The following is a 55,718-nucleotide window of genomic DNA, read 5'->3' on the forward strand; positions in this document are numbered from 1 at the left end:
GACATCCAGCAGGCTGCCGGTGATGCCGAACACGGCCATCACCGCCAACAGCGCCGGGTACACCGGCCAGGCCAGCAGGCAGGCAATCGCTGCGCAGCACAGCACACCCATGGTGCCGCTGACCGCACGCGGCCCCCAGCGGCCCACCACGCGCCCGGCCTGCGCCAGCGCCAGCAGGGCGCCCACGCCGCTGGCCAGCATGGCCAGGGCCAGCGCCTGCTCGCCCAGGCCGTACAGCGACTTCACCGTGGGCACATGCACGCCCCAGGTGGCGAACAGCACGCCCAACACAAAAAACTGAGCCCGGATGGCGTGGGAGGCGCGAAAAACAGCAGTCACAAGGGAATCACTTGGCCGTGGCGGCAATGCGGGTGAAGAAGTCGTACACGCCCTGGTCGCCCATCTTGCGGGCGTCGGCCAGTTCACCGCCTTCGGTGGCGTACAGCAGCTTGCCTTGGGGCGACAGCACGGCCACGGCCGGGATGCCCTTCTTCAGCGGCACGCGGTAGGCCTCGGCGATGTCGACGTTGCGGTCGAAGCGGCCCACGTCCACCTTGACCACCTTGAAGTGCTGCGCAATCAGCGGCGCGCTGGGGCCGGACTTGAACGTCGCGTCCAGCATGCGGCAGTCGCCGCACCAGTTGGCGCCGAACACCACCAGCACGGGCAGCTTGGCTTTCTCGGCCTCGGCCAGCGTGGTGCGGATGGCGGCCTTGGCGTCGGCGGCTTCGTCGTAAATGGCCGGCGGGCCGGCATGGGCCACGAGGCTGGCGCCCAGCAGCAGGGCAGGGGCCAGCGCGGGGGCCAGCGAGACGGTGAGGGCGCGGAGGAACTTCATGGTGGAAAGGCGGGTCAGGGCGCTATGAAAGCGCTTTCATGGATGATGCTTGACCGTGGACAACGTTGTCAAGCGCCGGAGGAAGCCGGCCATCGCTCAGCGCGCGGCCTGCTCGAAAAACTGCCAGATCACCGCGTTGGCGTCCAGCGCCTGCGACGGCCCGGCCTTGCCGCGCCCGCCACCGGGCGCACCGGGCCAGCTGTGGCCGCCGGTGTCGGTGGTGCACAGCTGCACCTGCACGCCGCCGGCACAGCCGCGGTAGGCCTCGCAGTGGGCGCCCGGGCGGTCCAGCACCGGCTGCGGGGGGGCGGCGCACTGGTTGCGCTGCACCCAGCGGGCGATGGTGTCGGGCACGGACACGAACTCCATCACCTTGCGGGTGTCGCGGAACGCGTTCGGCCCGGCACCGCCGCTGTAGAGCACGTGGTCGTCGTCGCGGGCGTGGATGTGCAGCACGGCAATGGGGCGGCTGGGCTGGCACTGGGCGGTGGCGTCGGTGCCGGCCACAGAGGCCACGGCGCGGAACAGGTCGGCCGCGTCGCAGGCCAGCCGGTGGCTCAGCATGCCGCCGTTGGACATGCCGGTGGCAAACACCCGGCCGGCGTCCACGCGCCAGCGGGCTTGCACCGCGGCCACCACGGCGCGGGCGAAGGCCACGTCGTCGCTGCCGCGGTCGCGCGCGCCGCCGCAGCAGCCGCCCGCGTTCCAGGTGGCGAACTTGCCGCCGGGAAAGCCGCTGTAGCCGTTCGGAAACGCCACGATGAAGCCGCCCACATCGGCCTGCCGCTGCAGCCCGTAGTGGGCGTCATCGGCCATGTGGGCCGCGTGGCCGCCGCCGCCGTGGAACGCCAGCACCAGCGGCGCGGGGCGTGCCGCGTCGTGGCCGGCGGGCAGGTGCACCAGCACCTCGCGGCCTTGCACCTTCAGCGTTTGCAGGCCACCGGGAGCGGCGTCGTCCGCCGGCGCGGCCGGCGCCTCGCGCTCGGCACGCCGCTGCTCGATGCGGGCCTTCAGGCGTTCGCGCAGCGTGTCTTGTGCGGTGGCAGGGCTGACCCCGGCCAGCGCGGCCAGCAGCACGGCCAGCGTGGGCAGCCAACGCGTGCCCATGGCTCAGCGCGCCCCGCCGAGTGCGCGGTACAGCGCCACCAGGCTTTGCGCCCGCAGGCTTTGCACCTGCACCAGGCTTTGTTGCGCGGCAAAGAGCGAGCGCTGGGCGTCCAGCCGGTCCAGCGCGCTGGACACGCCGGCGGCGTAGCGTTGCTCGGCCGCGTCCAGGCGGCGGCGCTCGGCCTCCACCTGCGCAGCCAGGGCGCTGCGCTGCTCGGCCAGCGCGGAGCGGCTGCTCAGGCCGTCAGCCACCTCGCGGAACGCGGTCTGGATGGCCTTTTCGTACTGCGCCAGGGCTACTTCGCGCGCCGCGCGCACCGCGGCCAGGTTGGCGCGGTTGCGTCCGGCGTCGAACAGCGGCTGCACCAGCGCCGGGGCAAAGCTCCAGGCCGAGTTCTTGAACAGGTCTGACAAATGCCCGCTGGCGGTGCCGGCGCTGGCGGTCAGCGTGATGCGGGGCCAGAACGCGGCGCGGGCGGCGTCGATGTTGGCGTCCGCCGCCGCCAGCGCGAACTCGGCCTGGCGGATGTCGGGCCGGCGGGTCAGCACCTCGGCGGGCAGGCCGGCGGGCAACTCGGCCAGGGGCTCGAACGCCGACACATCGCCGCGCGGCGCGGGCAGGTCTGCCGGCAGCGGGCCGCCCAGCAGCAGGGCCAGCGCGTTTTCGTCCAGCGCGCGTTGGCGTTGGGTCTGGGCCAACGCGGCGCGGGCCGCCTGCAAGGCGGACTCGGCCGAGCGCAGGTCCAGCTCGCCCGCCACGCCACCGTCAAAGCGTTGCTTCACCAGCGCCAGCGACTGCTCGCGCGTGGCCAGCGTGTCGCGGGTCAGGCGCAGCAGGGCCTCGTCGGCCTGCAGCGCAATTTCGGCCGTGGCCACGCTGGCCACCAACGCGGTGCGCACCGCCTGCTGGGCCGACTCGGCCGCCAGCACCTGGGCTGCTGCCGCGCTGCTCAGGCCACGCAGGCGGCCGAACAGGTCCAGCTCGTAGGCCGAGACCTGCACGCCGGCCTGGTACAGGCTGTTGATGCCACCGGCCGCCGTGGGCGTGCGCGAGCCGCTGAACACCGCGTTCACGGTGGGCCAGAGGTCGGCGTCGCGGGCGCTGGCCGTGGCGCGGGCCGACTCGATGTTCGCCACCGCCACCCGCAGGTCGCGGTTGCGTTCCAGCGCCAGCGGCATCAGCCGCTGCAGTCGCTCGCCCTGGAAGGCCTGGGCCCAGGGCAGTTCAGCCGCCACGGGGCCCGTGCCTTGCGGCGTGGTGAAGCCGGCGGGCAGGGCCGCATCGGCCGCCTCGCGGGCGGTCAGGCGGCGGGGCTCCGGCCCGGCGCAGGCGGCCAGCAGCAGGGCGGCGGCCAACAGGCTCAGCGTCGTCTTCATGCTTGGCCTCCGGTCGCGTCTTCCGCCTCGTGGGCGTCGCGTCGTCGCTGGCGTTCACTGCCCGGGAAGATGCGCCGCACCACCACGAAGAACACGGGCACCAGGAACACCGCCAGCACCGTGGCGGAAATCATGCCGCCCATCACGCCCGTGCCGATGGCTCGTTGGCTGGCCGAGCCCGCGCCACTGGCCAGCACCAGCGGCAGCACGCCGAGGATGAAGGCCAGCGAGGTCATCAAGATGGGCCGGAAGCGCAGGTGCGCGGCCTCGATCACCGCCTCCACCACGCTGCGGCCCTGGGCCTGCAGCTCTTTGGCGAACTCGATGATCAGCACCGCGTTCTTGGCCGCCAGGCCAATGATGGTGATCATGCCGACCTTGAAGTACACGTCGTTCTCCAGCCCGCGGAAGGTGGCGCCCAGCACCACGCCCAGCACGCCCAGCGGCACCACCAGCAGCACGGCGAACGGGATGCTCCAACTCTCGTACAGCGCGGCCAGGCACAGGAACACCGCCAGCAGCGAGAAGCCGAACAGGATGTAGGCCGTGGAGCCCGAGAGCTTTTCCTCGCGCGACTGGCCGGTCCATTCGAAGCCGAAGCCGTCGGGCAGCGTGGCCGCGATCTTCTCCATCTCGGCCATGGCCGTGCCGGTGGACACGCCCTTGGCCGGCTCACCCGCGATGCGCAGCGTGGGGTAGCCGTTGTAGCGCACGGTTTGCACCGCGCCGGTGATCCACTTGCTGCTGGCAAACGCGGCCAGCGGCACGGGCTGGCCGGCGTTGTTCTGCACGTTGAGCTTGAGCAGGTCTTCCGGCGTCATGCGGGCCTGTGCTTCGGCCTGCACCACCACGCGCTGCAGGCGGCCGGCGTTGGGGAAGTCGTTCACGTAGCTGGAGCCGAGCGAGGTGCCCAGCACCGCGTTGATGGACGCAATCGGCACGCCCAGCGCCAGGGCGCGTTCGCGGTCGATCTGCAGTTCCAGCTGGGCGGCGTCTTCCAGCCCGTCAGGCCGCACGGCCGCCAGCAGCGGGTTCTTGGCTGCGGCCGCCAGCAACTGGCCGCGGGCGGCCAGCAGCTCGGCGCGGGTGTGGGTGCCGCTGCGGTCTTGCAGGCGGAACGCGAAACCATTGGCGCGGCCCAGGTCGCGGATGGGGGGCGGGCTGACCGGGAAGATGATCGCGTCGCGGATCTTGCCCAGCGCGCCGAAGCTGCGCTGCACCAGCGCCTGCGCGGTGTGCTCGGCGCCCTTGCGCTCGTCCCAGGGCTTGAGTGTGACGAAGCCCAGCGCCGCGTTCTGGCCCGAGCCGGCGAAGCTGAAGCCCACCACGCTCACCATGCTCTCCACCTCGGGCTGCTTGAGCAGGTAGTCCTCGGCCTGCTGCATCACGGCCAGCGTGCGCTCCTGCGTGGCGCCCGGCGGCAGCTGCACGTTCACGAGGATGCTGCCCTGGTCCTCATTCGGCACGAAGGAGGTGGGCAGCTTCTGGAACATCAGCACGGCCACCGCAATCAGCGCGGCGTACAGCACCAGCCAGCGCGGCGCGCGGCGCAGCATGCGCGTCACGCCGTTCTCGTAGCGCTTGGCCATGGCCGCAAAGCCGCGGTTGAAGCGGCCGAAGAAGCCGGTCTTCTCGAGGTGGTGGCCGGCCTCCACCGGCTTGAGCAGCGTGGCGCACAGCGCTGGCGTGAGCGACAGCGCCAGGAAGGCCGAGAACGCGATGGCGCTCACCATCACCGCCGAGAACTGGCGGTAGATGTTGCCGATGGCGCCGCTGAAAAACGCCAGCGGCACGAACACCGAGATCAGCACCACCGTCACGCCGATGATGGCGCCGGAGATCTGGCCCATCGCCTTGCGCGTGGCCTTGAGGGGCGACAGCCCCTCTTCGCTCATGATGCGCTCGACGTTCTCCACCACCACGATGGCGTCGTCCACCACGATGCCGATCACCAGCACCATGCCGAACATGGTCAGCACGTTGATCGAGAAGCCCAGGGCCAGCAGCGTGGCGAAGCTGCCCAGCAGCGCAATCGGCACCACCAGCGTCGGAATCAGCGTGTAGCGGATGTTCTGCAGGAACAGGAACATCACCACAAACACCAACAGCACCGCCTCCACCAGCGTCTCCACCACCTGCGAGATGGAGATGTCGATGAACAGCGAGCTGTCGAAGGGAATCGCCGCCTTCACGCCGGCCGGGAAGTAGGGCTGCAGCTCCTTCAGGCGCTTCTTGACGGCGTCGGCCGTTTGCAGCGCGTTGGCCGAGGGGGCCAGCTGCACGCCAATGCCCACCGAGGGCTGGCCGTTGAGCCGGGTGGAGCGGCCGCCGTAGGTTTGCGCACCCAGCTCCACGCGGGCCACATCCTTGAGCCGCACGGTGGAGCCGTCAGCGTTCGCGCGCAGCACGATGTTGCCGAACTGCTCGGCGCTGGTGAGCTGTCCGCGCACCACCACGGTGGCGAACAGGCCTTGGCCGGGCAGGGCGGGTTGGTCGCCAATCGTGCCGGAGTCCACCTGCGCGTTCTGCGCGCGGATGGCGTCGTTCACGTCCTGCGGCGACAGGCGCAGCCCCTGCAGCTTGGCCGGGTCCAGCCAGATGCGCATGCCACGCTCGGTGCCGAACAGGCTGGCCTGGCCCACGCCCGGCACGCGCTGGATTTCCGGCAGCACGGTGCGCGAGGCGTAGTCGCCCAGCGCGACCGGGTCGAACGCCGGGTTGTCGCTGGACAGGATGCCGAACAGCAGGAAGTTGGGGTTGGCCTTGTCCACCCGCACGCCCTGCTGGATCACCGCCGTGGGCAGGCGCGGCTGCGCGCGAGCCAGGCGGTTTTGCACGTCCACCTGCGCCAGGTCGGGGTTGGTGGCGGGGTCGAAGTTCAGCGTCAGCGAGCCGGTGCCGTCGGCCTGGCTCACGGCCTCCATGTAGATGAGGCCGGGCGAGCCATTCATCTCGCGCTCGATGATGCTGATGACCGCGTCTTCCAGCGTCTGCGCCGAGGCGCCGGGGTAGGTGACCGACACCGAAATCGCCGGCGGCGCCACGGGCGGGTACTGCGCAATCGGCAGCTGCTTGACCGCCACCCCGCCGATCACGGCGATGAACAGCGCGAGCACCCACGCAAAGATGGGCCGGTTGATGAAAAACTGCGCCATGGTCGGGTCAGCCCTTGATCACGGCGGAGGCGGCCGAAGCTGCCGATGCTGCGGATGCAGCCGGCGCTGCGCCGGAAGCGCCAGACGCGCCCGAAGCGGCCCCCGGCGGCGTCCACGGCACCGGGCGGGCCTTGCCGCCGGCGCGGGTTTTTTGCAGCCCGTCCACGATCACCTTCTCACCCGGCTTCAGGCCCGACAGCACCAGCGCGCGGCCGGTGGCCGGCGGGCCCAGCTTCACCGGCCGGGCGCTCACACCGCCGTCGTCGGCCACCACCAGCACCGTGTCGCCCTGCGGCGTGCGGGCCACCGCCTGCTGCGGCAGCCAGATGCCGTCGGCCACCTCGGCCTGCGCCAGGCGCACGCGCACGTACAGGCCCGGCAGCAACTGCCTTTGCGGGTTGGGCAGCTCGGCGCGCAGCGTGATCTGCCCGGTGGCCGGGTCCACGCTCAGGTCCGAGAACAGCAGCTTGCCCGGCTGCGCAAACACGCTGCCGTCTTCCAGCACCACCTGCACTGCCGCGGCTTCCTTGCCGGCGGCGCGCTGGATCTGGCCCGCCGCCAGTGCCTTGCGCAGCCGCATCACTTCCGCCGCGGGTTGCGTGAAGTTCACGTAGAGCTTATCCACCTGCTGCACCACGGCCAGCGGCGTGGCTTCCCCTTGGCCGACGAGCGCGCCTTCGGTCACCAGCGCGCGGCCGATGCGGCCGGCAATCGGCGCCGTGACGGTGGCGTAGCCCAGGTTGATCTGCGCGGTTTGCACCGCGGCCTTGCCGGCCTGCACATCGGCCGCGGCCTGCTTGGCGGCGGCTTGCGCGGCCAGCGCTTCTTGCGGGCTGACGGCCTGCGTCTTGGCCAGCGGCGCGTAGCGGTCGGCCAGGGCTTGGGCCTGCATCAGGTTGGCCTCGGCGCGGGCCAGCTGGGCCTGCGCGCTGGCCAGGGCGGCGCGGTAGGGCGCGGCGTCAATCTCGAACAGCGGCTGGCCGGCCTTCACGTCGGCGCCTTCGGTGAACACACGCTTTTGCAGGATGCCGGCCGCACGCGCCCGCACCTGCGCCACGCGGAAGGCTTCCAGCCGACCGGGCAGTTCGGTGGTCAGGTCGGCCCGGCCTGCGGCGGCGGTGACCACGCCCACCTCGGGCGGCGGCGGTGTGGCGGCGGCCGGCTGGCTGTTGGAGGGGCTGCACCCTTGCAAACCGGCGCCCAGCCCGGCGATCAGGAGGACGGACGCGCCCACGCGGGCGCTGTGACCCCATGCCAACTTCTTCATTGCGTTCAAACCTGCGGTTCGCTCGCCACGCCCGGGGTGGGCGCAGCGCAAAACTTGGCACTGTAGCCATGGAACCGCTTTCACTCGGGTGAAGCAACGCAAAGCCCCGGGCGTGACTTTTCGGACTGCCGGGGCGGCCCGGCGGCGTGCCTCAGCCGCGGGCTTGCAGGGCCTCCAAGCGCGCCCGCTGCACCTCCCGGCCGATCTCGGGCCCCCGGGCGCCGCGCGCCAGGGCTGCGGCGCTGACGGCGCCCAGGTCTACCTGCTGCGCAGCGGCCAGGTCGGCGGCCAGTTGGGCCCGCTGCGGGTAGTCGCGGTCTTGCAGCCCGGCGCGGCCGCGGGCGTCGCATTCGCAGGCCCACAGCAGTTCGGCGAAGCGCTCCGGCCGGCGCCAGGCGTCACAGCGCTCCAGCAGGCGCAGCCGGGCTTCCGGCCCGAAGCCGCCGCTCTGGTGCACGTGGGTGTGCTCGCGCGCCACCAGCTCGGCCAGTTCCCGGCAATCGGTGGGCACCTTCCAGCGGGCGCTCACGGCGCGGGCCAGCTTTTCGCTGCGGCCCTCGTGGCCGATGTGGCGGGGCAGTTCTTCCTTGCGGGTCGTGCCCTTGCCCAGGTCGTGGCACAGGCAGGCGTAGCGCACCGTCAGCGGCGCGGCTTGTGCGGCGCATTGGTCCAGCACCAGCATCAGGTGCACGCCGGTGTCGATCTCCGGGTGGTGGGCTTCGGGCTGGGGCACGCCGAAGAGTGCGTCCACCTCAGGCAGCAGCTTGCGCAGCGCGCCGGCCTCGCGCAGCACCTCGAACATGCGCGAGGGCTGGCGTTCCATCAAGCCGCGCGAGAGTTCCTGCCACACCCGCTCGGCCACCAGCGCGTCCACCTCGCCGGCGGCCACCATGGTGCGCATCAGCGCCACGGTTTCGGGGGCCACCGTGAAGTTGGCAAACCGCGCGGCGAACCGCGCCAGGCGCAGGATGCGCACCGGGTCTTCCGCGAATGCGGGCGACACGTGGCGCAGCACCTTGTGCTGCAGGTCGCGTTGGCCGCCGTAGGGGTCCACCACCTGGCCGTCGGCGCCCTCGGCCATGGCGTTGATGGTGAGGTCGCGCCGGGCCAGGTCTTGCTCCAGCGTCACGTCGGGTGCGGCGTGGAAGGCGAAGCCGTGGTAACCGGCCGCCGTCTTACGCTCGGTGCGCGCCAGGGCCACTTCTTCGTGCGTTGTCGGGTGCAGAAAGACCGGAAAGTCTTTGCCCACCGGTTGGTAGCCGGCGACGAGCAGGTCGGCCGGCGACGCGCCGACGACCACCCAGTCGCGGTCTTGCACGGGCAGGCCCAGCAGGCGGTCGCGCACCGCGCCGCCCACGAGATAGGTCTGGAATGAAGCCATGCGCCGGATTCTGCGGCCACACTTCAGCCATGCAGACCCTGAACGAACACCGCTGCTTTGGCGGCACCCAAGGCTTCTACCAGCACGACTCGGCCGAGATCGGCCGGCCCATGCGCTTCGGCCTCTTCTTGCCGCCGGTGCCGCGCGCCTTGCTGGTGTGCCTGGCCGGGCTGACCTGCACCGAAGAAACCTTTGCCATCAAGGCCGGCGCGCAGCGGCTGGCGGCGGAGTTGGGGCTGGCCCTGCTGACGCCCGACACCAGCCCGCGCGGCGCCGGCGTGCCCGGCGAGAGCGACAGCTGGGACTTCGGCGTGGGCGCCGGCTTTTATCTGGACGCCACGCAGGCCCCGTGGGCGGCGCACTGGCGCATGGAAAGCTACCTGATGAAGGAGCTGCTGCCGCAGATGCAGCGCGACACCGGGCTGGGCCGCGTGGGCATCACCGGCCATTCGATGGGCGGGCATGGCGCACTCACCTTGGCGCTGCGACACCCGGGCCGGTTTGGCTCGTTGTCGGCCTTCGCCCCGATCGCTGCACCCCGGCAGTGCCCGTGGGGCCACAAGGCCTTCAGTGGCTACCTGGGCGACGACCCGGCGGCCTGGGCCGCGCACGACGCCAGCGCCCTGATGGCGGCGCAAGCCCATGCACCGTATCCACGCGGCGTGTTGATCGACCAGGGCCTGGCCGACAAGTTTCTGGCCGAGCAGTTGCACCCCGACGTCTTCGAGGCGGCCTGCGCTGCGGTCGGGCAGCCGCTGACGCTGCGCCGGCATGCCGGCTACGACCACGGCTACTTCTTCATCGCCAGCGTGGTGGACGACCACCTGCGCCACCACGCCGCGCAGCTGCTGGGCTGAGCGGGTTCAGCCGTGTGAGGGCATCAGCCGTGCGTGGGCATCAGGCGGCTGAGCAGCCGCACCAGCGGCGGTGAGCGCAGCTCTTGCGTGAGCTGGTCCAGCGGCGGGCGCGCCAGGCGCGGACGCAGGGCGGCCATGTCGGGCGTCGCGTCATGCGCGGGGTCGAACAGCGCTGCGCCCACCTCGTTGCGCGCCATGCGCTCGCCCAGCAGCGCGCACAGGGCGCCCAGCGTGAGGGCGGCTTCACGGTCGGCCGGCAGCACGCGGTCGGGGTCGAAGCGCAGGGCCGACAGCGTGCGGGCCTCGTCCACCAGATCGGCCGGCAGCTCCCAGGCGCGCATCAAGAGGTGGCCCAGCTCGTGGGACGCCAGGCCCAGTTCCTGCTGCTCGTGCACGGCGCGCTCGAAGGCGTCCATGTGGGGCAGCACGCTGGCGTCGGGCAGCAGGGCCGCACCGGCCTGCCGGCCCAGGAAGGACAGCACCAGCAGCGTGGCCAGCTGGCCCGGCTCGGCAATGCGCAGGCGTGGGGCGAGTTGCTGCAGCAGCTCGCCGGCCATGCTGCTGGCCTGCCAGAGGCGGTCGAATTCGGCGCGCTGGGCGGCGTCGCGCGGCTGAAAGCACTCGGCCAGCAGGTGCTGCAGGCACATCTGGCGCACGCTGGCCAGGCCCAGGAAGGTGGTGGCCTGCCCCACGCTGGTGACCGGCTGCTGCAGGCCGTACATCGGCGAGTTGGCCGTGGCGATGACGCGCGCGGCCACCGCCGGTTCGCCCATCACCAGCGCCGCCAGTTCGGCCGAGGTGGCCGACTGCACGAAGGCGGGCGACATCAGGTGGTGCACGGCCGGCGGCGGGCGGGGCAGGGCGCGCAGTGCGGCCATCAGCGGCTCGGTCAGCAGCGGGTCCAGCAGTTCGGCGGCATGCAGGGGCAGCCGGGTGGGCGGGGGCAGCGGGGTGTCGGGGGGCAGGTCTTGTCCGGGCGTGGTCTGGCCGGGCAGTGGCGCGATCTGCGTGGCCATCAGGTCCGCCCAGGCGGTGCCAGGGGCTGGGTCGGTGTGCGGGGCTGTGACCGGGGCCGTGACCGGGGGGTGGGCGGGCGCCGCCCCATGGGCGGGGCTGGCCGACGGAGCCGACGGGGCCAACGGTGCCGAGGGCGCGCGCCGGGGGGGAGGGGCGGCTGGGGTCGACGGGGGCGCGCTGCGCCACCACCACCACAGCACGGCGGCCACCAGCGCGAGCAGACCGACCAGGGTGAGGGACATGCCAATCCTTTTGCTGCTGCAAGTCACAGCATACGCAAGGTCAGCACCCCGGCGGGGTCGGGTGTGGCCCGTCAGGGACAATCCCCCGATGGCAGTCCTCTCCCTCACCAACGCCCATCTCGCTTTCGGCCACGTGCCCTTGCTGGATGGCGCCAATTTCGCGCTGGAAACCGGCGAACGCGTCGGCCTGATCGGCCGCAACGGCACCGGCAAGTCCTCGCTGCTGAAGATCCTCGCCGGCATCGAGAAGCTCGACGACGGCCTGCTGCAGCAGCAACACGGCCTGACCAATGTCTACGTGCCGCAGGAGCCCGAGCTGCGCGGCGACGCGACCATCTTTGACGTCGTCAGCGAAGGCGTGGCCGAGGCCAAGTCGCTGCGCGAGCGCTATGAGCGCCACGACGAGAACGACGACCTGGCCTGGGTGCAGGAGCGCATCGAGCACATCGGCGCCTGGAACTGGGAGCAGCGGGTGGACGAAACCCTGCACCGCCTGGGCCTGGACGGCTCGCGCCTGGTGGGCAGCCTCTCCGGCGGCCTGAAGAAGCGCGTGGCCCTGGGGCGCGCGCTGGTGGCCCAGCCCGATGTGCTGCTGCTGGACGAGCCCACCAACCACCTGGACCTGGACGCCATCACCTGGCTGGAAGGCCTGCTGAACGACTTCAAGGGCTCGCTGCTGCTGATCACCCACGACCGGCAGTTCCTGGACAACGTGGCCAACCGCATCGTCGAGCTCGACCGCGGCCAGCTGCGCGGCTACCCGGGCAACTTCGCCGCCTTCCAGGCCGCCAAGGCCTACGAGCTGGAGAACGAGGCCCTGGCCAATGCGCGCTTTGACAAATTGCTGGCGCAGGAAGAGGTGTGGATTCGCAAGGGCGTGGAAGCGCGGCGCACGCGCTCGGTGGCCCGTGTGCAGCGCCTGCACGAGATGCGTGAGCAGCACGCGGCCCGGCGCGATGTGCAGGGCAAGGTGCGGCTGGATATCGACACCGGGGCGAGCAGCGGCAAGATCGTGGCGGAGCTGGAGGACGTGTCCAAGAGCTTTGGCGAGCGCGCCATCGTGCGTGGCTTCACCAGCACCATCCTGCGCGGTGACAAGGTCGGCCTGATCGGCCCCAACGGCGCCGGCAAGACGACGCTGCTGAAGATGATCCTCGGCGAACTGCCGCCCGACAGCGGCACCGTGCGCCTGGGCTCACGCCTGACGGTGGCGTACTTCGACCAGATGCGCGACACGCTCAACCTCGACGCCACGCTGGCCGACACCATCAGCCCGGGCTCCGAGTGGATCGAGATCGGCACGCAGAAGAAGCATGTGAAGAGCTATCTCGGCGACTTCCTGTTCTCGCCGGCGCGGGCGAACTCGCCGGTGCGCACGCTGTCGGGCGGCGAGCGCAACCGCCTGCTGCTGGCGCGCCTGTTCGCGCGGCCGGCCAATGTGCTGGTGCTGGACGAACCCACCAACGACCTGGACATCGAAACCCTGGAGCTGCTGGAAGAGCTGCTGGCCGAGTACGACGGCACGGTCTTCCTCGTCAGCCACGACCGCCGCTTTCTGGACAACGTGGTCACCTCCACCATCGTCTACGAGGGCGACGCGCGCTGGCGCGAGTACGAAGGCAGCGTGCAGGACTGGCTGACCCAATCCAAGCGCGCCGCCGCCTTGCAACAGGCCGCCGCACCCAAGGCTGCCCCCACACCGCCGCCTGCGCCGGAGCCGGCGCCGGTGGTGGCGACCAAGCGCAAGCTCAGCTACAAGGAGCAGCGCGAGCTGGATGAAATTCCGAAGCAGATCGCCGCGCTGGAGGCCGAACAGACGCAGCTGAACGCACTGATTGCCGGCAGCGAGCTCTACACGCAGGGCGCCAAGCGCATTGCCGAGGTGACCGAGCGCGCGGCCGAGATCGACACCGAGTTGCTGGCGCTGATGGAGCGCTGGGAAGTGCTGGAGGCCAAGTGAGCGCCGACGCCCTGCAGCAGGAGTGGCTGGCGCTGCAGTCGCAGCATGAGCCGTACGAAGCGTGGGCGCTGGCCGTGAAGCTGGCCGGCGTGGCGGTCGCGCTGTGGGCGCCGTCCATCGGCCTGGCCGTGGGCGCGCTGGCCCTGCTGTGGCTGCAGGAAGGCGTGCTCAAGACCTTTCAAGCCCGGCTGGGCGCCCGGCTGCTGGCGGTGGAGGCGGGCCTGCGATCCGGGGCGCCGGCGATGCAGCTGCACAGCGACTGGCTGGCGCAGCGGCCTCGCGGGCTGGGCCTGGTGCGCGAGTACCTGCGCAGCGCGATGCGCCCGACGGTGGCACTGCCGTACCCGCTGCTGATGGGGCTGGTGCTGTTGGGCTGACCCCGCGGAGGTAGGGGGGAGGGGGCGCTCGGCGGCGGCCCCGGCAGGCCTCAGGCCGGCTGGAGCTTTTCCACCGGCACGAAGCTGGCCTGGCCCTTGAGCTGCACCACGGTGCCGCCTTGGCGGTGCACCACGTACTGGGCGGTGTGCAGCTCGCCGTTGAAGCGCACGCGGTCGCCCGGCTTGATGACGGGCTGGGGCGGCAGCACCGGCAGCACGGGCCGCGTGGGCGCGGCGGGCGCCATCGACGCCGAGGGCCGGCTGGCGCGCATCACGTCACGCAGTTGGCCGTGCAGGGCGGGGTGGTCCTTGGCCAGCGTTTCCAGCGCCCGGGTCATCTCGGTTTTGAGCTGGTCCGCGGTGAAGGGCTTCTTCAAGAGGAAGTGCGCCCCGTGCGCCTCGGCCTCGAACTCCTGCTCCGGCGTGACCTGGAAGCTGAACAGCGCCAGCTGCAGGCGCGGCTGCACCTCGCGCAGGCGTTGGTACAGCGCGGGCCCCTGCAGCGTGGCCTTGGGAAACCAGTCGGTGATCAGGAAATTCGGCTTGAACAGCAGCCCTTGCGACAGGGCGCTGTCGGGGTCCGCGCAGCACAGGATGTGGTCGGGCGCGAAGCCGTGGGCCTGCAGCAGCTGGCGGACAAACGTTTGCACCCCGGCCAGGGCATCCACAACGAGAAATTTCAAAGGCTCACTCATGTCCACAACACGTGCCGAGGCCAGATCGGCACCAACGCGGACGGATTGTGCCGGCACGGGCGGCTCGGGTCGCCCTGAGGGCGGGGCGCGGGCGCGAACTTTTCGTCATGCCGGGCCCGTGCGTGGGCCCCGGCTGGTGTCCACGCACTGGCGCAGGCAGTGCCAGAAGGCCGGGTCTTGCGAGGTGGCCATGTTGATGCGCATCAGCGAGCCTGGTTGCCGCGTGGCGCTGAACAGCGCGCCGGGGGCCGTGAGCCAGCCGGCGTCCAGCAGCGGCTGGGCCAGGCGTTCGGTGTCCACGCCCACGTCCAGCCAGCCGAACAGGCCGTCCGGCGGCGCCGCCCACTGAAAGCCATGCCGCGTGGCCAGCGCCGCGATGCGCCCGCGGGCGGTGGCCAGGCGTTCGCGCAGCCGCTGGGCGTGGCGGCGCAGCCGGCCTTGCTCCAGGCACAGGGCCACGGCGCGCTCCATGACGGGGGAGCTGGTCAGGCCGTCGAGCAGCTTGGTGTCGGTCAACACCTGCAGTCGCTCGGGCGTGGTGGCCAGGTAGCCCACCCGCCAGGCGGGCGTGAGCACCTTGGAAAAGCCCGACACATAGATCACGCGGCGCAGCCCATCCAGCGCCGCGAGGCGGGGCAAATGCTCCGGGGCCAGGAAGCCGTAGCTGTCGTCTTCCACGATGAAGAAGTCGTGCGCGTCGGCCAGGCGCAGCACCTGGTGGGCGGTGGCCAGGTCCAGGCTGTGGCCGGTCGGGTTGTGCAGCACCGACACCGTGAGGTACGCCCGCGGCGCATGTTCCGCTGCCAGCGCGGCCAGCACGGCGAGATCGGGCCCCGGCGCCCCGTTCGGCGCACGCGGCACGGGCAGCAGCCGGATGCCGGCCTGGGACAGGCGCGCGAACATGATGGCCCAGCCCGGGTCGTCGATCAGCACCGCGTCGCCCGGTTGCAGCTGGGTGCGGATGATCAGGTCCAGCGCATGGGTGGCGCCGTTGGTGGTGAGGAGGTGGGCTGGGCTGGTGTGGATGCCCAGGTCGCCCAGCCGCTGGGTGAGCGCGGTGCGCAGCCGCAGGTCGCCGCTGGGGTCGCCGTAGCTCACCTGCACCGGCAGGCCTTCGCTTGTGTGCAGCCGGCGCAGCGCGGTTTGCAGCAGGGTGGGGTCCAGCCAGTCGGCGGGCAAGGTGCCCAGGCCGGGGGAGCGGGCGGCATCGGCCTCGAACATGCCGCGGATGAGCGCGGTGGCATCCATGGGCGCCTGGCGGGGCATGCTGCCGGCGGGGCGTGCGGTGGCGCGGGCCGGGGTGGGGCGGCTGTCTCGCACGAAGAAGCCGCGCTGGCGCCGCGCCTCCAGCAGGCCAGCCGCTTGGAGCTGGTCGTACGCGGCCACCACGGTGTGCGGGCTCACACCGTGCTGGCGAGCGCAGTCGCGCACCGAGGGCAGCCGGGCGCCGGGCAGCAGCAGCCGTTCGCGGATGCGCAGCGCAAAGCGGTCGGCCAGTTGGGTGGCCAGCGGTTGGCTGGCGTCGCGCAGCAGCGGCGCGGGTGTACCGGTGGGCATGGCAGTACAGATTCTGTATTTGTGCCTTTGACTGTACTGGTTCTGTACTGGTTTGGGTTGCAGACTGGGCCTCATGACGATCACCGCTTCCCCGCCTTCACCCGCTCGCACCGCCGCCCAGGTGCAAGGCCTGTGGCTGGGCGTGGCCGGCGTGCTGATGTTTGCCTTGAGCATTCCCATGACCCGCCTCGCGGGCGGCACCGTGGACGCACCGCAGCTGCCGCCGGCGTTTGTGGCCTTCGGGCGGGCGGCGGTGGCGGGGGTGCTGTCGGTGCTGTACCTGGCGGCGTGCCGTGCGCCGTGGCCGCAGCGCCGGGAGTGGCCGGCGCTGGCCTTCACGGCCTGTGGGGTGGTGCTGGGCTGGCCGCTGTTGCTGGGCCTGGCGGTGCGTCGGGTGGACGCGGTGCATGCGTCGGTGGTGTCCGGCGTGCTGCCGCTGGCAACGGCGGTGTTGGCCGCGCTGGTGTTGCGGCAGCGGGCCAGTTGGGGCTTTTGGGCCTGCGCGGGGGCCGGGTTGGGGTTGGTGGTGGGGTTCGCCGCCTGGCGTGGCGCGGGGGCGCTGGTGGCGGCCGATGGCTGGCTGCTGGCGGCGGTGGTGTGCGCGTCGGCCGGTTATGTGAGCGGGGCGCGGCTGTCGGCTGGCCGCCCGGCGGTGCAAGTGATTTGCTGGGTGCTCGTGCTCAGCCTGCCGTTGACCGTGCCGGCGGCGGTGTTGACCCGGCCCACGGCGCCGGTGGCCGCCTCGGCCTGGGTGGGTTTTGCGTATGTGTCGCTGTTTTCCATGTGGATCGGCTTCTTCGCCTGGTACCGCGGCTTGGCCCTGGGCGGCACGCTGCGGGTGAGCCAGGTGCAGGTGCTGCAGCCGTTTCTGTCCATGCTGTTCGCGGTGCCCATGCTGGGCGAGCGGCTGGACGCCATGACGCTGGCCTTCGCCGCTGCCGTGCTGGCGGTGGTGTGGCTGGGGCAACGACAACGCGTGCATTGAGCAAGGAGGCGCCATGACAGACACGTTCACCCATCGATTGACCGCGGGCCAGGCCGTGACGCTGGCCGCCGCGTCGGCCCCACGCCGCGTGGTGGTGACTCAGGGCCGGCTGTGGGTCACGGTGTCGGGCGATGCGGCCGACCACTGGCTGTCGCCCGGCGGCGGCTTCACGCTGGTGCCCGGTCAGGAGGCCGTGCTGGAGGGCTGGCCCGAGGCACAGTTCCAGGTGCTGGCCCCCGCCCGGGTGCGGGCGCGCCGCAAGCCGCGCCAGAACGGCGGCTGGGGTGTTGCGCGCGGGGTGCCGGCATGAAGACGCTGGGTGTGTTGGGCGGCATGAGCTGGGAGTCCACCCAGCACCTGTATGCCTTGCTGAACCGCGGCGTCGCACAACGCCTGGGCGGGCTGCACAGCGCGCAACTGGTGCTGCACAGCGTGGACTTCGCTGCCGTGGCCGCGCTGCAATCCGCCGGCGACTGGGCGGGCGCGGCACAGCGGCTGGGCGCCGCGGCGGCCGGCTTGCAGCGCGCGGGCGCCGAGGCGCTGGTGCTGGCCACCAACACCATGCACCGCGTGGCGGCCGAGGTGGAGCAGGCCGCCGGGCTGCCGGTGCTGCACATCGTGGACGCCACCGGCGATGCGCTGCGCGCCGCCGGGGTTCGCCGCGCGGGCCTCTTGGCCACGCAGTACACGATGGAGCCGGGCTTTTACCGCGACCGCTTCCGCACGCGCTTTGACATCGACACCGTGGTGCCGGACGAAGCCGGCCGCGCCTGGGTGCACCGGCTGATTTATGACGAGCTGTGCCAGGGCCGGCTGGAGGCCGCCTCGCGCGAGGGGCTGCGCCAGCAGGTGACGGCACTGGCCGAGCGCGGCTGCCAGGCCGTCATCCTGGGCTGCACGGAACTGGGCCTGCTGCTGCCTGCGGGGTCGCCCGCGGCGGTGCCTTTGTTCGACACCACCGAGTTGCAGGCTCGGGCGGCGGTCGACTGGATGCTAGGCTGACTGCTTTTGAAATCACGCGTAACCCGAACATGACCACCGTCTGGAACCAGGCACGCCGCGCGGCGCGCATGAACCCGTCCATCATTCGCGAGATCCTGAAGGTCACCGAGAAGCCCGGCATCCTGTCCATGGCCGGGGGCCTGCCCAGTGCTGACACCTTTCCCGTCGAGGCCCTGAAGTCGGCCTGCGACCGCGTCCTCAGCCAGGCGCCGCGCGAGGCCCTGCAATACGCCGCCAGCGAAGGCTACGCCCCGCTGCGCGAATGGGTGGCGCAGCGCGTGGCCGCGCTGGGCATGCAGGTGTCGCCCGACCAGGTGCTGGTGACCAGCGGCTCGCAGCAGGGTCTGGACCTGGTGGGCAAGATCCTGTGCGACAGCGGCGCCCCCGTGGCCGTGGAAACGCCCACCTACCTGGGCGCGCTGCAGGCCTTCACGCCGTACGAGCCGCTGTTCGCCAGCCTGGCGAGCGACGCCGAAGGCCCTCGCCCCGAGGCGATTGCCGCCCTGCCGCACGACGCGCCGGGCACCCGGTTCAGCTACCTGCTGCCCAATTACCAAAACCCCACCGGCCGTGTGATGGGCGCCCAGCGCCGGGCGGAGTTGGTGGAGGCCTCGCGCCGCGCGGGCGTGCCCATCGTGGAAGACAACCCCTACGGCGACCTGTGGTTCGACGAGCCGCCGCCGGCGGCACTGTCCAGCCTGTGGCCGCAGGGCTCGCTGTACCTGGGGTCGTTCTCCAAGGTGCTGACGCCGGGCTTCCGCCTGGGCTACCTGATTGCGCCGCCCGAGCTGTACCCGAAGCTGCTGCAGGCCAAGCAGGCGGCCGACCTGCACACCCCGGGCTTCAACCAGCGCGTGGTGTACGAGGTCATCCGCGATGGCTTCCTGGACCAGCACATCCCGTCCATCCGCGCCCGTTACAAGGCCAACCGTGACGCGATGGCCGAGGCGCTGCGCCAGCACCTGCCGGCGGGCTGCGAGTGGCAGTCGCCGCAGGGCGGCATGTTCTTCTGGATTCGCCTGCCGGCGGGCCTGGACGCCATGGCCCTGCTGCCGCGCGCGGTGGATGCCGGCATCGCCTACGTGCCCGGCGCGGCCTTCTACGCCCAGCAGCCCGACCCGCGCACGCTGCGCCTGTCCTTTGTCACGCTCACGCCGGACCTGATCCGCGAAGGCGTGGAAAAGCTCGGCGTGCTGCTGCACCAGGCCCTGGCCGGCGAGGCCGAGCCCACGCCCTAACCCTCAACCCTGACGCCGAACTGAAGCCGGGGGCTTTTGCGGGCTCCCGGGTTTCCATATCCCCAAGTCGCTTCCGCTCTGGCATCGTATGCAGTAAGCCCCCGGCAATGCCGCCGGGTGGATGGCATAACGAGAGACGAGGCAAACGATGAAGCAGGTATGGACAGCCGTGGCTGCAGCGGTTTTTGCAGTGGGTGCCCAGGCGGCCGACCCGATCAAGATCGGCGTCTCCGGGCCGTTCACCGGCGGGTCGTCGTCCATGGGCGTGAGCATGCGCGACGGCGTGCGCCTGGCGGCTGAGGAAATCAACAAAGCCGGCGGTGTGCTGGGCCGTCAGATCCAGCTGGTCGAGCGCGACGACGAGGCCAAGAACGAGCGCGGCGTGCAGATCGCCCAGGAGCTCATCAACAAGGAAAAGGTGGCCGCCACCGTCGGCTACATCAACACGGGCGTGGCCCTGGCCTCGCAGCGCTTCTACCAGGAAGCCAAGATCCCGGTGATGAACAACGTGGCCACCGGCTCCATCATCACCAAGCAGTTCGAGAGCCAGCCCGAGAACTACATCTTCCGCAACGCGGCGCACGACTCCATCCAGGCGCCGATGATCGTGGAAGAGGCCATCGCCAAGCGGGGCTTCAAGAAGGTCGCCATCCTGGCCGACAGCACCAACTACGGCCAGCTCGGCCGCGCCGACCTGGAAGCGGCGCTCAAGCTGAAGAACATCACGCCCGTGGCGGTGGAGAAGTTCAACATCAAGGACGTCGACATGACGCCCCAGCTGCTCAAGGCCAAGGAAGCCGGCGCTGAAGCCATCCTGACCTACGCCATCGGGCCGGAGCTGGCCCAGATTGCCAACGGCATGACCAAGCTGGGTTGGAAGGTGCCGATGATCGGATCCTGGACGCTGTCCATGGCCAACTACATCGACAACGCCGGCCCTGGCGGTGAAGGCGCGCGCATGCCGCAGACCTTCATCCAGGAGCCCACGACGCCCAAGCGTCAGAGCTTCATCATCAATTACCTGCGCACCTTCACGCCGAAGAACTCGCGCATCGACTCGCCGGTGTCCGCCGCGCAGGGCTACGACTCGGTCTACCTGCTGGCCGCCGCCATCAAGCAGGCCAACTCCACCGAAGGCCCCAAGATCAAGGCCGCGCTGGAAGACCTGAAGACGCCGGTGGAAGGCGTCGTCACGACCTACAACAAGCCCTTCTCCAAGACCGACCACGAAGCCATCACGGCCAACATCCCGGTCATGGGCGAGGTCAAGGGCCAGCGCGTGGTGTACGCCTACCCGGATGACTTCAAGAAGGCCTCGGAAGTGCGCGTCAAGGACGTGAACGCCAAGGGCGCGCTCGAGCAGAAGAAGCGGCAGTAAAAGAGACCCCCCGTACCGGCTTCGCCGGCCCCCCAGGGGGCGCTGCCAGTGGCCCGGCAAAGCCGGTTCCACGGCAGCTGCTGGAGGGACGGGCGGGGTCGCTGTGGCGACCCCGCCCTTGTTTTTTTAACGGAACGACCGATGCAAATCCTGACCCAGCTCGTGTTCAGCGGTATTGCGCTGGGCATGATCTACGCCGTCATCGCCTTCGGCTATCAGCTCACCTTTGCCACCAGCGACACCCTGAACTTCGGTCAGGGCGAGTCGTTGATGCTGGGTGCGCTGGTGGGCCTCAGCCTCGTGGGCTGGGGCGTGAACTACTGGCTGATGATTCCGCTCGTGTGCCTCTTCGGCGCCTTTCAGGGCGCGGTGGTCGAGCGCATCGGCGTGCGGCCTGCCATCAAGATGAAAAGCGAGTTCGGCTGGATCATGTCCACCATCGCGCTGGGCATCATCTTCAAGAACGTGGCTGAGAACGTGTGGGGCCGGGATGACCTCAAATTTCCGTCGCCGCTGCCCGAGTCGCCGATGAAGTTCCTCGGCGCCAACGTGCTGCCGATGGAGTTGCTGGTCATCGTGGGTGCGGTGGGCATGATGCTGGCGGTGGAGCTCTTCAACCGCAAGAGCATCTACGGCAAGGCGGTGGTGGCCACCTTCAATGACCGTGACGCTGCCAAGCTCATGGGCATCAACACTGGCCTGGTCATCACCTTCAGCTACGCGCTGTCGTCGCTGACGGCCTCGTTCGCCGGCGTGCTCATCGCCCCGCTGACGCTGACCGGCGCCACCATGGGCGCGGTGCTGGGCCTGAAGGCCTTCGCGGTGGCCATCATCGGCGGCCTGACCAGCGGCATGGGCATCATCGTGGGCGGCATCATCCTCGGCGTGGCCGAGACGACGACGGGCTTTTACCTGTCCACTGGCTACAAGGACGTTCCGGGCCTCGTGCTGCTGCTCATCGTGCTGGCCGTGAAGCCGGCCGGCCTGTTCGGCAAGACCGCCATCAAGAAGGTCTGAGGAAGGCGCAACCCGTGAACCTCCAGAAAACTGCTCTCGGCCTGCTGGCCATCGCGGCCCTGGCCGCCTTCCCGCTGGTCTCCGGCAACCCGTACTACATCCACCTGGTCGAAACGATCATGATCTACGCGATCGTGCTCTTCGGCCTGGACATCGTGGTGGGCTACACCGGCCAGGTGTCGCTCGGTCACGCGGGCCTGTTCGGCATCGGCGCCTACACGGCGGGCGTGCTCATCCTGAAGCTCGACGCGCCGGTCTACGCCACGCTGCCGGCTGCCATCGCCGTGGCCGCGGTGTTTGGCGCCATGTTGGCCTTGCCGGCGCTGCGTGTGACCGGACCGTACCTCGCCATGGTGACGCTGGCCTTCGGTACCATCATCCAGATCCTGATCAACGAGATGACCTTCCTGACGGAAGGCCCGATGGGGATCACGCTGACCAAACCCACGCTCTTCGGCCACCCTCTGGACGAGATGGAGTACTACTGGTTGGTGATGGCCTGCCTGGTGGCCTCGCTGATCTTCGTGCACCGGGTGCTGCACAGCCAGCTCGGCCGCGCGTTCGAGGCGCTGCGCGGCAGCCCGGTGGCGTCGGACTGCATGGGCGTGTCGGTCTACCGCTACAAGGTCTATGCCTTCGTGATCTCGGCCGCACTCGCCGGCCTGGCCGGGGCGCTGTACGCCTACTCCGAGCAGTACATCAGCCCCAACACCTACAACTTCGAGCTGACGGTGATGTTCCTGCTGGCCATCATCATGGGCGGCCGCAAGACGCGCACCGGCGCCATCCTCGGCGCGGCCATCATCGTGATGCTGCCCAAGCTGCTGGACGACCTGCAGGTGTTCCGCATTGGCGCGGTGGTGCTGGCCGTCATCGTGGCCCTCTCGGTCGGTGTGGCCATGAAGCGCGGCAAGATGGCCGGGCAGATGGCGGCCATCCCGGTGCTGGGCACCGTTGGCCTGGCCGCCCTGTCGTTCAAGCTGGACACGATGACCGACTGGCGCCTGTCCATCTTCGGCCTCATCACGCTGTTCGTCGTGTACTACCTGCAGGACGGCATCGTGGGCTTCGTGCGCAATGCGCTCAACCTCAAGCCCAAGAGCGAGCGCGACACCACGGCGGCCACCGCCGCGGCCCTCACCCGCGCCACAACGCAGGGCGAGGCCGAGCTGCTCAAGGCCAGCCACGTGCTGATGCAGTTCGGCGGCCTGAAGGCGCTGAACGATGTGGACCTGGTGGTCAAGCGCGGCACCATCCATGGCCTCATCGGCCCCAACGGTTCGGGCAAGAGCACGATGATGAACGTGCTCACCGGCATCTACCAGCCCACCGCGGGCACGGTGGTGTTTGCCGGCCGCACGGTCAACGGCCGCACCTCGTCGGACATCGCGCTCTCCGGCATCGCCCGCACCTTCCAGAACGTGCAGCTGTTCGGCGAAATGACGGCGCTGCAAAACGTGCTCGTGGGCCTGCACCACAGCTTCAAGAGCAACCTCGTCGACGTCGCCCTGCACCTGCCGCGCTACCTGCGCGAAGACCGCGAGCAGCGCGCCCGCGCACATGCGCTGCTGGACTTCGTCGGGCTGGGCGAACTGGCCAGCGAGGAGGCGCGCAACCTGCCCTATGGCAAGCAGCGCCTGCTGGAGATTGCCCGCGCGCTGGCGCTGGACCCGCAGCTGTTGCTGCTGGACGAGCCTGCCGCCGGCCTGACCGCGCCCGACATCAAGGAACTGCTGGAAATCATCCGCAAGATCCGCGACGCCGGCGTCACCGTCATCCTCATCGAACACCACATGGACGTCGTCATGAGCCTGTGCGACCGCGTCTCGGTGCTGGACTTCGGCCAGAAGATCGCCGAGGGCCTGCCCGCCGAGGTGCAGGCCAACGAGAAGGTCATCGAGGCCTACCTGGGCGGAGGTGCCTGACATGCTGACCATCAAGAATCTGAGCGCCGGCTACGGCAAGGTCCAGGTCCTGCACGGCATCTCGCTGGAGGTGCCCAAGGGCCAGGTCGTGACCCTCATCGGCTCCAACGGCGCCGGCAAGACCACCACCATGCGCGCCGTCAGCGGCATGATCAAGCCCACCGGCGGCGAGATCACGCTGAACGACCGCCGCATCGACGGCATGGAGAGTTACCACATCGCCCGCCGCGGGCTCGCCCACTCGCCCGAAGGCCGGCGCGTGTTCGCGACCATGACCGTCACCGACAACCTGCGCCTGGGCGCATTCCCGCGCTACACCGGCGAGCGGCCCAAGGGCGACATCGCTGGCGACCTGGAGCGGGCGTTGGAGCTGTTCCCCCGCCTGAAGGAGCGCCGGCTGCAACTGGCCGGCACGCTGTCCGGCGGCGAGCAGCAGATGCTGGCCATGGCCCGCGCCGTGATGCTCAACCCCGAGGTCGTGCTGCTGGACGAACCCTCCATGGGCCTCGCCCCCATCCTCGTGGAAGAGGTGTTCCGCATCATCGAAAGCCTCAAGGCGCGCGGCGTGACCATGCTGCTCGTCGAGCAATTCGCTGCCGCCGCGCTGAAGGTGGCGGACTACGGCTACGTGCTGGAAAACGGCCGCATCGCTGTGCACGGCCCCGCCGCCAAGCTGCGCGACGACCCCGCCGTGCAGGCCGCCTACCTCGGCGGCGGCCACTGAGCGTGCTGCCCGCCGGCTACCGCCTCAGCTTCGACGCGATCGACGCCGAGGCGGCGCACGCCTTCCTGACCACGGCCTACTGGTGCGAGGGCATCCCGCTCGCCACAGTGCAGCGGGCCATCGAGCATTCGCTGTGCATCGCCCTGCTGGCCGACGGGCAGGGCCAGGTGGGCTTTGCGCGGGTCGTTACCGACCGCACGACGTTTGCCTATCTGTGCGACGTCTACGTGCTGCAAGCCCATCGGGGGCAGGGGCTGGCCGTTGCGATGGTTCAATCGCTGCTCGCCCACCCCGACCTGCAAGGCCTGCGCCGCTTCATGCTCTTCACGCGAGACGCTCACCCGCTCTACGCCCGCCATGGCTTCCAGCCGCTGGCGACGCCGGACCGGGGCATGGAGATCGTGCGGCCGGGTCTGTACCTGAAGCCGCCTGCCGATGCCTGAACTCCGCCGATTCGTCCAAGTCGATGTCTTCACTGCCGCCCCGCTGAAGGGCAACCCACTCGCCGTCGTCGTGGACGGTGCGGGCCTGTCGGATGACGACATGACCGCCTTCGCCCGCTGGACCAACCTCAGCGAAACCACCTTCCTGCTGCCGCCCACCGACCCGGCGGCCGACTATCGCGTGCGCATCTTCACGCCGGGTGGCGAACTGCCCTTCGCCGGCCATCCCACCCTCGGCAGTGCGCACGCGTTTCTGGCCAGCGGGGGCGACGTGAAGAAGCCCGGCGAGGTGGTGCAGCAGTGCGCCATCGGCCGGGTGCGTGTGAAGCGCCAGGGTGCGCGCCTGGCCTTCGCCGCACCGCCGCTGCGCCGCAGCGGCCCGGTGGACGATGGCGCGCTGCGCGAGCAGGTGCTTGCCGCCCTGCGCATCGCGCCCGAGGCCTTGCTGGACCTGGTCTGGGTGGACAACGGCCCTGGCTGGATGGCCGCCCGCCTGCCCGATGCCGCGGCCGTGCAGGCCCTGCAGCCCGATTTCGTCGCCATGCAGGGCTTGAAGCTTGGCGTGGTGGGGGCGCATCCGGCCGACAGTGAGTGCCAGTTCGAAGTGCGCGCCTTCGTGCCTGACCTGGGCGTGCCGGAAGACCCCGTCACTGGCAGCCTGAATGCCGGCCTGGCCCTGTGGCTGCAGGGCGCGGGCTTGGCGGGCGAAACCTACATCGCCGCCCAGGGCGCGGCGCTCGGCCGCGCGGGTCGCGTGCACGTCAGGCGCGATGCCGAGGCGACCTGGATTGGCGGCGACGTGACCCCGCTCATCCACGGGCAAGTGAGGCTGTGATGACCGAAGAACTTTTCCGCGAGGACGCCGCGCTGCTGACCTGCGAGGCCACCGTGACGGGCCAGGGGGAGGGCGGCGTGACGCTCGACCGCACGGTTTGCTACCCGCTCGGCGGTGGTCAGGCCGGTGACACCGGCTGGCTGGTGGCCGGCGAGCAGCGCTGGCGCGTGACCGACACGCGCAAGAGCAAGGAAACGCCGGGCGCCATCGTGCATCTCGTCGAAGGCGATCCGCCCGCGGTTGGGTTGGTGGTGCGCGTCGAGGTCGACGCCGCCCGCCGCCAGGCGCACCGGCGCTTCCACACCGCGACCCATCTGCTGTGCGCGCTGCTGCCGTATCCCGTGGATGGCTGTTCCATCACCGACACCTACGCGCGGCTCGATTTCCACACCGACGAACCGTTCGACAAGCACGCCATCGAGGTGGGCCTGGCACGGCTGGTGGCCGAGGCGCATCCGGTGCGTCACCGCTGGATCAGTGAAGAGGAACTGGATGCCAACCCGGGGTTGGTGCGGTCGATGAGTGTGCAGCCGCCGCGTGGCCTGGGTCGCGTTCGGGTGCTGGAGGTTGAAGGCGTGGACCTGCAGCCCTGCGGGGGCACGCATGTGTCCAACACCGCCGAGATCGGCGCCCTCGTCGTCACCAAAATCGAAAAGAAGAGCGCCAAGACCCGCAGGGTCGTGCTGGGCTTTGCCCAGTCAAGCGGCGCTTGAAGCGCTCTTCTTCGGGGATGGCTCATGTGAGCGCAGCGAACGTGAGTGATCACCAAAAGAAGTTCGCCAAGACCCGCAGGGTCGTGCTGGGCTTCGCCCCCTAAGTGGTCCGTGCGTGCGGCCCCTGGCTAAACTGGCGGCACGATGTCAGGCCCTGAAATCCAGCTCATCACCCCGGAGTCGCCCGCCGATTGGCACGAGACGCGCCTCATCTTGCGCGACTACGCCAACAGCCTCGACGTGGACCTCGACTTCCAGGGCTTTGACGAGGAACTGGCCCACCTGCCCGGCGCCTACGCGCCGCCGGGCGGGCTGATGCTGCTGGCGCTGGTGGACGGGGCCGTGGCAGGCAGCGGTGCGTTTCGCCCGTTGCTGGAGTCGGACTACCCGAACGCCTGCGAGATGAAGCGCCTTTATGTGCGGCCGGCCTTCCGGCGCTTTGGGTTGGGACGCATCCTGGCGCAGGCCTTGATGGATCGCGCCACCGAAGCGGGCTACTCGACCATGCTGCTCGACACCCTCGACGACATGGAGGCCGCCCGCGGCCTGTATGAAAGCCTCGGCTTTGTCGAGGTGCCGCCGTTCTACTTCAACCCGATTCCGGGCGCCCATTACCTGAAGGCTGAATTGGGCGGCTTCCGCCCGAGTTACCTCGGGTAACGGCCTAGAGTGGCGGCATGACCGACGCCGCGCCTTACGAAATCCAAGTCCTAGGCTCCCACCGTTGCCGGCTGGGGGAGTCCCCGCTGTGGCATCCGGACGAGCAACAGCTGTACTGCGTCGACATCCCGGGCCGGCAGGTGCTGCGCTGGGCACCTGGCGCCGATGAACCCACGTGTTGGGATCTCCCCGCGGAGCCGGGCTGCATCGCGGCCCGCACGCAGGGCGGCTTGCTCGTGGCGGGGCGCGATGGCGTGTCGCTGCTCGACACCCAGACCGGGCGCTCGAGCGCGTGGATGGCGCCGCCGTTCGATCCGACAGCGCAGCGGTTCAACGACGGCAAGCCCGACGCTGCCGGGCGGTTCTGGGTGGGCGCGCTCAGCGACGCCCGCGCCCACGAGGCGGCGCTGTACCGCATCGACGCCCACGGCTGCGCTGCCGTGCAGGGCGGCATTGCCGTCTCCAACGGTCTGGCCTGGAGCCCTGACGGCGCCGTGATGTACCGCAGCGACACCAAGGCCCACGCGATCTACCGGCACACCTTCGACGCCACCACCGGTGCGTTAGGTGAAGCCCAGCCCTGGGCCCAGTTCGATCTGCGCGACGCGGCTCAGCCCCTGTCGGCCTACGGTGGGCGTCCGGACGGCGCGGCCGTCGACGCCGAGGGGTGCTACTGGGTGGCCATGTTCGAAGGCCAGCGGCTCCTGCGGCTGAGTCCGGCGGGCGTCGTGCTGCAGACGGTCATGCTGCCGGTGCGCTGCCCCACCATGCCGTGCTTCGGCGGGGCCGACCTGCGCACGCTGTACGTGACCACGGCGCGCGACAAGCGGCCGGACGACGAACTGGCCCAGCAGCCCTGGGCCGGTGGTGTGCTCATGCTGAGAGTCGAGGTGCCCGGACTGCCCGCCCACCGCGCCGCCGTCTGATCACCGCCGGCGCACCCCGCGCGCCGCAGCCTCCCTTGCCTGAGGCCGAAGGGCCTGGCATCCCCCTGGATGCCGGGCTCTTCAGATCATGCGGGTTTCCACATATACTCCCGGGGTTTTGCCGGCGGGCACCTGTGCCGGCGATTTGTCGAACCCCTCGCCGCCATGACGCAACCCCCGGTTCGTCCTGCAGGCAACTGGGACGACACATCGCCTGACACCGAGCCCGCAGTCCCCTGGACGGCGCAGCAGGTGCAACACCTCGTCGCGCAGCAGCCCCGGATCTCGCCTTGGCGGGTGGTGCTGGTTCAGGCGGTCGTCGGCGTGACGTTGACGTTGGGGTGGTGGCTTCTGGGCTCCGCGCCGGCGCAACAGGTCAGTTCCAGCCTCTGGGGCGCGGCCGCTGTGATCCTCCCTCATGCCTTGATGGCCTGGGGGCTGCGGCGGCAAGCAACCCAGGCTTCGGCGGCGCTGGCAGCGTTCCTGTTCTGGGAACTGGTGAAAGTTGCTTTCACCGTCGGCCTTCTGGGCTTGGCGGTGTGGTGGGTGCGAAATCTGAGTTGGACAGCTCTGCTGCTGGCTTTGGTGCTGTGCCTGAAAGTGCATATGTGGGCCTTGTGGTGGTTGGCAAGGCCTGGTCAAGAAACGAATTGAGTCAACGACGACGATGAGCAGCGAAACGCACGCGCCCAGCGCCGGTGAGTACATCACCCATCACCTGCAGCACCTGCAGAAGGACTTCTCCTTCAACAGCGTCAAGCAGACGAGCATCGTTGATTTCAGCCTGTTCAATTTCGACTCGCTGGTCTTCTCGACGCTCCTCGGCTTCGTCGGTCTGTTCCTGCTGTGGCGCGGTGCCCGCAAGGCCACGTCGGGCGTGCCCGGTCGTTGGCAGGCAGCCGTCGAAATGTTGTTCGAGCTGATCGACAACCAAGCCAAGAGCGTGATCCACAGCGAGCAAAGCCGTCGTTTCGTCGGCCCTCTGGCGCTGACGGCGTTCGTCTGGATCTTCTTGATGAACTTCATGGACATGCTGCCGGTCGACTTCCTGCCGCAAATCTGGCACAGCGCCGGTCCGGCGTTGGGCTTCAAGGACTACATGCGTGTGGTGCCGTCGGCTGACCTGTCCACCACGCTGGGCATGTCCACCTTCGTGCTGCTGACCTGCCTGTACTACAGCGTGAAGATCAAGGGTCTGGGCGGCTGGGGCCATGAGTTGGTCGCGGCGCCGTTCGGTGACCACTGGGCGCTGTGGCCGTTCAACTTCCTGATGCAGATGATCGAGTTCCTGGCCAAGACCGTGTCCCACGGCATGCGGCTGTTCGGCAACATGTTTGCCGGTGAACTCGTGTTCATGCTGATCGCCCTGATGGGCGGTGCCTGGGCGGCCAACGCCACGGGCCTGTCGATGGCCTTCGGCCATGTGGTGGCCGGCACCATCTGGACGCTGTTCCACATCCTGGTGATCGTCCTGCAGGCGTTCATTTTCATGATGCTCACGCTGATCTACATCGGCCAGGCTCACGATCACCACTGATTTCCGTTTTCCTTCCCTTTCCTTTTCCCCCACCTCTCTTCTAGGAGATAAAAAATGAACGACATCCTCGGTCTGGTTGCTCTGGCTTGCGGCATCATCGTTGGCCTGGGCGCCATCGGCGCTTCTATCGGCATCGCGCTGATGGGCGGCAAGTTCCTGGAATCGTCGGCCCGTCAACCCGAGCTGATGAACCAGCTGCAGACCAAGATGTTCATTCTGGCGGGTCTGATCGACGCGGCTTTCCTGATCGGTGTTGCCATCGCCCTGCTGTTCGCGTTCGCCAACCCGTTCGCTGCCACCTTCCTGGCCACCGTCGCGAAGTAATCACTGCTCCCTTTCACGCTTGAAAGGAGATAAGCCGTGAATATCAACGCAACGCTGTGGATCCAGTGGATCCCGTTTGCGATCCTGGCTTGGGTGACGGCCAAGTTCATCTGGCCCCCGATTGCCAAGGCGCTGGACGAGCGCGCCGCCAAGATCGCTGAAGGTCTGGCGTCCGCTGACAAGGCGAAGGCCGAGTTGGCCAATGCCAACAAGGCCGTCGAAAGCCAACTGGCGCAAACGCGCACCGAAACGACCAAGCTGATTGGCGACGCTGAAAAGCGCGCTGCCGCCTTGGTCGAAGAGGCCAAGAAGCGCGCCGAGGAAGAGGCTGCCAAGATCATTGCGCAAGCCAAGGCGGAAGCCGACCAACAGGTCGTGCGTGCACGTGAGGCCCTGCGCGAGCAGGTCGCCGTGCTGGCCGTCAAGGGTGCGGAACAGATCCTGCAGAAGGAAGTCAACGCTGGCGTCCACGCCGAGCTGCTGACCCGTCTGAAGCAGGAGCTCTGATCATGGCTGAACTCGCCACCATCGCCCGTCCGTACGCGGAGGCGCTGTTCCAGGTCGCGCGTCAGCACGATCTGGCTGTTTGGCGCGATCAGGTCGACGCCCTGGCCCAGGTGGCGCTCGACGCCGACCTGCGCAGCTTCGCTGAGCACCCCAAGACCCAGCCCGATCAGGTGGTGGGTCTGGTGGTGGAGGCCGTGCGCCGTCCGCTCGATGCAGGTGTGCAGAACTTCCTGCGCACTGTGGTCGAGAACCGCCGGCTGGATGCCATGGCCGAGATCGCCGCGCAGTTCCACGCGCTGGTCAGCGAGTCCCAAGGTGTGGCCGAAGCCCAGGTCGCGAGCGCTTACCCGCTCGAGGCCGGTCAGCTGGCCGATCTGACGGCCGTGCTGGAAAAGCGTTTCGGCCGCAAGCTCTCCTTGACCGTGAGCGTCGACGCATCGCTGATCGGCGGTGTGCGCGTGATCGTCGGTGACGAGGTGCTCGACACCTCGGTGCTGGCCCGGTTGGAGCGCATGAAGACCGCGCTGATCGCCTAATCATTCAACCGCCCGGCCCGCCCGGGGGGAGACCCGACATGCAACTCAACCCTGCAGAAATTTCCGAACTCATCAAGAGCCGCATTGAGGGCCTGGCCCCCAACGCGGACATCCGCAACCAGGGCACGGTGGTGTCGGTGTCCGACGGTATCGTCCGCGTGCACGGCCTCTCGGACGTGATGCAGGGCGAAATGCTCGAATTCCCGGCCGCTGCCGACGGCACGCAGACCTTCGGTCTGGCCCTGAACCTCGAGCGCGACTCCGTCGGCGCCGTGATTCTGGGTGCCTACGAGCACGTCTCCGAAGGCGACACCGTCAAGTGCACGGGCCGCATCCTGGAAGTGCCGGTCGGTCCCGAGCTGATCGGTCGCGTCGTGAACGCCCTGGGTCAGCCCATTGACGGCAAGGGCCCGATCAACGCCAAGATGACGGACGTCATCGAGAAGGTCGCCCCGGGCGTGATCGCCCGTAAGTCGGTCGACCAGCCGGTGCAGACTGGCCTGAAGTCCATCGACTCCATGGTGCCCGTCGGCCGTGGCCAGCGCGAGCTGATCATTGGTGACCGCCAGACTGGTAAGACCGCCGTCGCCATCGACGCGATCATCAACCAGAAGGGTCAGAACATGACCTGCGTGTACGTCGCCATCGGTCAGAAGGCGTCGTCCATCAAGAACGTCGTGCGTGCTCTCGAGCAAGCCGGCGCGATGGAGTACACGATCGTCGTCGCTGCTTCCGCTTCGGAATCTGCCGCCATGCAGTACGTGTCGGCCTACTCCGGCTGCACGATGGGCGAGTACTTCCGCGACCGCGGCCAAGACGCCCTGATCGTTTATGACGATCTGTCCAAGCAGGCGGTCGCCTACCGTCAGGTGTCGCTGCTGCTGCGCCGCCCGCCGGGTCGCGAAGCTTTCCCTGGCGACGTGTTCTACCTCCACAGCCGTCTGCTGGAGCGGGCCGCGCGCGTGAACGCCGACTACGTCGAAGCCTTCACCAAGGGTGAAGTCAAGGGCAAGACCGGTTCGCTGACGGCTCTGCCGATCATCGAAACGCAAGCGGGTGACGTGTCCGCCTTCGTGCCGACCAACGTGATCTCGATCACCGACGGCCAGATCTTCCTGGAAACCAACCTGTTCAACGCCGGTATCCGCCCCGCCATCAACGCCGGTATCTCGGTGTCGCGCGTCGGTGGTGCTGCCCAGACCAAGTTGATCAAGTCGCTGTCCGGCGGTATCCGTACCGACCTGGCCCAGTACCGTGAACTGGCCGCGTTCGCGCAGTTCGCTTCCGATCTGGACGAAGCCACCCGCAAGCAGCTCGACCGTGGTGCCCGCGTGACGGAACTGCTGAAGCAGGCTCAGTACTCGCCGCTGCCCATTTCGCTGATGGGTGCGTCGCTGTACGCGGCCAACAAGGGCTTCATGGACAGCATCGAAGTGAAGAAGGTCCTGGCCTTCGAACACGGTCTGCATCAGTACCTGAAGACCAGCCACGCGGCCCTCCTCGCCAAGCTCGAAAACGACAAGGCGATGGACAAGGACGCAGAGGCCGAACTGAACGCCGCGATCACTTCCTTCAAGAAGTCGTTCGCCTAAGCCACGGGACACGCGGAGCCTGGTTTCGACCGGGCTTCGCACTGACTAGGAGTTCGAATGGCTTCAAGCAAAGAAATCCGCGGCAAGATCAAGTCGGTCGAGAACACCAAGAAGATCACCAAGGCGATGGAAATGGTCGCCGCATCCAAGATGCGCAAGGCGCAGGAGCGGATGCGTTCGGCCCGTCCTTACGCTGAGAAGATCGGCAACATCGCTGCGGCCCTGGCGCAAGCCAACCCGGAATACCGTCACCCCTTCCTCGTGAAGAACGAAGAAGCGAAGACGGTGGGCATGGTCGTGGTGACGACGGACAAGGGTCTGTGCGGCGGTCTCAACACCAACCTGTTGCGTGCAGCGACGTCCCGCCTGAAAGAGCTGGAAAACGCCGGCCAGCAGGCGGAAGTGGTGGCCATCGGTGGCAAGGGCTTCGGTTTCATGAACCGGGTCGGCGCCAAGGTGGTCGCTCACGCCACGCAACTGGGCGATCAGCCGCACATCGAAACGCTGATCGGTCCGGTCAAGGTGCTGCTGGATGCGTACGCGGAAGGTCGTCTGTCGGCCGTCTACGTCTGCTACACCAAGTTCATCAATACGATGAAGCAAGAGGTGGTCGTTCAGCAACTGCTGCCGCTCAAGGCCGATGAAATGGCCACTGAGAAGGCATCGCACGCGTGGGACTACATCTACGAGCCGGACGCCCCCACCGTCATCGACGAGCTGCTGGTGCGTTACTCGGAAGCCCTGGTGTTCCAGGCCGTGGCTGAAAACATGGCCAGCGAGCAGTCTGCTCGCATGGTGGCCATGAAGTCCGCGACCGACAACGCCGGTAACCTCATCAAGGAACTGAAGCTGGTCTACAACAAGACCCGCCAGGCTGCGATCACGAAGGAACTCTCCGAGATCGTCAGCGGCGCCGCTGCAGTGGGTTGATCAGGTTTCAGCACGCAAAGAATTGAATTGAAGGAACGCACAAATGGCTAACACTCAAGCCCTCGGCAAGATCGTTCAGTGCATCGGCGCCGTGGTGGACGTGGAATTCCCCCGTGACCAGATGCCCAAGGTCTACGACGCCCTCAAGATGGAAGGCTCGGCCCTGACGCTGGAAGTTCAGCAGCAGCTGGGCGACGGCATCGTCCGCACGATTGCTCTGGGTTCGTCCGACGGCCTGCGCCGTGGCACCCAGGTCTACAACACCGGCGACACCATCCAGGTGCCGGTCGGCAAGGCGACCCTGGGTCGCATCATGGACGTGCTGGGCAACCCCATCGACGAACGCGGTCCCGTGTCGTCGGAACTGACCGCCTCCATCCACCGTGCCGCTCCGGCCTACGACGAGCTGAGCCCGTCGCAAGACCTGCTGGAAACCGGCATCAAGGTGATCGACTTGATCTGCCCGTTCGCCAAGGGCGGCAAGGTGGGTCTGTTCGGTGGCGCCGGCGTCGGCAAGACCGTGAACATGATGGAGCTCATCAACAACATCGCCAAGGCGCACTCGGGTCTGTCCGTGTTCGCTGGCGTGGGTGAGCGCACCCGTGAGGGCAACGACTTCTATCACGAGATGTCGGACTCGAACGTGGTCGTCCAGGACAAGCTGGAAGACTCCAAGGTCGCCATGGTCTACGGCCAGATGAACGAGCCCCCGGGCAACCGTCTGCGCGTGGCTCTGACCGGCCTGACCATCGCCGAGTCCTTCCGTGACGAAGGCCGTGACGTGCTGTTCTTCGTGGACAACATCTACCGCTACACGTTGGCCGGTACCGAAGTGTCCGCCCTGCTGGGCCGTATGCCCTCCGCCGTGGGCTACCAGCCGACGCTGGCCGAGGAAATGGGCCGCCTGCAAGAGCGCATCACGTCGACCAAGGTCGGCTCGATCACCTCGATCCAGGCCGTGTACGTCCCTGCGGACGACTTGACCGACCCGTCGCCTGCCACGACCTTCGCCCACTTGGACGCTACTGTCGTGTTGTCCCGTGACATCGCCGCGCTGGGTATCTACCCCGCCGTCGACCCGCTGGACTCCACCTCGCGCCAGATCGACCCGAACGTGGTCGGCGAAGAGCACTACAGCACCACCCGTGCCGTGCAGGCCGTGCTGCAGCGCTACAAGGAACTGCGCGACATCATCGCGATTCTGGGCATGGACGAACTGTCGCCGGAAGACAAGCTGGCCGTGGCTCGCGCCCGCAAGATCCAGCGTTTCCTGTCGCAGCCTTTCCACGTGGCCGAAGTGTTCACGGGCACCCCGGGCAAGTACGTGCCGCTCAAGGAAACCATCCGCGGCTTCAAGATGATTGTGGCCGGCGAGTGCGATCACCTGCCGGAGCAGGCTTTCTACATGGTCGGCACCATCGACGAGGCGTTCGAAAAGGCCAAGAAGATCCAGTGATGGACCGAGGGGCGGCGTGCCGCCCCGTCTTGAACCTTTTCAACCCAAGGACAACACCCCATGGCAACCATTCACGTCGACGTGGTCTCCGCCGAAGAGCAGATCTTCTCGGGCGAAGCCAAGTTCGTGGCCCTGCCGGGTGAAAGCGGTGAACTGGGCATCCTGCCCCAGCACACCCCGCTGATCACCCGCATCAAGCCGGGCGCCGTGCGCATCGAGTGCGCCGACGGCAGCGAAGAGTTCGTCTTCGTCGCCGGTGGCCTGCTGGAGGTGCAACCCCATCGCGTCACGGTGCTGGCCGACACGGCCATCCGCGGCAAGGACCTGGACGAAGCCAAGGCCCTGGAAGCCAAGAAGCTGGCCGAAGAAGCCCTGCGCAACGCCAAGGACAAGCTGGACCAAGCCGCCATCCAGAGCGAGTTGGCCATCCAGGCCGCGCAGATCGCGGCGCTGCGGAAGTACCTGAAGAAGTAATCGCGTGGCGCCGCGGCACAGCGGATTCCACGGAAGGCTTGGCGCCTTCAACCCAAGCGCGGCCTCGGCCGCGTTTGTCATTTCTGGCCCCTGGATGCCATTCACCATCGATTGGAATTGCTCATGAGCTCAAGCCCACTCGTCGACCTCGTCGCCCCAGATGGCGCCCGGGTCCAGATCAGTCTGCAAGGGGGGCACCTGCTGTCCTGGAAGCCTGCGGGCGCGCCTGAGCAGCTGTACCTCTCTCCGCGCAGTGAGTTCACGCCGGGTAAGGCCATTCGCGGTGGCGTGCCGGTGTGCTTTCCGCAGTTTGCCGAGCGCGGCACCTTGCCCAAGCACGGCTTTGCGCGCACTGCGTTGTGGGAGCTGGTGAGCCAGGACCAGGGCAAGGACGATGCGCTGGCCGTGCTGCGCCTGAAGGACAGCGAGGCCACCCGCGCGATTTGGCCCCACGCGTTCGAGCTCGAGCTGAGCGTGCGCGTGAGCGGCCGCACGCTGGACATCGAACTCGCGTGCGAGCACACCGGTCAGCCGGACGACGCGCCGCTGCAGTTCACCACCGCCCTGCACACCTACCTGCGCGTGGGCGACCTGGACGCGGTCAGCGTTGAAGGCTTGGCCGGGCTGCGCTACTTTGACAGCGTCAAACAAACCGAGGCCCTGCAGCGCATGGACTTGCTGCTGACGGGCGAGAAGGGCGTGCTCGACCTCGATCGCATCTACTTTGGCGTCAAGGAGCGGCCGCTGGTGGTGACGGAGGACCGCCGCCAGGTTGTGTTCGCGCACCAGGGCTTTGATGACGCCGTGGTGTGGAATCCCGGCCCGGAGCGTTGCGCGCAGCTGGCGGACATGCCGGCCGAGGGCTGGAGCGAAATGCTGTGCGTGGAAGCCGCCAACGTCGGCCGGCCGATCGAGTTGCAACCTGGCGAGAGTTGGGTGGGCCGACAGAGCCTGCAGTTGCTCTGAATCAGACGCGCGGCAGGGCGCGCCGCCGATAATCCGGCGATGTTCGCCCCCCTGCAAAACGACACCTTCCTGCGCGCCTGCCTGCGCCAGCCCACCGACCACACGCCCATCTGGCTGATGCGCCAGGCCGGGCGTTACCTGCCCGAGTACCGCGCCACGCGCGAGAAAGCCGGCAGCTTCATGGGCCTGGCCACCAACACCGACTACGCCACCGAAGTGACGCTGCAGCCGCTGGAGCGTTTTCCGCTGGATGCGGCGATTCTGTTCAGCGACATCCTGACCGTGCCGGATGCGATGGGCCTGGGCCTGACCTTCCAGCAGGGCGAGGGCCCGAAGTTTGCAAAGCAAGTGCGCGACGAAGCCGCCGTGGCGGCGCTTGAAGTGCCGGACATGGACAAGCTGCGTTACGTCTTCGACGCGGTCACGTCCATCCGCAAGGCGCTCAACGGCCGCGTGCCGCTGATCGGCTTTTCAGGCAGCCCGTGGACGCTGGCCTGCTACATGGTGGAAGGTGGCGGCTCGGACGACTACCGGCTCGTGAAGAGCCTCATGTACGCCCGCCCGGACCTGATGCATCGCATCCTGGACGTCAACGCCCGCGCGGTGGCGGCGTACTTGAACGCGCAGATCGAGGCCGGCGCGCAGGCCGTCATGCTGTTCGACTCCTGGGGCGGCGTGCTGGCCGACGGGGCGTTCCAGCAATTCAGCCTGGCTTACTCGCGCCAGGTGCTGAGCCAGGTGAAGACCGAGCACGCCGGCGTTCGCATTCCGCGCATCCTGTTCACCAAGGGCGGCGGCCTGTGGCTGGACGAAATTGCCGGCGCCGGGGCTGACGTGGTGGGGCTGGACTGGACGATGAACCTCGCCCAGGCTCGTGCCCGCGTGGGGGACCGCGTGGCGCTGCAGGGCAACCTCGACCCGAACGTGCTGTTCGCCCCGCCGGACGCGGTGCGCGCTCAGGCCCGCGCGGTGCTCGACAGCTTCGGCAAGCCCGCCGCCGGCCACGGCCACATCTTCAACCTCGGTCACGGCATCAGCCAGTTCACCCCGCCTGAGAGCGTGGCGGCGCTGGTGGACGAGGTGCACAGCCACTCGCGCCGGCAACGTCAAGCGGCCTGAGTTCGCAGTCCTGCGGCGCACTTGCTCCCGTACTTATCCCCAACTTGGCGGGAGCGGGCGCGCTGAGGCCTCAAATCAGGCTCGGGGCCTATCGTTTTCCCGATGAGTCCCTAAGTCGTTGATTTCAAATAGGGTTTCAATTTCGGCTTGAAATCTGATGGAAGCGATTCCGCTCGGTGTGCTTCGGCCTATGAAGGGTGGCGCGTCGATTTGCTCACAAACTTATCCACAGAAATTGTGGGCAACCTGAACCCCTGAAAAATCATGCACTTGGCGCAGTGTCCTGCCCCCCGGCTTGAACAACGGAGTGCACGTGCTTGAGGCGGTGCCGGGCCATGTGCTGCAGGTGGCCGTGGATGCGCCGCAGCACAGCGGGCTTGCGGGGCCCTTGAGTTACCGCAGCGAGCACGCGGTCGAGCCTGGTTCGCTGGTGCGGGTGCCCTTGGGCAAGCGCGAATTGCTGGGGGTGGTTTGGCCCGCGCAGCCCCCGGGCGACGACACCTTGCCGCGTGAGCTTCGCGCCATTGCTGCCCATTTCGCCGACCTGCCGCCTCTGGGGCCGGACTGGTGCCGCCTGCTGGATTTCGCGGCGGGCTACTACCAGCGCAGCGTGGGCGAGTTGGCCAGCGCCGTGCTGCCGCCACAGTTGCGTGAGCTGTCGACCGACCAACTCGCCGCACGCTTGCGCAAGCTGGACCGCAAACGCGCGGCTGCACCGCCCGACGCGGCACCCGCGCGGCCGGACCTGGCGCCCGAGCAGGCCCACGCGGTGCAGCACCTGCAGGCGCAGTTGCAGGCCCAGTTGCAAGGGGCCCGCCCGAAGCCCACCCTGCTGTTCGGGGTGACCGGCAGCGGTAAGACCGAGGTGTACCTGCGCGCGGCGGAGGCCGCCTTGGCGGCCGGCCGGCAGGTGCTGGTGCTGGTGCCGGAAATCAACCTGACGCCGCAGCTGGAAGCGCGCTTTGGCGAGCGCTTCGCCGCGCTGCTGCCCGAGCCGTCGGCCATCGTGTCGCTGCACAGCGCGCTCACGCCGGCCCAGCGCCTGCAGAACTGGCTCGCGGCCCACCTGGGCCGGGCTCGCCTGGTGCTGGGCACCCGATTGGCGGTGTTCGCGTCGCTGCCGTCGCTGGGCTTGATCGTGGTGGACGAGGAGCATGACCCGTCTTACAAGCAGCAAGACGGGGCCCGGTACTCGGCCCGTGACCTCGCCGTCTGGCGGGCGCACGACCTCGGCATTCCGGTGGTGCTGGGGTCGGCCACGCCGTCGCTGGAAAGCTGGCAGCACGCCGAGTCGGGCCGCTACGAGCGCGTGACCTTGGCGCAGCGCATCGGCGGCGGCGCACTGCCGCGGGTGCGCCTGTTCGACATGAAATCCCTGCCGCTGAAGGCGGGCGTCACCACCGCGCTCACGGCGCCCTTGCTGGCCGAGTTGCAGGCCCGGCTGGACCGCGGCGAGCAGAGCCTCGTGTTCTTGAACCGTCGCGGCTATGCACCGGTGCTGCACTGCGGCGAGTGCCAGTGGAAGAGCGACTGCCCCCATTGCAGCGCTTGGCGGGTGTTCCACAAGCGCGACCGCACGTTGCGCTGCCACCACTGCGGTTTCACCGAGCGCGTGCCGCGCGCCTGCCCGCAATGCGGCAACCACGACATCGCGCCCATCGGCCGCGGCACCGAGCGGCTGGAGGAGCAACTGGCGGAGGCCTTGCCGGGCGCTCGCGTGCTGCGGATCGATGCCGACTCCACGCGGCGCAAGGGCGAGTTGGAAGCGCAGCTGCAGGCCGTTCATGACGGCGAGGTCGACATCCTGGTGGGCACCCAGATGATCACCAAGGGGCACGACTTCCGCCGCATCCGCTTCGTGGCGGCTGTGAACCCGGATGGCGCGCTCTTCAGCAGTGACTTTCGCGCGCCTGAGCGCTTGTTCGCGTTGCTGATGCAGGCCGGCGGCCGAGCCGGGCGGGATGCGTCAGCCGAGTCACCCGCAGAAATGTGGGTGCAGACCTGGCACCGAGACCACGCCCTCTACCAGGCGCTGGCGCGGCACGACTACGTGCGCTTCGCACGCGACCAGCTCGCCGAGCGCCAATCAGCCAGCCTGCCGCCCTTTGCGCATCTGGCCTTGCTGCGGGCCGAGGCCCGCACCGCGGAGGCCGCGAAGGCGTTTCTGGATGCGGCGGCCGCGCTGGCGCAAGACACAGCAGTGCTGGTCTACCCCCCGGTGCCGCACGCCGTGGCGCGCGTGGCCGATGTCGAGCGGCAACAGATGCTGGTGGAGGCCGCGCAGCGCGGCCGGCTGCAGGCGTTTCTGCGCGACTGGGTGCCCGCGCTCATCGCCCTCAAGCGCGAGCACAAGGCCGTGCTGCGCTGGGCGGTGGATGTGGATCCGTTGTCGATCTGAGTCGCAGGGGCCCAGACGAAGGTCGATTCAGCGGAACACGAGGTAGACCGGGAAGCCCATGGGGCAGGGTTTGCCGCTGCACTGAGCCGGCACAAACTTCAGCGCCTTCGAGGCTTCGACGCCCGCCTGGGTCGCTTCGTCGGAGGTGCTCTCAATGAGGGTGCTGCCGACCGCATTGCCCTCGGCATCGACGTTGATGAAAAACTTCGACACCAGCATTTGACCGGGGCGCGCGAAGGCTCTCACGGCATCGACTGCGGCACCAATGCCTTGCAAGGGCAGGGGTGGCGACTTGCTCGCCGGCATGCCGGTGTAGAAGTCCCGCAGCTGCTGATGCTGTCGTTCGGTCCACTGCGTGTGCGGCTGAGCCGTGAAGTCCAGAGCGCGTTCTTCCAGCGTTTGATACTTGGCCAGCAGCTCTGGAAAGTCTTGTGCTGCCAGTTGGGCCACCTCGCTGCGAAAGGCAAAGGCCTGCGTTCGTTGGGCGGCGGAGAGATCCCGTTGGATGCCATACCGCCATGCACCTGCATTGGTGATGCGGTCCGCGGCGATCACGATGTGCGGCTTCTCGCAGAAATTGAAGACGTTGGACCGCGAGATGGTGACGAAGTCCACGCAGTACGCGCCAGCTTCCAACTCGATCACTTCGACCCGCCGGGGCGCCAGGAAGGACACGGATTTTTTCGTGCGAACCTCTTCCAGTGAGACCTCGTTCAGAGGGAATCCCGAGCGCGTCTCACGGCCGCTGCTGTCCAACTGCACAGCGTCCACATGGATGATCAACAGGCCCGGTGCAGCCGAAGCAGCCACGCAACCGCTCATGAAGAAGGCTGCCCACAGGTGGCCCGCGGCATGTAGGGGGCGGCGCCCGAGGGCGGCGAGAGTTTGGGTCATCACGTCCCGGATCGCCCCGGCGGAGTACTGATCCAAACACTGTAGCCGGCTCAGGGCCGGCTTGGCTTTGTCGCGGACGATCAACCGGCCAGGGCGGTTGGTGCGCGCCGTCTGGCAGCGCGTGAATTCAGGCGCGCCGGGATCGGCGCGAGCTGGCTCAGCGGCCGAGCGTGCTTGCCAGGGCCTTGGCGCGGCGTTCTTGCGCGGCCCGGCGCAGGCGGCGGGGCAGCAGGAAGGCGCCGGCCAGCGCGGCGGCGGTCAGCGCCAGGGAGCCCGGTTCCGGCACGCGGTTCAGGCTCACGTTGTCCAGGTTGCCGCCCAGGCTGTCGCTGGTGCCCACCGAGGCGAAGCTCAGCAGGTTGCGGCCGGCTTGGGCCGTGACGCGGTACTGGTGCTGCGACCAGACGTCTTGATTCGTGCCCAGACCGGTGATGGTGCTGTCCAGCAGCACGCCGTTCCAGAACACCTGGATGCCGTTGCTGCTCGCCGCCACGTTGCGGCGCGGGGCGTACCAGAAGCTCAGGTCCAGCTCCGAACCCGCACCCAGGTTGTCCAGGTACTGGCCGATGGTGGTGTTGCCGTTGGTGTCCAGCTCGATGAAGTTGCGGCCTTCCTGGGCCACGCCTTCCACGTTGTTGCGCACTTCGAAGCCGGTGCCGGGGCCCGCCAGCCAGCTCCAGCCGGCCACGCTGCCGACATTGGCCCAGCTGCCGTTGGCCAGCACCGTGCTCTCGAAGCCGCCGTTGATCAGCAGGTTCGGGGCAGCCATGGCCGGCAAGGCGGCAGCAGCGGACAGGGCGACGGCGGCGAAGGCGGTGGAGAGCTTCATGGGCAATGCGGGGTCAAAGAGTGACTGGTGCGCATTGTTGAAGCGGGGGCGGGTTCGCCCGGGTGCAGAGTTCACACTTTGCCGGGGCCACCCCCCGGCCTGCGGTGGGCGCCCCTCAGGCGCGGGGGGCGTGGCCCAAAGTGCTGGCCAGGGCCGTGGCGCGGCGGTGTTGCTCCTGGCGGCGCAGGGCGCGGCTGACCGGACGGGCCAGCACCAAGGCCAGCACACCCAGGGCGATGACCACGGTGCCGGTGTCCACCTGGCCGGTGAAGCTGTCGAAGTCGAACTCCGCCGGGCGGCCGCCGGAGGTCCATTGCGGTGTGGTGTTGTTCAGCGACGTCAGTGACGCGGTGCCCAGGCGGCCGGCGTCGGCCAGCGCCACCACCGTGCCCGCGCTGGGTTGTGCCGCTTTGGGGGTGGCCTCACGCGCGGCATCCGACGGCGCGACGGCAACGAGAGCAGCTACGGCAACGGTGAGGGCAAAGGCTTTCATGCGGAACCACCATGAAAAAACGGGCACGGGCGCATTGTTCGTAGCCTAGCGTGGCGAAGTTGTGAACACTTCACGCGCTTCGGGGCCCCCCCCGCGAATGGGCGAGTCAGTCTTGACTTGAGGCTGAAGCGCGGGCGGCGGCCTTGGCGGCCAGTTCTTCCCGCATGCGCTTGAGCTTTTCCCGGGGGTCTTCGCGGGCGCCGCCCTCGTGCAGCTTCATTTCCGCCAGGAAGCGGCTGGGAATGCCCACGACGGTGTCACGCCCTTTCTTGCGCCGGCGCAGGGTGGACACCGCCAGCGTCGTGCGCGCGCGGGTGATGCCCACGTACATCAGCCGGCGCTCTTCCTCCAGCGCCTCGGCGGTCAGCTCCGCTTCCTCGCGCTTGAAGGGCAGCAGCCCTTCGTTCACGCCGGCCAGCACCACGTGCGGCCATTCCAGCCCCTTGGACGCGTGCAGCGTGGTGAGGGTGACCTGGTCCTGCTCGTCGCCGCGCTCGGCCAGGCTCAAGATGACGGAAATCGTTTGCGCCACGTCCAGCACGCTCTGCTTGGGTTCGGTGAAGCTCACGCCGCCTTCCTCGCTGTGCTGGCCGCCGCAGCGCTTGGACACCCAGTCCACGAAGTCCAGCACGTTGCCCCAGCGCGCCTGCGCCACCTTCTCGTTCTCTTCGTTGTCGACGAGGTGCTGCTCGTACCCGATGTCCTTGAGCCACTCCATCAGCATGCTGTGCGCGGCGGTGTGGCCTTCGGTGTGCTTGGCCTTGTATTGCAGTTCGTTCACGGTGCGGCCGAACTCGTGCAGGCTGGCCAGGCCGCGCGCCGTGATGGCGGTGGCCAGGCTCTCGGAGAACAGCGCCTCGAACATGCTGCACTTCCACTGGGCCGAGAAGGTGCTCAACGCCCCGAGCGTCGTGTGGCCGATGCCGCGCTTGGGTGTCGTCACGGCGCGCAGGAAGGCGGGGTCGTCGTCCTGGTTCACCAGCAGGCGCAGCCAGGCGCACAGGTCCTTGATCTCGGCCTTGTCGAAGAAGCTCTGGCCGCCCGACACCTTGTAGGGAATCTGCGCGCGGCGCAGTGCCTGCTCGAACACGCGAGCCTGGTGGTTGGCGCGGTACAGGATGGCGAAGTCTTTGAAGTTCGGGCCCTTGCCGTCGGCCCGCAGCTGCTGGATGCGGGCCACGGCGCGCTCGGCCTCGTGCTCCTCGCCGTCGGCCTCCAGCAGCGCGATGGGTTCGCCGTCGCCGTACTCGCTCCACAGCTTCTTCTGAAACAGCTTGGGGTTGAGCGCGATGACGTTGTTGGCCGCGCGCAGGATGGCGCCGGTGGAGCGGTAGTTCTGCTCCAGCGGGATGACCTTGAGCGCGGGGTAGTCGGCGGGCAGCTTCTTCAGGTTCTCGATGGTGGCGCCGCGCCAGCCGTAGATGGACTGGTCATCGTCGCCCACCGCCGTGAACATGCCGCGCTCGCCCACCAGGGCCTTCAGCAACTCGTACTGCACCGCGTTCGTGTCCTGGTATTCGTCCACCAGCACGTAGCGCAGTTTGTTTTGCCACTTCTCGCGGGCTTCGGCGTCGGTGGTCAGCAGCTTGAGCGGCAGGGTGATGAGGTCGTCGAAGTCCACGGCCTGGTAGGCCGCCAGGCGCTCCTGGTAGCGGCCCATCACGGCGGCAGCCGTGCGCTCGTCGTCGGATTCGGCGATCTGCGCAGCCTGCAGCGGGCCGATGCCCTGGTTCTTCCACAGCGAAATGATCCATTGCCAGCGCTGCGCCTGCTTGGCATCGGTGGTGCCGCCGGCGTCTTTCAGCACGTTGAGCACGTCGTCGCTGTCGAGGATGGAGAACTGCTCTTTCAGCCCGAGCCGCGTGCCTTCCTCGCGCAGCAGCCGCACGCCGAGCGAGTGGAAGGTGGAGATGGCCAGGTCCTTGGCCGCCTTGTTGCCCACCAGGTGCTTGGCCCGCTCACGCATTTCCTGCGCGGCCTTGTTCGTGAAGGTGATGGCCGCGATCTGGCTCGGCCGGTAGCCCGACACCAGCAGCTGCGCGATCTTGGTGGTGATGACGCGCGTCTTGCCCGAGCCCGCGCCGGCAATCACGAGGCAGGGGCCGCTCAGGTGGTAAACGGCTTCGAGCTGGGCCGGGTTGAGGCCGGCAACGGGTGGGGCAGCAGACATGGTGAGCAGGCAGCGGGGGCGCGGATCATGCCACCCGCGCCACCCCTTCGCCGGGCAGGGCCCGCAGGCCCAGGCCCAGCACCAGCAGCGTGAAGAACACCAGCCCGATGCGCGGGGCGTCCAGCAGGCTGTCGAACGCGCCCACCACGGCAAAGCCGATCAGGGCCGCCACGAAGGCCGGCGCCAGCGGATGGTCGCGCCCGCGGCCGAACGACAGCCGCGTCAGCGCCAGCACGAAGGCGGTGCCCAGCAGCGCCAGGCCCAGCAGGCCTTGCTCGAACAGCACGTGCAGCGCGGCGTTCTTCATGTGCCAGGGCAGGTGGTGGCGGTCGCTGCTGAAGAACCAGCGCGCCATCTCTCGGTTGAAGTCGCCGTTGTCCAGCAGCGGGCGGCCTTGCGCGTCCATCAGGCTGATGCGGGCCACGTCCACCCGGGCGCCGCGCGTGTCCAGCGCCATGGAGAAGGTCACGAACCGGCGCAGCAGGCCGTCGCCGCCCAGGTGGGGCAGGGGGCCGAGCGGCACGGTCTGCGTCACCCAGCCGTTGGGGTGGGGCGCGGGGGCGGCTGTGGCGGGTGCCGTCGAATCGGCAGGTGGGCTGTCGGCCGGTGGCGCCGGGTGCAGCAGCAACTCGCGGCCGAAGCAGTTGTCGGGGTAGATCAGGTTCTTCTCGCACACCTGCACCATCAGGTGGGCGTCGGCGGCTGTGCGCGTCACCACCGTCAGCGTGGCCGGGCCGACGGCGGGCGTGGGGATGCGTTGGCTGATGCGGAACTGCTCGCCGCGGCCGAGCACGTGCTTGCCCGCGGCCAGCGCCAGGTAGGCCTCGTCGTCGTCACGGCGCAGGCGGTAGTCGCCGATCTGGGTGCTGACCGGGCCTTCGTAGAAGTTGCTGGCCACGAAGCGGCCCGCGCCCTTGCCCAGCAGCCACTGCGTGCCGCCGTGCAGCAGGCGCAGGCCATCGCGCCAGTGCGTCAGGCGGGTCTGGCCGTCTTCCTTCCAGGTGGCCACGCGGTCGCGCAGGTAGCCGCCCCCGCCCAGCGCGGCCACCAGCGCCATCACCATCAGCAGGCCCGCGGCCAGCAGCGCCCGCTTGCGCCAGCCCGCCTTGCCCGCGGCGGCCCGGCCTTGCAGCGGCCACAACCGCGGCTCGATCAGCATCAGCGCCCACAAGCCGGCCAAGGCCAGCGCGGCTGACAGCGCCGTCCAGCGCCCGGCCGGGCCGCCCCAGTGGTCCGACACGATCACCAGCGTGGCCACCAGCCACAGCCAGCAGGTCGTCACCAGCAGCCCGTAGACCGGGCGTTGCACGCCGGGGCGGTCTTGCCAGCGCAGGGCCGCGAAGGCGCCTGCGGCCACCAGGTTCAGGGCGTAGGCGGCCTTGGGTATGGCCTGCGCCAATGCCCAGGTCACCCCGCCCAGCAGCAGGGCCAGCAGGGCCCCGGCCAGCAGGCTCACCAGCCGCTGCCCGCGCGTGGGCAGCCACAGGCTGGCGGGCAGGGACAGCAGCGCCGCCATCACAAAAAACAAGGCCAGCAGGCCGCGGTAGCCACCGCCGCCGAACACCAGGGCCGCCGCCATTGCAAACGCGGCCGCCAGGGCCAGCGCCCCCAGTTTGGCCAGGCGCGGCAGGGGCTGGTCCACCGGGCCCAGCACGCTGTCGAAGTGGCTGGTGTCAGGGCTGGCCGCCGCAGTGCGGCGGCGCTGTGCATCGGCCAGCAGCACCATCGGAATGAGGGACAGCGGCAGCGCCAGGTACACGCCGCGCGAGAACGTGGTGAGCGTGGCGTAGGCCGCCAGCAGCGCCACACCCAGCCCGGCCGCGAAGTGCCAGGGCGAGCGGGTGCGCAGCAGCGCCAGCAGCGCGAACGGCAGGGTCATCACCAAAAAACCGTCCAGCGCCGCGCCGCCCACGTGCATCTCCCAGAACAGCGCCGTGGTGCGGTAGTCGGTGGAGAAGTCCAGCAGGCCGGTGTAGGCCAGGCGCTCCCAGAACGCCGCCGCGCAGGCGCCAGCCAGCGCCAGCACCAACCCCAGCAGCAGCCCGCGCGAGAAGCCGCGCGGGCGTGCGGCTGCGGCCGCCGTCCAAAGCGGCGTCAGCGCCAGCACCAGGAACAACGCCTTCGCATTGCGCACCGCGTTCATGGCCTCGTGGTAGCCATGGAACCATCCAAAGCTGAAGCCGCCCGCGTCGGCGAACCCGCGCTTCACGCTCCAGGCGGCCGACAGCGCCAGGCCGCCCAGCAGCACCAGCACCGGTGGCGAAAACACGAGGCCGTGCCGCCAAGCCGGCGCGCGGTCGCGGGCATTCACCTGCAGCGCCAGGCCCAGGTAGCCGCCCACCCCGCAGGCCGTGACGAGCAGGTCCATCTCCTCGAAGGTGATCCAGCCGGTCCAGGGCGCCAGCCCGATCAGGGCCAGCGGGGCCAGCAGCAGCGCCGGCGTTTTGACCCACATCAGCGCAGCGGCCAGTGCGGTCAGCACCCACAGCGTCAACGCCACCGGGCCGGACAGCGGGTGGTGCCAGGCCAACTCGGCCCCCACGGCACCCAGCGCCAGCGCGGCCGCCAAGGCCAGCCATTGCAAGCCCGTGCGGGGGCGGTGCAGTTGCAGCGGGCCGAAGCCCAGCCACCCGCCGGCAGCCGGCATGGCTTCGTGCGTGGCCATCAGCGAAGGGGCCGGCACGGGCCGGCAGCAAGCGGCGCGCGGCAGGGCGCGAGGGGCAACGTCAGGAGGGCGCGCAAGGAACGACGCATGGGGGCTCCGCAGTTCGGTCGCGCATTGTTGCCGAGCGCTGCGGGCGCCGGGCGCGGCGTCAGCCCCAGTGCGGCGCTGCGGCGTGGGCAGATGTGCGGGTGATGGCCGCTTGCGTGCCGAAGCCGTCGGAGTCGGTCGGTGCAGCGCTCAGCACGGCCCATCCCAAGCCGGCCGCAGCCCCGAGCGACAGCCAGCGCTTCCACCAGGCGGTGGTTTTGCGGGGCGGTTGGCCGCCGCCCGACGGCGTGCCCGATGACTTGCCCGACGACTTGCCCGCCGACCCGCGCCGCGGCGCCGCGGCGAGCCAGGCGCGCAGTTCATCGGCCATTTGTTCGGCGCCGCGCATGCGCAATTCGGGCGACAGCGCCATGCTGCCGGTCATCAGCGCGTCCAGTTGCAGCTGTTGCGGCTCGGGCAGCAGGGGCCATTGGTCTGCCACGCTGCCGCGCAACGGCGCGACGCCCTTGGGCGTGTCTTCCCAGCCGCAAATCAGCACGCGCGCCAGGGCGCCCAGGCCGTACACCTCGCTGGCGAGGCTGGGCGGTGCGCCCTCCTGCCGCTCCGGCGCCGTGAAGGCCGCGGCGGCGCCTAGGCTCAGGCCGCGGTCGAAGGGGTCGGTGGGGTCCGGAATCTTGGTCAGTCCCAGGCCCATCAGGCGGATGTTTTGCTCCGGGTCCAGCCAGATCATGGCCGGGTCCATGGTGGCCAGCAGCCATCCCTGCTGGTGGGCCGAGCGCAGGGCTTCGCACAGCTGCACCAGCAGTTCGATGCGCTTGCGCAGCCCGAACTCGTGCAGGCGCGGCAGCAGCGGTTCGCCGTGGTGGCCTTCCAGGATCAGGTAGGGGTGGGCGTCGGGCGTGACGCCGCTGTCGCAAGGCACGGCGATGTGCGGGTGTTGCAGCTGGCCGAGGTCGCCGGCCTGGTCGGCGTACCGCAGCATGACGCCGGCGCCTTGGTCGCTGCGGTCCAGCACCAGCACGGCGGCCCGCTGCTCGGCCGCGCGGGAGTGCACGGCGCTGTACCACTGGCCGGCGTGGGCCTGCTCGCCGTCCGGCAGCGGGCGGTGCAGGCGCCACACGCCCAGGGCCTGCCCCTCCGTCAACGGAGCCGCTGCAGCAGGAGGCGGCAGGGAGAGGCTGGGCATGCGCATGGCACCGCATGTTAGGGGTGACCCCAGGGGGGCGCCACCCCCGGTTGGGGCGGCCGCCGGGTGCTGAGCCGGCTCAGGCCCAGGTGTGTTGCAGCGCTAACGCCCCGTTACTTTGTGAACCCAAAGCTAGGTGTTTCCGATCCCTGTTTTCCGTAACCGTGCGCAGGCGGCGCCCCTATCCTGCGCCGCCCTGGCGCGGCCGTGCCGGGCCACCCCGATTGAGGGCGCACCGCGCCCTCCAACTTGTTGAAGGAAACACGATGTCTTCTGTGGGAATTGGTGCCGTGCCCGGTCCGGGTCGGACGGGTGCAGGCTGGCTCGACAAGGAGCGAACCATTGCCGGCGCAGGCTTCAACCGCTGGTTGGTGCCCCCGGCTGCACTCGCGATTCACCTGTGCATCGGCATGGCGTACGGCTTCTCGGTGTTCTGGCTGCCGCTGTCCAAGGCGGTGGGCGTCAAGTGCGGTCCCGAGGTGGGCTTCTGGGCGGAGTTCTTTGCCAGCCATTGCGACTGGAAGATCTCCACGCTGCAACTCATGTACACGCTGTTCTTCGTGTTCCTGGGCTGCTCGGCCGCGCTGTGGGGCGGCTGGCTGGAGCGGGCCGGCCCGCGCAAGGCGGGCGTGGTGTCGGCCATGTGCTGGTGCGGCGGCATGCTGATCTCGGCGCTGGGCATCCATCACCACCAGCTGTGGCTGATGATCCTGGGCAGCGGCGTGATCGGCGGCATCGGCCTGGGGCTGGGCTACATCAGCCCGGTGAGCACGCTGATCAAGTGGTTCCCGGACAAGCGCGGCATGGCCACGGGCATGGCCATCATGGGCTTTGGTGGCGGCGCCATGATTGGCTCGCCGCTGGCGGCCGAGTTGATGAAGATCTTTGCCACCGCGTCGGACGTGGGCGTCACGCAGACCTTCGTCGTGATGGCCCTGGTGTACTTCGTGTTCATGCTGGGCGGTGCCCTGGGCTACCGCGTGCCGCCCACCGGCTGGAAGCCGGAAGGCTGGACGCCGCCGGGCGCACAAGCCAGCAACGCCATGATCACGCAGCGCCATGTGCACGTGAAAAAGGTCTGGGGCATTCCGCAGTTCTGGCTGGTGTGGATCGTGCTGTGCATGAACGTCTCGGCCGGCATCGGCGTGCTGGGCATGGCCAGCCCCATGCTGCAGGAAGTGTTCGGTGGCTCGCTGATCGGCATTCCGGCCAAGTTCGGTGAACTCGACAAGGCCCAGCTCACCGCCATCGCGGGCGTGGCCGCCGGCTTCACCGCGCTGCTGAGCCTGTTCAACATCGGCGGCCGCTTCTTCTGGGCGAGCCTGTCGGACAAGCTGGGCCGCAAGATGACCTACGTGGTGTTCTTCGTGCTCGGCGGGCTGATGTACGCCAGCATTCCCAGCAGCGCGGGCGCAGGCTCCAAGCTGCTGTTCGTGGGCGCGATGTGCGTGATCCTGAGCATGTACGGCGGCGGCTTTGCCACCGTGCCGGCCTACCTGGGCGACCTGTTCGGCACGCAGATGGTGGGCGCCATCCATGGCCGCCTGCTCACCGCCTGGGCCACGGCGGGCATCTTCGGCCCGATGGTGGTGACCTACATGCGCGAGTACCAGCTGGGCCTGGGCCTGCCGCGCGAGCAGGTCTACAACCAGACCATGTACATCCTCGTGGGCATGCTGGTGGTGGGCTTGATCGCCAACTTGATGATCCGCCCCGTGGCCGACAAGCACTTCATGACGGACGACGAACTCGCCCACGAGAAGAAGCTGGCGCACGAGCGCGCCGTGGCCGCCGAAGTGGGCCGGGGCCAAGGCGCCTCGGCCGCCACCGCGCCGGTGGTGGTGGTGCTGGCCTGGGCAGCCGTGGGCCTGCCGCTGGCCTGGGGTGTCTACAAGACCCTGATCAGCGTCGGCAAGTTCTTCCACTGAGTCGGGACCGAGGACAGCACCTGCGTGCTGTCCGACGCCCGACGAAGGCCTTGCCGCATGCCCGCGGCAAGGCATGAGCCTGGCCTGCTAGGCTGACCGCCCCGTGAGCCGCACAGGCCACGGGGCTTTTGCGCATGACGAGCGAACCATGAGTGAACAAAAGATCGAGCTCTACGACGGCCCGGCCGGCGGCTGGGGCGCGTTGAAGAGCGTGGCCCGCACGCTGAACGAGCAGGGCATTGCCGTCAAAGGCGCCAAGACCCTGCTGCACGCCAATCAGGCGGATGGCTTTGACTGCCCGGGCTGCGCCTGGCCCGACCGCGACCATCGCTCCACTTTCGAGTTCTGCGAGAACGGCGCCAAGGCCGTGGCGGCCGAGGCCACCGCGCGCCGCGCCACGCCCGAGGTCATCGGTGCGAAGACGCTGGCCGAGTGGGCCGAGGTGTCGGACTACGAACTGGAAGCCACCGGGCGCCTGACCGAGCCGATGGTCTATGACCCCGAGACCGACCGCTACCAGCGCACCACCTGGGACGCCGCCTTCGCGCTCATCGCGCAGGAACTGCAGGCCCTGCCGGACCCCAACCAGGCCATCTTCTACACCTCGGGCCGCACCAGCAACGAGGCCGCCTTCCTGTACCAGCTGTTCGTGCGTGAGTACGGCACCAACAACTTCCCTGACTGCTCCAACATGTGCCACGAGCCCAGCGGCTCGGGCCTGCGGCCCACCATTGGCGTGGGCAAGGGTACGGTCACGCTGGCGGACTTCGAGCAGGCCGACTGCATCCTGGTGTTTGGCCAGAACCCGGGCACCAACCACCCGCGCATGCTGGGCGAGCTGCGCGCGGCGCGCAAACGCGGCGCCAAGATCATCAGCTTCAACCCGCTGCGTGAACGGGGCCTGGAGCGCTTTGCCGACCCGCAGAACGCGATGGAGATGGCCACACTCGGCGACTCGCCGATCAGCAGCCACTACTTCCAGCTGAAGGTCGGTGGCGACTTCGCCTTGCTGATGGGCATGTGCAAGCGCGTGGTGGAGCGCGGTCTGCTGGACCACGCCTTCATCGCGGAGCACACCCACGGGTTCGACGCCTTCATCGCCAGCCTGCAGGCCCAGCCCTGGGCGCCGCTGGTGGCCGCCTCGGGCCTCACGCAGGCGCAGATCGAGCAGGCGGCCGACCTCTACGCCAGCAGCGAGCGCGTCATCGCCTGCTGGGGCATGGGCATCACCCAGCACCGGCATTCGGTGGCGACCATCCAGATGATCGTCAACCTGCTGCTGCTGCGCGGCAACCTGGGCCGCCCGGGTGCGGGCGCGTGCCCGGTGCGCGGCCACAGCAACGTGCAGGGCGACCGCACCATGGGCATCTTCGAACGCCCCGCGCCCGCTTTCCTGGACAAGCTCGGCGAGGTGTTCGGCTTCACGCCGCCGCGCGCGCACGGGCACGACACCGTGGGCGCCATCGAGGCCATGCTGGCCGGCCACGGCAAGGTCTTCATCGCCATGGGCGGCAACTTCGCCGCCGCCACGCCCGACACCGCTGCCACCTGGCGCGCGTTGCGCCAGTGCGAGCTGACGGTGCACATCACCACCAAGTTCAACCGCAGCCACGTGGTGCACGGCCGCAAGGCGCTGGTGCTGCCGGTGCTGGGCCGCACCGAGGTGGATCTGCAAGCCAGCGGCCCGCAGGGCGTGACGGTGGAAGACTCCATGAGCATGGTGCACCTCTCGCACGGCATGAACGCGCCGGCGTCGGAGCACCTGCTGTCCGAGCCCATGGTGGTGGCGCGCATGGCCGCGGCCACGCTGCGCGGCAGCCGCACGCCGTGGCTGCAGCTGGCCGGCAACTACGCCGCCATCCGCGACAAGATCGAAGCCGTGCTGCCGGACTTCGCCGGCTTCAACGACAAGCTCCAGCAGCCCGGGGGCTTTCGGCTGCGCAACACCGCCAGCGAGCGGGTGTGGGTCACGGCCAGCGGCAAGGCGCAGTTCAGCACCCACGCCTTGCCGACGGACCTGGCCACCGAACGCATCGCCGCCCGCCAGCGGGACCAGCGCGTGTTCACCCTCACCACGCTGCGCTCGCACGACCAGTACAACACCACCATCTACGGCCACGACGACCGCTACCGCGGCGTCTATGGCCACCGCCGCGTGGTGTTCATCCATGCGGACGACCTGAAGGACCTGGGCCTGAAAGCCGGCGATTGGGTGGACATCACCAGCCTGTACTGCGCCGAAGGCAGCCAGGACGTGCAGCAGCGCCGGGCCGAGCGGTTTTTGCTGGTGGCCTACGACATCCCGCGCGGGTGTCTGGCCAGCTACTACCCCGAGACCAACCCGCTGGTGCCGCTGGAGAGTTTTTCCATCACCGCGCGCACGCCGACGAGCAAGTCCATTCCCGTCGTGCTGACCCGCCATGCTGAGCCCGGCCCTGCTGCTGCAGACGCTGCATGAGCTGGCGCCCGGCGGCGAGCCGGTGGCGCTGACCCGGCTCGCCAAGCGGCTGGACGAGCGCGTGAGCGTGCTGCTGCGCGAGCTCACGCTGTTGAGCGACGCCTCGATGGGCGGTGTGCCCGGCCCGGGGCTGGTGCAGCTGGCGTGTGACGACGCCGGCCGCTGGACGGTGCGCCTACTCGCCTAAGCGTTCCAGCAGCGCCGCGTCCAGGATGTCGATGCTGCGGTAGCCCAGCTTCAGCGCGCCAGCCTTGGCCAGTTCGCCCAGCTCCTTGCTGAGCGTCTGGCGTGTCAGCCCCAGCATCATGGCCAGCGCTTCTTGCGACACCGGCAGCTGCTGCCGGGGTTGCGCGGCCAGCGTGGCGTCGCCCCGCGCCAGCAGGGCCAGCCGGCGCGCCAGGCGGGCGCGGGTGGGCCGCAGCGTGGCGTCTTCCACAATGCCGAACAGCGTGCGCAGCCGGCCGGCCATCAGGCGGGCCAGTGCGGTGGCGAAGGCGTTGTCTTGCATCAGCCGCGCAAACGCGGCGGCCGGCACCGCGAACACGCCGGTGGCGCCCACGGCGGTGGCGTCGTGCACGCGCGGGCCGCCGTCCAGCAGCGAGATCTCACCGAACCAGTTGCCCGGCTCCAGCACCGCGAGGATGGACTCGGTGCCGTCTGCCGCCGTGCTGCTGGCCTTGATCGCGCCGTGGCACACCGCGTGCCAGTCGCCCGGCGCGTCGCCCTGGCGGAACAGCACCTCGCCGGGGCTGAGTTTCTGCACCCGGCCCGCCGCCAGCACGGCCTCGGCCAGCGCAGGCGGCAGCGACGCAAACCACGGGTTGGCACGCAGGGCATCGAGTTCGGGCATGCCCGGAATTGTCGGGTTTCAGGCAGAGCGCGCCGCCCCTCGCATGCCCCAATCGCGCCTCACAACCACTTCAGGAGACTGCGATGACGACCTCTGTGCGCGACCACGTGAGCGCCGAAGAATGGGCCCTGCGCCAAGACCTGGCGGCCTGCTACCGGCTGGTGGCGCAGATGGGCTGGGACGACCTCGTCTTCACCCACATCAGCGCCCGCGTGCCCGGCCCCGAGCACCACTTCCTCATCAACCCCTACGGGCTGATGTTCGACGAGATCACCGCCAGCAACCTCGTGAAGGTGAACGGCCAGTGCCAGAAGGTGATCGACTCGCCCCACCCGGTAAACCCGGCAGGCTTCGTCATCCACAGCGCCGTGCATGCCGCCCGCCCGGACGTGCAGTGCGTGCTGCACACCCACACCACCGCGGGCGTGGCCGTCAGCGCCCAGGCCGACGGCGTGCTGCCCATCTCGCAGCAAAGCACCTTCGTGCTCGCCTCGCTGGGCACCCATGCGTATGAAGGCGTGGCCTTCCGCCCCGACGAGGGCCCGCGCCTGCAGGTCGACCTGGGCGCGAACACCTTTCTGCTGCTGAAGAACCACGGCCTGCTGACCGTGGGCGGCTCGGTGGCCGATGCCTTCCTGGCCATGCACACCTTCGAGTCCACCTGCCGCATCCAGGTCGCTGCGCAAAGCGGTGGCGGCGCGCTGACGGCGGTGGACCCCGCCATCCTGCGCGGCACGGCCGAGGCGATGCGCGTGCAAACCGGCGGGCTGGGCGGCGCCTTCGTATGGCCGGCCCTGCTGCGCAAGCTGGACCGCACGGCGCCCGACTTCCGGGCCTGACGCGATGAACGCGCTTGTTCTGACGAACGCGCTGCTGGTGGCGCTGGCGGTGGTGATGGCGGGACTGGGCCTGTCGCTCACGCTGGACGACTTCCGCCGCCTGCGCGCCCACCCCGGCGCGGCGCTGCTGGCCCTGGGCCTGCAGGTGGTGGTGCTGCCGCTGGCGTGCGTGGCGGTCATCGCCGCGTTTCAGCTGCCGCCGCTGTATGCGGTGGGGCTGATGCTGCTGGCCGCTTCGCCCGGGGGCATCACGGCCAACCTGTTCAGCCATTTGTTCGGCGGGCATGTGGCCATGAACTTGTCGCTCACGGCGCTGAACACCGTGCTGTCCCTCGTCACGCTGCCGCTCATCGCCAACGGTGCGATTGCGCACTACGCGGGCGGCGGGCAGGTGGTGCCGCTGCCGTGGCAGAAGCTGGTGGAGGTGATTGCCGTCATCGCGGTGCCGGTGGTGCTGGGCATGGTGGTGCGCCGCGCGCGGCCGGCGTGGGCGGCGCGCTTGGACCGGCCGGTGAAGGCGCTGTCTGCCGTGCTGCTGGTGGTGCTGACCGTGGCCGCCATCGCCAAGGAGCGCGAGGCGCTGCTGAGCGCCGCGGGCGAGCTGGGCGGCGCGGTGCTGGTGTTCAACCTGCTGAGCCTGGCGGCGGGCTATGGCCTCGGGCGGCTCGTGCGCCTGCCGCGGCCGCTGTGCATCGCCATCGGCTACGAGGTGGGCGTGCACAACTCCACGCTCGCGCTCTACCTGGCCCTGGGCGTGCTGCAGCAGTTCGCGGTGGCGCTGCCGGCGGCGCTGTACTCGGTCAGCATGTACGTCACGGCACTGGCCTTCGGCTTCTGGCTGCGGCGACACTCGGCCGCATGAAACTCCTCGGCCGCCTCAGCTCCATCAACGTCCGCAAAGCGATGTGGACTGCTGCCCAGCTGGGCCTGCCCCTCGATCGCGAGGACTGGGGCGCCGGCTTTCGCTCGCCGCAGGAGGCCGCCTACCTGGCGCTCAACCCCAACGGCCTCATCCCCGTGCTCATCGACGGCGACTTCGTGCTGTGGGAGAGCAACAGCATCTGCCGCTACCTCGCCGCCAAGGCCGGCGCCACGACCCTGCTGCCGGCCGACCCGCAGCGCCGCGCCCGCGTGGAGCAGTGGATGGACTGGCAGGCCGGCGAGTTGAACAACAGCTGGCGCGTGGCCTTCATGGCGCTGGTGCGCGGCCAGCCCGCCACGGCCGAGGCCATTGCCGCCAGCGTGGCTGGCTGGAACCGGCACATGGCGCTGCTGGACGCGCAGCTCGCCAACACCGGCGCCTTCGTCTGCGGGCCCGAGTTCACGCTGGCCGACGTGGTGCTGGGCCTGTCCGCCCAGCGCTGGCTGAACGCCCCCATCGAGCGCCTGGAACTGCCGGCCGTGGCCGCCTGGATGCAGCGCCTGGCCGCGCGGCCAGGCTTTGCCGAGTTCGTGGGCAACGGAATGCCCTGACTCAGCCCGCAAAGTTGAACCGCACCACCGCCACCGCCAGCGCGAACAGGTAGCCGCAGGCGAAGCGGTCGATGCGCAGCAGCGGCTCGCCGCGCCGGGCGCGCCACAGGCCGATCAGCGTCATGGCCCCGCCTGCCAGCACCGGCGTCACCACCAGGTTCAGCAGCCGCGGCCAGCCCTCACGCGTGAAGTGACCGGGGAACAGCCACACGCTGACGGCGCCCACCAGCCCGCCCAGCAGCAGGTAGCCCAGCGCGGCCACCCACACATTGGGCTGGCGCTGAAACGGCTGGGCCAGCGAGCGCAGGCCCAACTCCACGAGCAGTTCGCCGCAGACCTGGAAGATCAACTCCAGCAGCAGTTCCAGCAA

At 69.1% G+C, this 55,718-nt stretch carries 52 protein-coding genes (1 of these 52 only partly in view); 34 read left to right on the forward strand and 18 right to left on the reverse strand.

Annotation, left to right across the window (positions count from 1 at the left end):
- From ACG01O_RS13020 to ACG01O_RS13050, 7 genes are all read right to left on the reverse strand, one after another.
- Window positions 1-339: the 5' end (the start) of an MFS transporter gene (locus ACG01O_RS13020; RefSeq protein ID WP_394385209.1), read on the reverse strand. It extends 795 nt beyond the left edge of the window; the window shows 339 of its 1,134 coding nt (coding positions 1-339); the start codon lies at window positions 337-339; the stop codon falls past the left edge of the window.
- A gap of 7 nt (window positions 340-346) precedes the next feature.
- Window positions 347-838, reverse strand: coding sequence for a thioredoxin family protein (locus ACG01O_RS13025; protein WP_394385211.1), 492 nt, complete (start codon window positions 836-838; stop codon window positions 347-349).
- A gap of 96 nt (window positions 839-934) precedes the next feature.
- A complete protein-coding gene (locus ACG01O_RS13030; RefSeq protein ID WP_394385213.1) occupies window positions 935-1,945 on the reverse strand; it encodes an extracellular catalytic domain type 1 short-chain-length polyhydroxyalkanoate depolymerase in 1,011 nt (336 codons plus the stop codon).
- A gap of 3 nt (window positions 1,946-1,948) precedes the next feature.
- Window positions 1,949-3,322 carry an efflux transporter outer membrane subunit gene (locus ACG01O_RS13035; protein ID WP_394385215.1) on the reverse strand — a complete coding sequence of 458 codons (1,374 nt, stop codon included), beginning with the start codon at window positions 3,320-3,322 and terminating at the stop codon, window positions 1,949-1,951.
- A complete protein-coding gene (locus ACG01O_RS13040) occupies window positions 3,319-6,477 on the reverse strand; it encodes an efflux RND transporter permease subunit (protein WP_394385217.1) in 3,159 nt (1,052 codons plus the stop codon). The genes ACG01O_RS13035 and ACG01O_RS13040 overlap by 4 nt, the downstream gene beginning before the upstream one ends.
- A 7-nt stretch (window positions 6,478-6,484) precedes the next feature.
- Window positions 6,485-7,744, reverse strand: a complete 1,260-nt coding sequence (locus ACG01O_RS13045) for an efflux RND transporter periplasmic adaptor subunit (protein WP_394385219.1) — start codon at window positions 7,742-7,744, stop codon at window positions 6,485-6,487.
- Window positions 7,745-7,895: 151 nt separating this feature from the next.
- Entirely contained in the window at window positions 7,896-9,125 is a 1,230-nt protein-coding gene (locus tag ACG01O_RS13050; protein ID WP_394385221.1) for a multifunctional CCA addition/repair protein, read from the reverse strand.
- 29 nt (window positions 9,126-9,154) lie between these two features.
- On the opposite strand from ACG01O_RS13050, the gene fghA reads away from it, so the two are divergent.
- Window positions 9,155-9,982 (forward strand): S-formylglutathione hydrolase, encoded by an 828-nt coding sequence (gene fghA, locus ACG01O_RS13055; RefSeq protein ID WP_394385223.1) that lies wholly within the window; start codon window positions 9,155-9,157, stop codon window positions 9,980-9,982.
- Window positions 9,983-10,005: 23 nt separating this feature from the next.
- On the opposite strand, the gene ACG01O_RS13060 is transcribed toward fghA, so the two are convergent.
- Entirely contained in the window at window positions 10,006-11,241 is a 1,236-nt protein-coding gene (locus tag ACG01O_RS13060) for an HDOD domain-containing protein (RefSeq protein WP_394385225.1), read from the reverse strand.
- 88 nt (window positions 11,242-11,329) lie between these two features.
- Here ACG01O_RS13060 and ACG01O_RS13065 point away from each other — a divergent pair, with 88 nt between their 5' ends.
- Both ACG01O_RS13065 and ACG01O_RS13070 read left to right on the forward strand, forming a co-directional pair.
- Window positions 11,330-13,201 carry an ATP-binding cassette domain-containing protein gene (locus ACG01O_RS13065; protein ID WP_394385227.1) on the forward strand — a complete coding sequence of 624 codons (1,872 nt, stop codon included), beginning with the start codon at window positions 11,330-11,332 and terminating at the stop codon, window positions 13,199-13,201.
- Window positions 13,198-13,578 (forward strand): hypothetical protein, encoded by a 381-nt coding sequence (locus ACG01O_RS13070; protein ID WP_394385229.1) that lies wholly within the window; start codon window positions 13,198-13,200, stop codon window positions 13,576-13,578. The genes ACG01O_RS13065 and ACG01O_RS13070 overlap by 4 nt, the downstream gene beginning before the upstream one ends.
- 50 nt (window positions 13,579-13,628) lie before the next feature.
- Here the strand turns inward: ACG01O_RS13070 and ACG01O_RS13075 are convergent, their stop codons facing one another.
- Complete coding sequence (locus tag ACG01O_RS13075) at window positions 13,629-14,261, reverse strand: DNA-binding transcriptional response regulator (protein ID WP_394385231.1); 633 nt, start codon at window positions 14,259-14,261, stop codon at window positions 13,629-13,631.
- A gap of 117 nt (window positions 14,262-14,378) precedes the next feature.
- Complete coding sequence (locus tag ACG01O_RS13080) at window positions 14,379-15,830, reverse strand: aminotransferase-like domain-containing protein (protein ID WP_394385233.1); 1,452 nt, start codon at window positions 15,828-15,830, stop codon at window positions 14,379-14,381.
- A 73-nt stretch (window positions 15,831-15,903) separates the two neighbouring features.
- Here ACG01O_RS13080 and ACG01O_RS13085 point away from each other — a divergent pair, with 73 nt between their 5' ends.
- From ACG01O_RS13085 to ACG01O_RS13205, 25 genes are all read left to right on the forward strand, one after another.
- A complete protein-coding gene (locus ACG01O_RS13085) occupies window positions 15,904-16,815 on the forward strand; it encodes a DMT family transporter (RefSeq protein ID WP_394385235.1) in 912 nt (303 codons plus the stop codon).
- A gap of 13 nt (window positions 16,816-16,828) precedes the next feature.
- Window positions 16,829-17,125 (forward strand): DUF2917 domain-containing protein, encoded by a 297-nt coding sequence (locus tag ACG01O_RS13090; protein ID WP_394385237.1) that lies wholly within the window; start codon window positions 16,829-16,831, stop codon window positions 17,123-17,125.
- A complete protein-coding gene (locus ACG01O_RS13095; RefSeq protein ID WP_394385239.1) occupies window positions 17,122-17,817 on the forward strand; it encodes an aspartate/glutamate racemase family protein in 696 nt (231 codons plus the stop codon). Before ACG01O_RS13090 ends, ACG01O_RS13095 begins: the two co-directional genes overlap by 4 nt.
- Before the next feature lie 29 nt (window positions 17,818-17,846).
- Window positions 17,847-19,055, forward strand: a complete 1,209-nt coding sequence (locus ACG01O_RS13100) for an aminotransferase-like domain-containing protein (RefSeq protein ID WP_394385242.1) — start codon at window positions 17,847-17,849, stop codon at window positions 19,053-19,055.
- A 148-nt stretch (window positions 19,056-19,203) separates the two neighbouring features.
- Window positions 19,204-20,433: an ABC transporter substrate-binding protein gene (locus ACG01O_RS13105; protein ID WP_394385244.1), complete on the forward strand. Its 1,230-nt coding sequence runs from the start codon at window positions 19,204-19,206 to the stop codon at window positions 20,431-20,433.
- Window positions 20,434-20,574: 141 nt separating this feature from the next.
- A complete protein-coding gene (locus tag ACG01O_RS13110) occupies window positions 20,575-21,450 on the forward strand; it encodes a branched-chain amino acid ABC transporter permease (RefSeq protein ID WP_394385246.1) in 876 nt (291 codons plus the stop codon).
- A gap of 14 nt (window positions 21,451-21,464) precedes the next feature.
- Window positions 21,465-23,375 carry a branched-chain amino acid ABC transporter ATP-binding protein/permease gene (locus ACG01O_RS13115; RefSeq protein ID WP_394385248.1) on the forward strand — a complete coding sequence of 637 codons (1,911 nt, stop codon included), beginning with the start codon at window positions 21,465-21,467 and terminating at the stop codon, window positions 23,373-23,375.
- A 1-nt stretch (window position 23,376) separates the two neighbouring features.
- Complete coding sequence (locus ACG01O_RS13120; protein WP_394385250.1) at window positions 23,377-24,099, forward strand: ABC transporter ATP-binding protein; 723 nt, start codon at window positions 23,377-23,379, stop codon at window positions 24,097-24,099.
- Between the two features lie 2 nt (window positions 24,100-24,101).
- Window positions 24,102-24,542, forward strand: coding sequence for a GNAT family N-acetyltransferase (locus ACG01O_RS13125; protein WP_394385252.1), 441 nt, complete (start codon window positions 24,102-24,104; stop codon window positions 24,540-24,542).
- Window positions 24,535-25,377, forward strand: a complete 843-nt coding sequence (locus ACG01O_RS13130) for a PhzF family phenazine biosynthesis protein (RefSeq protein ID WP_394385254.1) — start codon at window positions 24,535-24,537, stop codon at window positions 25,375-25,377. The genes ACG01O_RS13125 and ACG01O_RS13130 overlap by 8 nt, the downstream gene beginning before the upstream one ends.
- Window positions 25,374-26,090 carry an alanyl-tRNA editing protein gene (locus ACG01O_RS13135; protein WP_394385256.1) on the forward strand — a complete coding sequence of 239 codons (717 nt, stop codon included), beginning with the start codon at window positions 25,374-25,376 and terminating at the stop codon, window positions 26,088-26,090. The genes ACG01O_RS13130 and ACG01O_RS13135 overlap by 4 nt, the downstream gene beginning before the upstream one ends.
- A gap of 144 nt (window positions 26,091-26,234) precedes the next feature.
- Window positions 26,235-26,750: a GNAT family N-acetyltransferase gene (locus ACG01O_RS13140; RefSeq protein WP_394385258.1), complete on the forward strand. Its 516-nt coding sequence runs from the start codon at window positions 26,235-26,237 to the stop codon at window positions 26,748-26,750.
- A 17-nt stretch (window positions 26,751-26,767) separates the two neighbouring features.
- Window positions 26,768-27,676, forward strand: a complete 909-nt coding sequence (locus ACG01O_RS13145) for an SMP-30/gluconolactonase/LRE family protein (RefSeq protein WP_394385260.1) — start codon at window positions 26,768-26,770, stop codon at window positions 27,674-27,676.
- Window positions 27,677-27,841: 165 nt separating this feature from the next.
- On the forward strand, window positions 27,842-28,330 hold the full coding sequence (locus tag ACG01O_RS13150) for an ATP synthase subunit I (RefSeq protein ID WP_394385262.1): 489 nt from the start codon (window positions 27,842-27,844) through the stop codon (window positions 28,328-28,330).
- Between the two features lie 13 nt (window positions 28,331-28,343).
- Entirely contained in the window at window positions 28,344-29,213 is an 870-nt protein-coding gene (gene atpB, locus ACG01O_RS13155) for a F0F1 ATP synthase subunit A (RefSeq protein ID WP_394385263.1), read from the forward strand.
- 54 nt (window positions 29,214-29,267) lie between these two features.
- Entirely contained in the window at window positions 29,268-29,537 is a 270-nt protein-coding gene (gene atpE, locus ACG01O_RS13160) for a F0F1 ATP synthase subunit C (protein WP_127682566.1), read from the forward strand.
- A 36-nt stretch (window positions 29,538-29,573) separates the two neighbouring features.
- Window positions 29,574-30,044, forward strand: a complete 471-nt coding sequence (locus ACG01O_RS13165) for a F0F1 ATP synthase subunit B (protein WP_394385266.1) — start codon at window positions 29,574-29,576, stop codon at window positions 30,042-30,044.
- 2 nt (window positions 30,045-30,046) lie between these two features.
- On the forward strand, window positions 30,047-30,580 hold the full coding sequence (locus ACG01O_RS13170) for a F0F1 ATP synthase subunit delta (RefSeq protein WP_394385268.1): 534 nt from the start codon (window positions 30,047-30,049) through the stop codon (window positions 30,578-30,580).
- A gap of 38 nt (window positions 30,581-30,618) precedes the next feature.
- Window positions 30,619-32,172 (forward strand): F0F1 ATP synthase subunit alpha, encoded by a 1,554-nt coding sequence (atpA, locus tag ACG01O_RS13175; protein WP_394385270.1) that lies wholly within the window; start codon window positions 30,619-30,621, stop codon window positions 32,170-32,172.
- A 57-nt stretch (window positions 32,173-32,229) separates the two neighbouring features.
- A complete protein-coding gene (atpG, locus tag ACG01O_RS13180; RefSeq protein WP_394385272.1) occupies window positions 32,230-33,102 on the forward strand; it encodes a F0F1 ATP synthase subunit gamma in 873 nt (290 codons plus the stop codon).
- 43 nt (window positions 33,103-33,145) lie between these two features.
- Window positions 33,146-34,558, forward strand: a complete 1,413-nt coding sequence (gene atpD / locus ACG01O_RS13185) for a F0F1 ATP synthase subunit beta (RefSeq protein WP_394385274.1) — start codon at window positions 33,146-33,148, stop codon at window positions 34,556-34,558.
- A 60-nt stretch (window positions 34,559-34,618) separates the two neighbouring features.
- Window positions 34,619-35,032, forward strand: a complete 414-nt coding sequence (locus ACG01O_RS13190; protein ID WP_394385276.1) for a F0F1 ATP synthase subunit epsilon — start codon at window positions 34,619-34,621, stop codon at window positions 35,030-35,032.
- A 123-nt stretch (window positions 35,033-35,155) separates the two neighbouring features.
- The gene (locus ACG01O_RS13195; protein ID WP_394385278.1) at window positions 35,156-35,998 is read left to right on the forward strand and encodes a D-hexose-6-phosphate mutarotase; all 843 of its coding nucleotides are present in this window, start codon (window positions 35,156-35,158) and stop codon (window positions 35,996-35,998) included.
- A gap of 39 nt (window positions 35,999-36,037) precedes the next feature.
- Complete coding sequence (gene hemE / locus ACG01O_RS13200) at window positions 36,038-37,117, forward strand: uroporphyrinogen decarboxylase (RefSeq protein WP_394385279.1); 1,080 nt, start codon at window positions 36,038-36,040, stop codon at window positions 37,115-37,117.
- 295 nt (window positions 37,118-37,412) lie between these two features.
- Window positions 37,413-39,515 (forward strand): primosomal protein N', encoded by a 2,103-nt coding sequence (locus ACG01O_RS13205; RefSeq protein WP_394385281.1) that lies wholly within the window; start codon window positions 37,413-37,415, stop codon window positions 39,513-39,515.
- A gap of 27 nt (window positions 39,516-39,542) precedes the next feature.
- On the opposite strand, the gene ACG01O_RS13210 is transcribed toward ACG01O_RS13205, so the two are convergent.
- From ACG01O_RS13210 to ACG01O_RS13235, 6 genes are all read right to left on the reverse strand, one after another.
- Window positions 39,543-40,493 (reverse strand): hypothetical protein, encoded by a 951-nt coding sequence (locus ACG01O_RS13210; protein ID WP_394385283.1) that lies wholly within the window; start codon window positions 40,491-40,493, stop codon window positions 39,543-39,545.
- A 73-nt stretch (window positions 40,494-40,566) separates the two neighbouring features.
- Window positions 40,567-41,238, reverse strand: a complete 672-nt coding sequence (locus ACG01O_RS13215) for a PEP-CTERM sorting domain-containing protein (RefSeq protein ID WP_394385285.1) — start codon at window positions 41,236-41,238, stop codon at window positions 40,567-40,569.
- A 115-nt stretch (window positions 41,239-41,353) separates the two neighbouring features.
- Window positions 41,354-41,731, reverse strand: a complete 378-nt coding sequence (locus ACG01O_RS13220) for a hypothetical protein (RefSeq protein WP_394385287.1) — start codon at window positions 41,729-41,731, stop codon at window positions 41,354-41,356.
- Between the two features lie 106 nt (window positions 41,732-41,837).
- Window positions 41,838-43,901 (reverse strand): UvrD-helicase domain-containing protein, encoded by a 2,064-nt coding sequence (locus ACG01O_RS13225; protein ID WP_394385289.1) that lies wholly within the window; start codon window positions 43,899-43,901, stop codon window positions 41,838-41,840.
- Window positions 43,902-43,926: 25 nt separating this feature from the next.
- Window positions 43,927-46,584, reverse strand: a complete 2,658-nt coding sequence (locus ACG01O_RS13230; protein ID WP_394385291.1) for a hypothetical protein — start codon at window positions 46,582-46,584, stop codon at window positions 43,927-43,929.
- Window positions 46,585-46,714: 130 nt separating this feature from the next.
- Window positions 46,715-47,800 (reverse strand): serine/threonine-protein kinase, encoded by a 1,086-nt coding sequence (locus ACG01O_RS13235; RefSeq protein ID WP_394385292.1) that lies wholly within the window; start codon window positions 47,798-47,800, stop codon window positions 46,715-46,717.
- A gap of 266 nt (window positions 47,801-48,066) precedes the next feature.
- On the opposite strand from ACG01O_RS13235, the gene ACG01O_RS13240 reads away from it, so the two are divergent.
- The 3 genes from ACG01O_RS13240 (at window position 48,067) to ACG01O_RS13250 (ending at window position 52,373) form a co-directional block, all read left to right on the forward strand.
- Window positions 48,067-49,728: an OFA family MFS transporter gene (locus tag ACG01O_RS13240; RefSeq protein ID WP_394385294.1), complete on the forward strand. Its 1,662-nt coding sequence runs from the start codon at window positions 48,067-48,069 to the stop codon at window positions 49,726-49,728.
- Window positions 49,729-49,876: 148 nt separating this feature from the next.
- The gene (locus tag ACG01O_RS13245; RefSeq protein WP_394385296.1) at window positions 49,877-52,186 is read left to right on the forward strand and encodes an FdhF/YdeP family oxidoreductase; all 2,310 of its coding nucleotides are present in this window, start codon (window positions 49,877-49,879) and stop codon (window positions 52,184-52,186) included.
- Window positions 52,149-52,373 (forward strand): hypothetical protein, encoded by a 225-nt coding sequence (locus tag ACG01O_RS13250; protein WP_394385298.1) that lies wholly within the window; start codon window positions 52,149-52,151, stop codon window positions 52,371-52,373. The genes ACG01O_RS13245 and ACG01O_RS13250 overlap by 38 nt, the downstream gene beginning before the upstream one ends.
- Here the strand turns inward: ACG01O_RS13250 and ACG01O_RS13255 are convergent.
- Complete coding sequence (locus tag ACG01O_RS13255; protein WP_394385300.1) at window positions 52,362-53,036, reverse strand: Crp/Fnr family transcriptional regulator; 675 nt, start codon at window positions 53,034-53,036, stop codon at window positions 52,362-52,364. The two genes, ACG01O_RS13250 and ACG01O_RS13255, sit on opposite strands and share 12 nt — an antisense overlap.
- An 83-nt stretch (window positions 53,037-53,119) precedes the next feature.
- Here ACG01O_RS13255 and ACG01O_RS13260 point away from each other — a divergent pair, with 83 nt between their 5' ends.
- Genes ACG01O_RS13260 through ACG01O_RS13270 form a run of 3 tightly spaced genes read left to right on the forward strand, consistent with a single transcriptional unit; the run spans window position 53,120 to window position 55,348 of the window.
- Window positions 53,120-53,875 carry a class II aldolase/adducin family protein gene (locus tag ACG01O_RS13260; protein ID WP_394385302.1) on the forward strand — a complete coding sequence of 252 codons (756 nt, stop codon included), beginning with the start codon at window positions 53,120-53,122 and terminating at the stop codon, window positions 53,873-53,875.
- Between the two features lie 4 nt (window positions 53,876-53,879).
- A complete protein-coding gene (locus tag ACG01O_RS13265) occupies window positions 53,880-54,737 on the forward strand; it encodes a bile acid:sodium symporter family protein (protein WP_394385304.1) in 858 nt (285 codons plus the stop codon).
- Window positions 54,734-55,348 (forward strand): glutathione S-transferase family protein, encoded by a 615-nt coding sequence (locus tag ACG01O_RS13270; RefSeq protein WP_394385306.1) that lies wholly within the window; start codon window positions 54,734-54,736, stop codon window positions 55,346-55,348. Before ACG01O_RS13265 ends, ACG01O_RS13270 begins: the two co-directional genes overlap by 4 nt.
- Window position 55,349: 1 nt before the next feature.
- Here the strand turns inward: ACG01O_RS13270 and ACG01O_RS13275 are convergent, their stop codons facing one another.
- The gene (locus tag ACG01O_RS13275) at window positions 55,350-55,718 is read right to left on the reverse strand and encodes a hypothetical protein (RefSeq protein WP_394385308.1); all 369 of its coding nucleotides are present in this window, start codon (window positions 55,716-55,718) and stop codon (window positions 55,350-55,352) included.

Source organism: Pelomonas baiyunensis (genome assembly GCF_043555935.1).
Lineage (GTDB): Bacteria > Pseudomonadota > Gammaproteobacteria > Burkholderiales > Burkholderiaceae_C > Pelomonas > Pelomonas baiyunensis.

Excerpts from the sequence above, each read along its gene's own strand:
- ACG01O_RS13025 (WP_394385211.1), bottom strand. The coding sequence starts at position 838 with ATGAAGTTCCTCCGCGCCCTCACCGTCTCGCTGGCCCCCGCGCTGGCC.
- ACG01O_RS13030 (WP_394385213.1), bottom strand. The coding sequence starts at position 1,945 with ATGGGCACGCGTTGGCTGCCCACGCTGGCCGTGCTGCTGGCCGCGCTG.
- ACG01O_RS13035 (WP_394385215.1), bottom strand. The coding sequence starts at position 3,322 with ATGAAGACGACGCTGAGCCTGTTGGCCGCCGCCCTGCTGCTGGCCGCC.
- ACG01O_RS13040 (WP_394385217.1), bottom strand. The coding sequence starts at position 6,477 with ATGGCGCAGTTTTTCATCAACCGGCCCATCTTTGCGTGGGTGCTCGCG.
- ACG01O_RS13045 (WP_394385219.1), bottom strand. The coding sequence starts at position 7,744 with ATGAAGAAGTTGGCATGGGGTCACAGCGCCCGCGTGGGCGCGTCCGTC.
- ACG01O_RS13050 (WP_394385221.1), bottom strand. The coding sequence starts at position 9,125 with ATGGCTTCATTCCAGACCTATCTCGTGGGCGGCGCGGTGCGCGACCGC.
- fghA (WP_394385223.1), top strand. The coding sequence starts at position 9,155 with ATGCAGACCCTGAACGAACACCGCTGCTTTGGCGGCACCCAAGGCTTC.
- ACG01O_RS13060 (WP_394385225.1), bottom strand. The coding sequence starts at position 11,241 with ATGTCCCTCACCCTGGTCGGTCTGCTCGCGCTGGTGGCCGCCGTGCTG.
- ACG01O_RS13065 (WP_394385227.1), top strand. The coding sequence starts at position 11,330 with ATGGCAGTCCTCTCCCTCACCAACGCCCATCTCGCTTTCGGCCACGTG.
- ACG01O_RS13080 (WP_394385233.1), bottom strand. The coding sequence starts at position 15,830 with ATGCCCACCGGTACACCCGCGCCGCTGCTGCGCGACGCCAGCCAACCG.
- ACG01O_RS13085 (WP_394385235.1), top strand. The coding sequence starts at position 15,904 with ATGACGATCACCGCTTCCCCGCCTTCACCCGCTCGCACCGCCGCCCAG.
- ACG01O_RS13090 (WP_394385237.1), top strand. The coding sequence starts at position 16,829 with ATGACAGACACGTTCACCCATCGATTGACCGCGGGCCAGGCCGTGACG.
- ACG01O_RS13095 (WP_394385239.1), top strand. The coding sequence starts at position 17,122 with ATGAAGACGCTGGGTGTGTTGGGCGGCATGAGCTGGGAGTCCACCCAG.
- ACG01O_RS13100 (WP_394385242.1), top strand. The coding sequence starts at position 17,847 with ATGACCACCGTCTGGAACCAGGCACGCCGCGCGGCGCGCATGAACCCG.
- ACG01O_RS13105 (WP_394385244.1), top strand. The coding sequence starts at position 19,204 with ATGAAGCAGGTATGGACAGCCGTGGCTGCAGCGGTTTTTGCAGTGGGT.
- ACG01O_RS13110 (WP_394385246.1), top strand. The coding sequence starts at position 20,575 with ATGCAAATCCTGACCCAGCTCGTGTTCAGCGGTATTGCGCTGGGCATG.
- ACG01O_RS13120 (WP_394385250.1), top strand. The coding sequence starts at position 23,377 with ATGCTGACCATCAAGAATCTGAGCGCCGGCTACGGCAAGGTCCAGGTC.
- ACG01O_RS13130 (WP_394385254.1), top strand. The coding sequence starts at position 24,535 with ATGCCTGAACTCCGCCGATTCGTCCAAGTCGATGTCTTCACTGCCGCC.
- ACG01O_RS13140 (WP_394385258.1), top strand. The coding sequence starts at position 26,235 with ATGTCAGGCCCTGAAATCCAGCTCATCACCCCGGAGTCGCCCGCCGAT.
- ACG01O_RS13145 (WP_394385260.1), top strand. The coding sequence starts at position 26,768 with ATGACCGACGCCGCGCCTTACGAAATCCAAGTCCTAGGCTCCCACCGT.
- ACG01O_RS13150 (WP_394385262.1), top strand. The coding sequence starts at position 27,842 with ATGACGCAACCCCCGGTTCGTCCTGCAGGCAACTGGGACGACACATCG.
- atpB (WP_394385263.1), top strand. The coding sequence starts at position 28,344 with ATGAGCAGCGAAACGCACGCGCCCAGCGCCGGTGAGTACATCACCCAT.
- atpE (WP_127682566.1), top strand. The coding sequence starts at position 29,268 with ATGAACGACATCCTCGGTCTGGTTGCTCTGGCTTGCGGCATCATCGTT.
- ACG01O_RS13170 (WP_394385268.1), top strand. The coding sequence starts at position 30,047 with ATGGCTGAACTCGCCACCATCGCCCGTCCGTACGCGGAGGCGCTGTTC.
- atpA (WP_394385270.1), top strand. The coding sequence starts at position 30,619 with ATGCAACTCAACCCTGCAGAAATTTCCGAACTCATCAAGAGCCGCATT.
- atpG (WP_394385272.1), top strand. The coding sequence starts at position 32,230 with ATGGCTTCAAGCAAAGAAATCCGCGGCAAGATCAAGTCGGTCGAGAAC.
- atpD (WP_394385274.1), top strand. The coding sequence starts at position 33,146 with ATGGCTAACACTCAAGCCCTCGGCAAGATCGTTCAGTGCATCGGCGCC.
- ACG01O_RS13190 (WP_394385276.1), top strand. The coding sequence starts at position 34,619 with ATGGCAACCATTCACGTCGACGTGGTCTCCGCCGAAGAGCAGATCTTC.
- ACG01O_RS13195 (WP_394385278.1), top strand. The coding sequence starts at position 35,156 with ATGAGCTCAAGCCCACTCGTCGACCTCGTCGCCCCAGATGGCGCCCGG.
- hemE (WP_394385279.1), top strand. The coding sequence starts at position 36,038 with ATGTTCGCCCCCCTGCAAAACGACACCTTCCTGCGCGCCTGCCTGCGC.
- ACG01O_RS13215 (WP_394385285.1), bottom strand. The coding sequence starts at position 41,238 with ATGAAGCTCTCCACCGCCTTCGCCGCCGTCGCCCTGTCCGCTGCTGCC.
- ACG01O_RS13220 (WP_394385287.1), bottom strand. The coding sequence starts at position 41,731 with ATGAAAGCCTTTGCCCTCACCGTTGCCGTAGCTGCTCTCGTTGCCGTC.
- ACG01O_RS13225 (WP_394385289.1), bottom strand. The coding sequence starts at position 43,901 with ATGTCTGCTGCCCCACCCGTTGCCGGCCTCAACCCGGCCCAGCTCGAA.
- ACG01O_RS13235 (WP_394385292.1), bottom strand. The coding sequence starts at position 47,800 with ATGCCCAGCCTCTCCCTGCCGCCTCCTGCTGCAGCGGCTCCGTTGACG.
- ACG01O_RS13240 (WP_394385294.1), top strand. The coding sequence starts at position 48,067 with ATGTCTTCTGTGGGAATTGGTGCCGTGCCCGGTCCGGGTCGGACGGGT.
- ACG01O_RS13245 (WP_394385296.1), top strand. The coding sequence starts at position 49,877 with ATGAGTGAACAAAAGATCGAGCTCTACGACGGCCCGGCCGGCGGCTGG.
- ACG01O_RS13250 (WP_394385298.1), top strand. The coding sequence starts at position 52,149 with ATGCTGAGCCCGGCCCTGCTGCTGCAGACGCTGCATGAGCTGGCGCCC.
- ACG01O_RS13255 (WP_394385300.1), bottom strand. The coding sequence starts at position 53,036 with ATGCCCGAACTCGATGCCCTGCGTGCCAACCCGTGGTTTGCGTCGCTG.
- ACG01O_RS13260 (WP_394385302.1), top strand. The coding sequence starts at position 53,120 with ATGACGACCTCTGTGCGCGACCACGTGAGCGCCGAAGAATGGGCCCTG.
- ACG01O_RS13265 (WP_394385304.1), top strand. The coding sequence starts at position 53,880 with ATGAACGCGCTTGTTCTGACGAACGCGCTGCTGGTGGCGCTGGCGGTG.
- ACG01O_RS13270 (WP_394385306.1), top strand. The coding sequence starts at position 54,734 with ATGAAACTCCTCGGCCGCCTCAGCTCCATCAACGTCCGCAAAGCGATG.